This window comes from Pseudomonas sp. GV071 (assembly GCF_003050835.1).
In the GTDB taxonomy this organism is placed as follows: Bacteria; Pseudomonadota; Gammaproteobacteria; order Pseudomonadales; family Pseudomonadaceae; genus Aquipseudomonas.
The window spans coordinates 169,261-226,931 of sequence record NZ_QAOJ01000005.1 but is presented as its reverse complement, the minus strand read 5'-3'; the positions used below and the strand labels follow the sequence as shown (position 1 = coordinate 226,931).

The 57,671-nt window shown below is 62.0% G+C and carries 42 protein-coding genes (2 of these 42 only partly in view); 26 read left to right on the top strand and 16 right to left on the bottom strand.

The window, feature by feature from the left end:
- On the top strand, positions 1–43 hold the 3' portion of the coding sequence (locus tag C8K61_RS27220) for a methyl-accepting chemotaxis protein (protein WP_371919990.1). The gene continues 695 nt to the left of window position 1, outside the view; only the last 43 of its 738 coding nucleotides appear in the window; its start codon lies off the left edge, out of view; it ends in the stop codon at positions 41–43.
- 80 nt (positions 44–123) lie between these two features.
- Here C8K61_RS27220 and C8K61_RS11520 read toward each other — a convergent pair whose 3' ends face one another.
- On the bottom strand, positions 124–1,476 hold the full coding sequence (locus C8K61_RS11520) for a 3-oxoacyl-ACP reductase (RefSeq protein ID WP_108096403.1): 1,353 nt from the start codon (positions 1,474–1,476) through the stop codon (positions 124–126).
- 159 nt (positions 1,477–1,635) lie between these two features.
- Here C8K61_RS11520 and C8K61_RS11515 point away from each other — a divergent pair, with 159 nt between their 5' ends.
- Positions 1,636–2,913, top strand: coding sequence for an acetyl-CoA C-acetyltransferase (locus C8K61_RS11515; RefSeq protein ID WP_108096402.1), 1,278 nt, complete (start codon positions 1,636–1,638; stop codon positions 2,911–2,913).
- Between the two features lie 226 nt (positions 2,914–3,139).
- On the opposite strand, the gene C8K61_RS11510 is transcribed toward C8K61_RS11515, so the two are convergent.
- From C8K61_RS11510 to C8K61_RS11500, 3 genes are all read right to left on the bottom strand, one after another.
- Entirely contained in the window at positions 3,140–3,586 is a 447-nt protein-coding gene (locus C8K61_RS11510; protein WP_108096401.1) for a PaaI family thioesterase, read from the bottom strand.
- A gap of 96 nt (positions 3,587–3,682) precedes the next feature.
- On the bottom strand, positions 3,683–4,117 hold the full coding sequence (gene trxC, locus C8K61_RS11505) for a thioredoxin TrxC (protein ID WP_108096400.1): 435 nt from the start codon (positions 4,115–4,117) through the stop codon (positions 3,683–3,685).
- A gap of 50 nt (positions 4,118–4,167) precedes the next feature.
- Positions 4,168–5,145, bottom strand: a complete 978-nt coding sequence (locus C8K61_RS11500; RefSeq protein ID WP_108096399.1) for a sulfite exporter TauE/SafE family protein — start codon at positions 5,143–5,145, stop codon at positions 4,168–4,170.
- Between the two features lie 287 nt (positions 5,146–5,432).
- Between C8K61_RS11500 and C8K61_RS11495 the strand changes: the two genes are divergently transcribed.
- The gene (locus C8K61_RS11495) at positions 5,433–6,134 is read left to right on the top strand and encodes an aspartate/glutamate racemase family protein (RefSeq protein ID WP_108096398.1); all 702 of its coding nucleotides are present in this window, start codon (positions 5,433–5,435) and stop codon (positions 6,132–6,134) included.
- On the opposite strand, the gene selO is transcribed toward C8K61_RS11495, so the two are convergent.
- The 4 genes from selO to C8K61_RS11475 all read right to left on the bottom strand — a co-directional run bounded on the left by selO (position 6,118) and on the right by C8K61_RS11475 (position 14,818).
- Positions 6,118–7,572, bottom strand: coding sequence for a protein adenylyltransferase SelO (gene selO / locus C8K61_RS11490; protein WP_108096397.1), 1,455 nt, complete (start codon positions 7,570–7,572; stop codon positions 6,118–6,120). The two genes, C8K61_RS11495 and selO, sit on opposite strands and share 17 nt — an antisense overlap.
- A gap of 87 nt (positions 7,573–7,659) precedes the next feature.
- Entirely contained in the window at positions 7,660–10,995 is a 3,336-nt protein-coding gene (gene mscK, locus C8K61_RS11485; protein WP_108096396.1) for a mechanosensitive channel MscK, read from the bottom strand.
- A 34-nt stretch (positions 10,996–11,029) separates the two neighbouring features.
- Entirely contained in the window at positions 11,030–12,775 is a 1,746-nt protein-coding gene (locus C8K61_RS11480; protein WP_108096395.1) for a potassium/proton antiporter, read from the bottom strand.
- Between the two features lie 240 nt (positions 12,776–13,015).
- Positions 13,016–14,818 (bottom strand): acyl-CoA dehydrogenase, encoded by a 1,803-nt coding sequence (locus tag C8K61_RS11475; RefSeq protein WP_108096394.1) that lies wholly within the window; start codon positions 14,816–14,818, stop codon positions 13,016–13,018.
- Positions 14,819–14,994: 176 nt separating this feature from the next.
- Between C8K61_RS11475 and C8K61_RS11470 the strand changes: the two genes are divergently transcribed.
- Complete coding sequence (locus C8K61_RS11470; RefSeq protein WP_108096393.1) at positions 14,995–15,831, top strand: 23S rRNA (adenine(2030)-N(6))-methyltransferase RlmJ; 837 nt, start codon at positions 14,995–14,997, stop codon at positions 15,829–15,831.
- 77 nt (positions 15,832–15,908) lie between these two features.
- Here the strand turns inward: C8K61_RS11470 and C8K61_RS11465 are convergent, their stop codons facing one another.
- The 4 genes from C8K61_RS11465 to C8K61_RS11450 form a co-directional block, all read right to left on the bottom strand.
- Positions 15,909–17,174 (bottom strand): HD-GYP domain-containing protein, encoded by a 1,266-nt coding sequence (locus C8K61_RS11465; RefSeq protein ID WP_108096392.1) that lies wholly within the window; start codon positions 17,172–17,174, stop codon positions 15,909–15,911.
- Between the two features lie 85 nt (positions 17,175–17,259).
- Positions 17,260–18,279, bottom strand: a complete 1,020-nt coding sequence (locus C8K61_RS11460) for a TRAP transporter substrate-binding protein (RefSeq protein WP_108096391.1) — start codon at positions 18,277–18,279, stop codon at positions 17,260–17,262.
- Positions 18,280–18,454: 175 nt separating this feature from the next.
- On the bottom strand, positions 18,455–19,099 hold the full coding sequence (msrA, locus tag C8K61_RS11455; protein WP_108096390.1) for a peptide-methionine (S)-S-oxide reductase MsrA: 645 nt from the start codon (positions 19,097–19,099) through the stop codon (positions 18,455–18,457).
- 83 nt (positions 19,100–19,182) lie between these two features.
- On the bottom strand, positions 19,183–21,879 hold the full coding sequence (locus C8K61_RS11450) for a bifunctional diguanylate cyclase/phosphodiesterase (RefSeq protein ID WP_108096389.1): 2,697 nt from the start codon (positions 21,877–21,879) through the stop codon (positions 19,183–19,185).
- 119 nt (positions 21,880–21,998) lie between these two features.
- Here C8K61_RS11450 and C8K61_RS11445 point away from each other — a divergent pair, with 119 nt between their 5' ends.
- Positions 21,999–22,478: a hypothetical protein gene (locus tag C8K61_RS11445; protein ID WP_108096388.1), complete on the top strand. Its 480-nt coding sequence runs from the start codon at positions 21,999–22,001 to the stop codon at positions 22,476–22,478.
- A 225-nt stretch (positions 22,479–22,703) separates the two neighbouring features.
- On the opposite strand, the gene aceF is transcribed toward C8K61_RS11445, so the two are convergent.
- On the bottom strand, positions 22,704–24,350 hold the full coding sequence (gene aceF, locus C8K61_RS11440) for a dihydrolipoyllysine-residue acetyltransferase (RefSeq protein WP_108096387.1): 1,647 nt from the start codon (positions 24,348–24,350) through the stop codon (positions 22,704–22,706).
- A 12-nt stretch (positions 24,351–24,362) separates the two neighbouring features.
- A complete protein-coding gene (gene aceE, locus C8K61_RS11435) occupies positions 24,363–27,008 on the bottom strand; it encodes a pyruvate dehydrogenase (acetyl-transferring), homodimeric type (RefSeq protein ID WP_108096386.1) in 2,646 nt (881 codons plus the stop codon).
- A gap of 254 nt (positions 27,009–27,262) precedes the next feature.
- Here aceE and glnE point away from each other — a divergent pair, with 254 nt between their 5' ends.
- From glnE to C8K61_RS11390, 9 genes are all read left to right on the top strand, one after another.
- Positions 27,263–30,196, top strand: a complete 2,934-nt coding sequence (gene glnE / locus C8K61_RS11430; protein WP_108096385.1) for a bifunctional [glutamate--ammonia ligase]-adenylyl-L-tyrosine phosphorylase/[glutamate--ammonia-ligase] adenylyltransferase — start codon at positions 27,263–27,265, stop codon at positions 30,194–30,196.
- A gap of 79 nt (positions 30,197–30,275) precedes the next feature.
- Positions 30,276–31,199 (top strand): branched-chain amino acid transaminase, encoded by a 924-nt coding sequence (locus C8K61_RS11425; protein WP_108096384.1) that lies wholly within the window; start codon positions 30,276–30,278, stop codon positions 31,197–31,199.
- An 86-nt stretch (positions 31,200–31,285) separates the two neighbouring features.
- Positions 31,286–32,320 (top strand): lipopolysaccharide heptosyltransferase II, encoded by a 1,035-nt coding sequence (gene waaF, locus C8K61_RS11420; RefSeq protein WP_108096383.1) that lies wholly within the window; start codon positions 31,286–31,288, stop codon positions 32,318–32,320.
- Positions 32,320–33,321, top strand: coding sequence for a lipopolysaccharide heptosyltransferase I (waaC, locus tag C8K61_RS11415; RefSeq protein ID WP_108096382.1), 1,002 nt, complete (start codon positions 32,320–32,322; stop codon positions 33,319–33,321). Before waaF ends, waaC begins: the two co-directional genes overlap by 1 nt.
- Complete coding sequence (locus tag C8K61_RS11410; protein ID WP_108096381.1) at positions 33,321–34,442, top strand: glycosyltransferase family 4 protein; 1,122 nt, start codon at positions 33,321–33,323, stop codon at positions 34,440–34,442. Before waaC ends, C8K61_RS11410 begins: the two co-directional genes overlap by 1 nt.
- A complete protein-coding gene (gene rfaP / locus C8K61_RS11405) occupies positions 34,439–35,260 on the top strand; it encodes a lipopolysaccharide core heptose(I) kinase RfaP (RefSeq protein ID WP_108096380.1) in 822 nt (273 codons plus the stop codon). The genes C8K61_RS11410 and rfaP overlap by 4 nt, the downstream gene beginning before the upstream one ends.
- Positions 35,260–35,994 (top strand): lipopolysaccharide kinase InaA family protein, encoded by a 735-nt coding sequence (locus C8K61_RS11400; protein WP_108096379.1) that lies wholly within the window; start codon positions 35,260–35,262, stop codon positions 35,992–35,994. Before rfaP ends, C8K61_RS11400 begins: the two co-directional genes overlap by 1 nt.
- On the top strand, positions 35,991–36,737 hold the full coding sequence (locus C8K61_RS11395) for a lipopolysaccharide kinase InaA family protein (RefSeq protein WP_108096378.1): 747 nt from the start codon (positions 35,991–35,993) through the stop codon (positions 36,735–36,737). The genes C8K61_RS11400 and C8K61_RS11395 overlap by 4 nt, the downstream gene beginning before the upstream one ends.
- Positions 36,734–38,155, top strand: coding sequence for a lipopolysaccharide kinase InaA family protein (locus C8K61_RS11390; RefSeq protein ID WP_108096377.1), 1,422 nt, complete (start codon positions 36,734–36,736; stop codon positions 38,153–38,155). Before C8K61_RS11395 ends, C8K61_RS11390 begins: the two co-directional genes overlap by 4 nt.
- A 76-nt stretch (positions 38,156–38,231) precedes the next feature.
- Here C8K61_RS11390 and C8K61_RS11385 read toward each other — a convergent pair whose 3' ends face one another.
- Positions 38,232–40,322, bottom strand: a complete 2,091-nt coding sequence (locus tag C8K61_RS11385; RefSeq protein WP_108096376.1) for a TonB-dependent receptor — start codon at positions 40,320–40,322, stop codon at positions 38,232–38,234.
- A 256-nt stretch (positions 40,323–40,578) separates the two neighbouring features.
- Here C8K61_RS11385 and C8K61_RS11380 point away from each other — a divergent pair, with 256 nt between their 5' ends.
- The 6 genes from C8K61_RS11380 to C8K61_RS11355 all read left to right on the top strand — a co-directional run bounded on the left by C8K61_RS11380 (position 40,579) and on the right by C8K61_RS11355 (position 49,862).
- Positions 40,579–42,975 carry a glucose/quinate/shikimate family membrane-bound PQQ-dependent dehydrogenase gene (locus C8K61_RS11380; protein ID WP_108096375.1) on the top strand — a complete coding sequence of 799 codons (2,397 nt, stop codon included), beginning with the start codon at positions 40,579–40,581 and terminating at the stop codon, positions 42,973–42,975.
- Positions 42,976–43,373: 398 nt separating this feature from the next.
- Positions 43,374–45,131 carry a carbamoyltransferase gene (locus C8K61_RS11375; RefSeq protein WP_108096374.1) on the top strand — a complete coding sequence of 586 codons (1,758 nt, stop codon included), beginning with the start codon at positions 43,374–43,376 and terminating at the stop codon, positions 45,129–45,131.
- Positions 45,115–46,248, top strand: coding sequence for a glycosyltransferase (locus tag C8K61_RS11370; RefSeq protein WP_108096373.1), 1,134 nt, complete (start codon positions 45,115–45,117; stop codon positions 46,246–46,248). The genes C8K61_RS11375 and C8K61_RS11370 overlap by 17 nt, the downstream gene beginning before the upstream one ends.
- On the top strand, positions 46,241–47,503 hold the full coding sequence (locus C8K61_RS11365) for a polysialyltransferase family glycosyltransferase (protein ID WP_108096372.1): 1,263 nt from the start codon (positions 46,241–46,243) through the stop codon (positions 47,501–47,503). The genes C8K61_RS11370 and C8K61_RS11365 overlap by 8 nt, the downstream gene beginning before the upstream one ends.
- Positions 47,504–47,575: 72 nt before the next feature.
- Entirely contained in the window at positions 47,576–48,775 is a 1,200-nt protein-coding gene (locus C8K61_RS11360; protein WP_108096371.1) for an O-antigen ligase family protein, read from the top strand.
- Between the two features lie 211 nt (positions 48,776–48,986).
- Positions 48,987–49,862, top strand: a complete 876-nt coding sequence (locus C8K61_RS11355) for a lipopolysaccharide core biosynthesis protein (protein WP_146174277.1) — start codon at positions 48,987–48,989, stop codon at positions 49,860–49,862.
- On the opposite strand, the gene C8K61_RS11350 is transcribed toward C8K61_RS11355, so the two are convergent.
- Entirely contained in the window at positions 49,832–50,446 is a 615-nt protein-coding gene (locus C8K61_RS11350) for a lipopolysaccharide kinase InaA family protein (RefSeq protein WP_108096369.1), read from the bottom strand. The genes C8K61_RS11355 and C8K61_RS11350 overlap by 31 nt on opposite strands.
- A 35-nt stretch (positions 50,447–50,481) precedes the next feature.
- On the opposite strand from C8K61_RS11350, the gene msbA reads away from it, so the two are divergent.
- The 6 genes from msbA to C8K61_RS11320 all read left to right on the top strand — a co-directional run.
- Entirely contained in the window at positions 50,482–52,272 is a 1,791-nt protein-coding gene (gene msbA, locus C8K61_RS11345; RefSeq protein WP_108096368.1) for a lipid A export permease/ATP-binding protein MsbA, read from the top strand.
- Positions 52,269–53,168: a GNAT family N-acetyltransferase gene (locus C8K61_RS11340; RefSeq protein ID WP_108096367.1), complete on the top strand. Its 900-nt coding sequence runs from the start codon at positions 52,269–52,271 to the stop codon at positions 53,166–53,168. Before msbA ends, C8K61_RS11340 begins: the two co-directional genes overlap by 4 nt.
- A gap of 12 nt (positions 53,169–53,180) precedes the next feature.
- Entirely contained in the window at positions 53,181–54,581 is a 1,401-nt protein-coding gene (locus C8K61_RS11335; protein ID WP_108096366.1) for a PIG-L deacetylase family protein, read from the top strand.
- 81 nt (positions 54,582–54,662) lie between these two features.
- Complete coding sequence (gene hldE / locus C8K61_RS11330; RefSeq protein WP_108096365.1) at positions 54,663–56,087, top strand: bifunctional D-glycero-beta-D-manno-heptose-7-phosphate kinase/D-glycero-beta-D-manno-heptose 1-phosphate adenylyltransferase HldE; 1,425 nt, start codon at positions 54,663–54,665, stop codon at positions 56,085–56,087.
- A 181-nt stretch (positions 56,088–56,268) separates the two neighbouring features.
- A complete protein-coding gene (locus tag C8K61_RS11325; protein WP_108096364.1) occupies positions 56,269–57,561 on the top strand; it encodes an acyl-CoA dehydrogenase family protein in 1,293 nt (430 codons plus the stop codon).
- 19 nt (positions 57,562–57,580) lie between these two features.
- A protein-coding gene (locus tag C8K61_RS11320; RefSeq protein WP_108096363.1) for an acyl-CoA dehydrogenase family protein crosses the window boundary here: on the top strand, positions 57,581–57,671 show its start. Its footprint extends 1,118 nt past the window's final position; 91 of the gene's 1,209 nt are visible here — the first part of the coding sequence; the start codon lies at positions 57,581–57,583; its stop codon lies beyond the right edge, outside the window.

The following is a 57,671-nucleotide window of genomic DNA, read 5'->3' as shown; positions in this document are numbered from 1 at the left end:
GGCGGATGATCTGGGCAAGCAGATGGGCAGTTTCCGGCTGTAATTAAAAAGCATCGCGGCTGAAGCCGCTCCTACGGATTGTGCATACCCGTAGGAGCGGCTTCAGCCGCGATGCCCTTGATTTTAAGCGCCGAGCAAACTCTGCCCACACACTCGCAACACCTGCCCCGTCACCGCGCCACTGGTGGGCTGGGCAAACCAGGCCACGGTTTCGGCCACATCCTGTGGCAAGCCCCCTTGCCCCATCGAACTCATGCGTCGGCCGGCCTCACGAATGGTCAGCGGAATGGCCGCGGTCATCTGCGTTTCGATAAAGCCCGGCGCCACCGCGTTGATGCTGATGCCACGTTTGCCCAGGGCCGGTGCCCAGGCATTGGCCAGGCCGATCAGGCCAGCCTTGCTCACCGCGTAGTTGCTCTGGCCCAGGTTGCCGGCGATGCCGCTGATGGAAGCGAGTAGCACCACACGCCCGTCATCGCGCAGCTTGCCGGCGTCGAGCAGGGCTTTGGTGAGAATCTCCGGGGCGCGCAGGTTCACATCGATCACCGAATCCCACAGCGCCTCGCTCATCTTCGCCAGGGTCTTGTCGCGGGTGATGCCGGCGTTGTGCACGACGATATCGACGCCATCAGGCAGGGCGGCCAGCAGTTGTTCTGAGGCATCCGGCGCGCAGATATCCAGGGCCACACTGCGGCCACCCAAGCGTGCGGCCAGGGCATCGAGGGCTTCTTTCATCGGTGGTACATCCAGCAGCACCACGCTGGCACCATCACGGGCCAGGGTTTCGGCAATGGAGGCGCCGATGCCGCGGCTGGCGCCAGTGACCAACGCGACCTTGCCGCCCAGTGGCCGGCTCCAGTCATTCACCTGGGTCGGGCTGGCGGCCAGGCGCACCACTTGCCCGGACACGTAGGCGCTTTTCGGCGAGAGGAAAAAGCGCAGGGCGCCTTCCAGTTGGTCTTCCGCGCCCTTGCCCACATAAAGCAATTGCACGGTGCCGCCGCGGCGGATTTCCTTACCCAGGGAGCGGGTAAAACCTTCCAGGGAGCGTTGCGCGCTGGCAGCGAACGGGTCTTTCAGCGACTCCGGCGCGCGGCCCAGCACCACAACATGCGGGCACAGGTCCAGGCCCTTGAGCGCCGGCTGGAAAAATTCGCGCAACTGTTTGAGTTCTTCGGCGCTGCTGATGCCACTGGCATCGAAAATCAGCGCCTTGAGTTTGGGGCCGTGCTCGGCCGTCCAGCGGCTCAGACCGAACAGCCCGTCTTCGCTGGCAAAGGCCTGGTCGGTGAGGCGGTTGAGGCAGGCACTGGCCGCTTCGGCCAACACCCCGCCACTGATCAACAGCGCGCCCTCGACCGGCCGCATGCGCCCGGCGGTCCAGCGCTCCAGGCGCACCGGCGAGGGCAGGCCGAGGGCGCCGACCAGGCGGCGGCCAGTGGGCGAGTTGGCAAAGTTCAGGTAACGATCGGACATGGCAGAAGGCTCCAGCAGGAGAGTCAAATGTAGGCCCACTCTACGCAGACCGACAGCAAGCGCAATTGACCGTGCCGCTTGCAGCGTTGGCAAGGCGGCCAATGCGAGCAGCATCTGGCAAGCTAGTCTTGTGACCACGTACCCTCTAAGGAGTCTCACATGACCCAGCTGCGCCGGGTCGCCATAGTTGGCGGCAACCGTATTCCCTTCGCCCGCTCCAACACCGTGTATGCCACCACCAGCAACCAGGAGATGCTCACCGCTGCCCTGGAAGGCCTGATCGAGCGCTACAAGCTGCATGGCGAAATCATTGGCGAAGTGGTGGCTGGCGCGGTGCTCAAGCACTCGCGTGACTTCAACCTGACCCGCGAGTGCGTGCTCGGCTCGCGTCTGGCTCCGGAAACCCCGGCCTACGATATTCAACAAGCCTGCGGCACCGGCCTGGAAGCCGCGATTTTGGTGGCCAACAAGATTGCCCTGGGGCAGATCGACAGCGCCATTGCCGGCGGCGTCGACACCACCTCCGACGCGCCTATCGGCGTCAATGAAGGCCTGCGCAAAATTCTTCTGCAAGCCAACCGCAGCAAAAGCACCGGCGACAAGATCAAGGCGCTGCTGCAGATCCGCCCACGCCACCTGGCCCCGCATATTCCGCGCAATGGCGAGCCGCGTACGGGGTTGTCGATGGGCGAGCACTGCGAATTGATGGCGCAGACCTGGTCGATCCCCCGCGATGAGCAGGACCAACTGGCGGTCGCCAGCCACCAGAAACTCGCCGCCGCCTACGCCGAAGGTTGGCTGGACGACTTGCTCACCCCGTATCTGGGCCTGACCCGCGACCAGAACCTGCGCCCGGACATCAGCCTGGAGAAACTTGCCACCCTCAAACCGGTATTCGAAAAAGGCCCGCGCGGCACCATGACCGCCGCCAACTCCACGCCCCTCACCGACGGCGCCTCGGTGGTGCTGTTGGCCAGCGAGGAATGGGCCAAGGCCCGCGGCTTGCCGATTCTGGCCTACTTCCGCGACGGCGAAGCGGCAGCGGTGGACTTCGTCAACGGCAAGGAAGGCCTGTTGATGGCCCCTGTGTACGCCGTACCCCGCCTGCTCAAACGCAACGGCCTGAGCCTGCAGGATTTCGACTACTACGAAATTCACGAAGCCTTCGCCGCTCAGGTTTTGTGCACCCTCAAGGCCTGGGAAGACCCCGAATACTGCAAAACCCGCCTGGGTTTGGACGGGGCACTGGGCTCGATTGACCGCGCCAAGATGAACGTCAAAGGCAGCTCGCTGGCGGCCGGGCACCCATTTGCCGCCACCGGTGGGCGCATTGTCGCCAACCTGGCCAAGCTGCTATCGGTGGCTGAAAGCGGTCGCGGTCTGATCTCGATTTGTGCCGCCGGCGGCCAGGGTGTGACTGCAATCATCGAAAAGTGATCTAACCCCTGCTGACACAATTGATCGTGTTGGCAGGATGTAGCAACTCCGTGATTCTCTTCCCCGTAAGAGCGCGGCATCGCCCCCCGGGCGGTGCCGTTTTTTTTGCGCTTTTTTTGGTCGTACAGCAGTCCGTAGGATGGGTAGAGGCGAAGCCGAAACCCATCGCGGTCTGGGCATAAATCGCCGATGGGGTTCGCTACGCTCGCCTAGGCGGCCCCCCAGCCTACGTGTGCTTGCGCAGTTGGTAGACCCCACGACTCTGCGCCACCACCTCGCCACTGCCATTCACCAACTTCAGCTCCAGCACATATTCCGCCTTGCCGGTTTCGTTGGCCTCACCCTGCAAGCGCTCGATCTCATCCGCAGTCAGCCGCGCCTCCACACGAATATCCCCCGTCGCCGGGCGGCGAAAACGCAGGTTCATTTCTTTGATCACGGGGTAGAAACGCTGCACATCGAAGCTGGTGAGAAACAGCGCGCCGCCGGGGATTTCAGCGAGGGTGAACAGCGCGCCGGCATACATGCTGCCGATGTGGTTCTGGTTGCCGGTCAGCGGCATCAGCAGTTGGACAAAACCGGGCTCGAGCACCTCGGCCTTGAGGCCGCTGCGTTTGACGAAGGCGATCTGTTCTTCGGTGAGTTGACGGGCGATTTCGAGGGGAAATGCCATGGCGGGCTCCTTCTTGTTATTGAAGGGCCAGACTAGTCTTTAGTGAGGTTCCGGCAATGACCTTAATGCTCGCGCCGCCTGACCAAAAGTGACGCCTCAGACCCCTTGGGTCTTAAGCCACGCCAGCAACTGCGGCAACGGCATCGCGCCACTTTGTCGGGCCACTTCCTTGCCGTTCTTGAACAGCAGCAAGCTGGGGATCGAGCGGATATTCAGTTGCGCCGACAGCTGCTGATTGGCCTCGCTGTCGAGCTTGGCCAACCGCGCACGGCCCAGGAGCTGCCCGGCCGCTTGCTGGAAGGTCGGCGCAAAGGCCTGGCAGGGGCCGCACCAACTGGCCCAGACATCCACCAGCAAGGGCAGGTCGCCTTTGATCTGGCTGGCGTAGCTGGCTTGGGTAAGGTCGAAGGGCTTGTTCTGCAACACGCCTTCTTTGCACTTGCCGCAGCGCGGGCTGTCGCCAAGGCGGTCGGTGGGAATACGGTTAAGGCCGTTGCAGTGTGGGCAGGGAATTACGAAGGATTCGGACATGGTCAGCTCCAGAGGCAGTAAGGCCTATTTGGAGCCGCCATGCCCGGCTTTCAAGCGGTGAGGGCCATATAGATGTTGTAGGCGCTGATCAGGGTGATCAGGCTGCCGATCATCATCAGCAGGGTTTTCGCATGCAGCTTTTTGCACAACAGCGCGGCGAACGGCGCGGCGAACAGGCCGCCGAATACCAGGCCCGCGACCAACTGCCAGGTGCTGGGCTGGCCGGCCAGGAGGATGAACGAGGTGGCGCTGGCGATGGTCAGGAAGAACTCGGCGAAGTTCACCGAACCGATGGTGGTACGTGGGTCGCTGCCCGAGCCGATCAGCGTGGTGGTCACCACCGGGCCCCAGCCACCGCCGCCGGCGGCATCCACAAAGCCGCCGAACAGCGCCAGCTTGGCGATATGTTTGGGCTCGCGCTTTTGCACCACATGTAGAAACGCCTTGCGCAGGATGTACAGGCCCATGATCAGCAGGTAAGCCGAGATAAACGGCTTGAGCACCTTGCCGTCGAACTGGGTAATGATCACCGCGCCGAGCACCGCACCGATCATGCCGGGAATCAGCAGGCGCAAAAACAGCGCCTTGTTGACGTTGCCGAGTTTGACATGGGAGATGCCGGAAAGGCCGGTGGTGAAAACCTCGGCGATATGCACGCTGGCGCTCGCAGCGGCAGGCGTGGCCCCGGCGCTGAGCAGAAAGGTGGTGGCGGTGATGCCATAGGCCATGCCCAATGCACCATCAATGGCCTGAGCAAAAAAGCCCACGGCCACGGCGCTCCAGAACAGCCGGCTGTGCAGCGCCTCTTCGATAATTTCCAGGCCGCTGCTTTGGTTATTGCCGAAGAACAGGCGCCAGGCCAGCACACCTAACAGGCTCAACAGAATGGCCACCGCCAGCCACATGGCGATACGCAGCACAGGGTGATTGGCGGGGTGGGAAACGTAGTCTTCGACCGGCGGCAAGCCCAGTGCCTGGTGTTCGGTATTGATCGGGCTGGTGGTGTAATCGAGTTCGCGGATTTTCATCTACAGCGGAGCCTTGAGCGGGGCGAGCGGTTAGCCGTTCGGTGGCGCAACGATAGAGAGCTTTGCTTAGAGAGTCTAAGACTCATTGGGCAGGTTTATATGCTCCTGAGTTATTTGAAAGGATCAAGAGCATCGCAACCAAAGCCGCTCCTACGGGCCTGCACACATTGTAGGAGCGGCTTTAGCCGCGATGCTCTGGACTGTACCTGCGCCATGGACCCTGTCTGTGCCTGTGTCGCCCACAACCAACGGGCTAGGCTTCACTCTCGATTGGAGGAGCAAAAACAATGCGCACCCTGGGCGTTCTGGGCGGTATGAGTTGGGAGTCGACGGTCACCTATTACCGTCTGCTCAACGAAGGCGTGCGCGATCAATTGGGCGGTCTGCATTCCGCGCCCCTGCTGCTGCATTCGGTGGACTTCGCGCAGATCGCCGCGATGCAGAAAAGCGGCGACTGGCAAGGTGCCGGCGAAGTCCTCGCCCAAGCCGCCCATGGCCTGCAACAAGCCGGCGCCACCGCATTGCTGCTGGCCACCAACACCATGCACAAGGTGGCGCCCGCCATCGAAGCAGCAGTGAGCATTCCCCTGCTGCATATCGGCGATGCGGTAGGCCAGGCGTTAAAAACCGAGGGAGTGAACAAGGCCGCGTTGCTCGGCACCCGCTTCACCATGCAGGAAGCCTTCTACCGCGAGCGGTTGATTGCGGGGTACGGCATCGAGGTGCGGGTGCCGCCGCTGGATGAACAAGCCGAAATCGACCGGATCATTTTTCAGCAGCTGTGCCTGGGGCAATTTCCCGAAGACTCCAAGCGCTACTACCTGGACTGTCTGACGCGCCTGAAAGCGCAAGGCGCCGAAGCGGCGATTCTCGGCTGTACCGAAATTGGTTTGTTGCTGGAGGGCTGTGAATCGCCGCTGCCGTTGCTCGATAGCGCCCACCTGCATGTGCAGATGGGGCTTGAGTGGTTGCTCAGGACGAGCAGCTAATCTCTAAATGTTTGCCCCACTCCGGTGGGCGTTCGGCGAACCGTTCCATGCCGGGCTGCTCATCAAACGGCTTGCTCAGCACCGCATGCAACAGCCGCACTTCGCTGTAGTCACCTTTCTCCGCCGCCTCGATAGCCTGCTGCGCCAGGTAATTGCGCAGGATGTATTTCGGGTTGACCGCATGCATACGCGCGCGCCGCTCGGCCGGGTCGAGGTCGCCGCAACGCGCCAGATAATCCTCGGCCCAGGCGTCAAAACCGGCCAGATCGATAAAGTCATCGCGCAAACGCTTGAGTGCATCGGTCGGCGCGCTGTCGCCGAGTTCGCGGAAGAACCGTGTGTAGTCCACCGGGCTGGCCTGCATCAGTTGCAGCAGGCGTTCGATCAGCTTTTCGTCCTGCTCATCGGCTTCAAACAAACCCAGGCGTTTGCGCATCAGGTCGACGTAATGCGCCTGGTACAACGGCAGGAACAGGTTCAGCGTTTCCCGTAGCGCTTCCACGCTGATAAAGGGCGTCAGCGCCTGGGCCAGGGCCGACAGGTTCCAGTGGGCAATCGGCACCTGGTTGCTGAAGGAATAGCGGCCGGCGTCGTCGGAGTGGTTGCAGATAAACCGTGCGTCAAAGTCGTCGAGGAAGGCGAACGGGCCGTAGTCGAAGGTGATGCCCAGAATCGACATGTTGTCGGTGTTCATCACCCCGTGGCAGAAGCCGTAGGCCTGCCAGTAGGCGATCATTTCGGCGTTGCGTTCCAGCACTTCGCGGAACATGGCCAGGTACGGTTCGGGCTGTTCCAGGCACTGCGCAAAGTGGTTGTGCAACACGTGTTCGCCGAGGGTTTTAAGCTGTTCTTCCTGCTTGGTGTAATAGAAGTATTCGAAGTGGCCGAAGCGCACGTGGCTGGGCGCCAGGCGCAGGACCATGGCCGCGCTTTCCTTTTTCTCCCGCCATACCGGCGTGGTTGAACCGGTGACGCACAGCGCGCGGCTGCTGGGAATGCCTAGGGCATGCAGCGCTTCGGAGGCGAGAAACTCACGGATGGAAGAACGCAGCACCGCGCGGCCATCGCCCATGCGCGAGTAGGGTGTTTGCCCGGCGCCTTTGAGGTGCAGGTCCCAATGCTCGCCGGCGTCGTTCACCACTTCGCCCAGCAGCAGGCCACGGCCATCGCCCAGGCGAGGGTTGTAGGAGCCGAACTGGTGGCCGGAATACACCATCGCCCGCGGCTCGGCGCTTTCCCAGAGTTTGTGGCCGGCGAAGATCTCGGCGAACACCTGTTGCTCGGCCTCGTTTGGATCAAGGTCGAGCAAGGCCATGGCCGCCGGGCTGGCAACCACCAGACGCGGCTCGTCGATGGGCTCGGGCAGCACCTCGGTGGAAAACGCATCGCCCAGGCGGGCGAAGCGGTTATCGAAGGTCAAATCGGCGAGGGTTTTCAACGGCGGTGTCCCATGGGCTTTTGATCTCGTAGGGCGTGCTGTGCGCAGCATGGCACCAAGCGGTGTTTATGGTGCGCGGAGCACACCCTACGGGGCCGGTGTTTCGGATTGGAGCTCTGTGGACAACTTCTGCTCCTGCCCATCCCGATTGGCGAGGAAAATTTCCATCTTCGGCGTGCTGCTGGAGTTGATGTCGTTGGCGCGGAACAACTGGTCGATGCGCCGGTTCAGCTCATCGGTGGCCGGGCCACGGTCGCCCAGTTCGCGCACATAGATCTTCAGTTCGTGGTCCAGGGTGCTGGCGCCATAGGAGGTCAGTTGCACCGTCGGTGCCGGGTCGCGCAGCACGCGGGAGTTTTCCTGGGTGGCCTGCATCATCAACTTGCGCACCAGCTCCAGGTCGGTGCCGCGCTGCACATTGAAGGTCAGCACGATGCGGGTGATGGTGTCGGTCAGCGTCCAGTTGATCAACTGGCTGGTGAGGATGGTTTGGTTCGGCACGATTACCGCTTTGCGGTCGCCATCGGTGATGTGCGTGGCGCGAATGCGGATCCGGTTGACGGTGCCGGTCACCGTGCCGATGGTCACCAGGTCGCCGATCCGTACCGGGCGCTCGAACAGCAGAATGATCCCGGAAATGAAGTTGGCGAAGATCGCCTGCATGCCGAAACCGATACCTACCGACAGCGCGGCCACCAGCCATTGCAGCTTGTCCCAACTGACCCCGAGGGTCGACAGGGTGCTGACGATACCGATGCCGGCAATCGCGTAAGACAGCAGCGTGGTGGTGGCATACGCGCTGCCTTGCGCCAGCGACAGGCGCGACAGCACCAACACTTCCAGCAAACCCGGCAGGTTGTTCGCCAGGGCAATGGTGACGCCGATGATCAGCAGCGCCCCAAGCACGTCCATCAGGCTGATCGGCACCTGGGTGGCGGTGGCGCCGGTGCCGGAGGCGTATTGGTAGAGGGTGACGTTGTCGAGGTACGCGAACACGCTGATCAGGTCGGCCCACACCCAGTACAGGCAGCCAATGAAACCGGCCAGCAACGCCAGACGGATCAGGCGCAGGGACTGCTGGTTGACCTGGTCGATATCCAGGGTCGGGCTTTCCACCGGCACTTCATCGCCGTCGACATTTTCCTTGGCCTGCGCCTGGCGTTTGGCCAGGGCGCGGGCATAGGCCAGGCGCCTTGCGGCAACCGCCAGACCACGGACGAAGGTGGCCTCGATAATCAGCCAGACGATCAGCAGGTAGAGGGTGTTGATCAGTCGGTCGGTAAGCTTCAGCGAGGTGTAGTAGTAGCCGAACCCCACCGCGATGATCAGCGCGAATGGCAGCAGGGTGAACGCGGCGCCCACCACCAGGCGGAACGGTGAAGCATGTTCGCGCAGCTGTTCGCCCAGCAGCAGTTTGCCTAGCAACCAGGTCATCAGGCAGAAGCAGGTGAGGACGATGACGATGCCGATCACGTCTTCGGCCAGGGCCGCCGGTTGCTGCTCGGCGACGCTCACCACCGCGACCAGTGCCATCACCACCAGGCCGAGGTTGCGAACTTTTTTGCTAAGGAAATCCACTTGCGCACGGGGCCAGCGGAAGTGCAGTTCGGCCACGCCACCGGGGGCGAGAATCCGGTACAGGGTGTAGAACACCAGCCAGGCCTGGGCCATTTCCAGCAGCGCCAGACCCAGCGCGGCGTTCTGCCCGCGGGCGTCGGCGCGCAACGCCAGGCCGCCAAGGGCCAGCAGCAGCGACACCGGCAGGGCCAGAAGAATATTCAGCAGCAGCGCCAGGGGCGTGTGCAACTGGCTGTCGCGCTTGTAATGACCGATGTCGTCATGCAGCTCGCCGAGCTTGCGGTAGATGGTGCTGCGCTGCCAGATCAGCAGGCCGCTGACCAAGGCCAGCGGCAGGAAGAACCACGGCCGTTCACCGAGGGCTTCGATCAGTTGCTTGAGGCCGGCGCCCCAGGGCAGATCGGACATCTGGCTTTCCAGATAACGCGGGGCAACGCGCACCCAGGACAGGTCCAGCGGCTTGTTGCTGGGAATCCAGAACATCTGTTCTTCCAGCGTGGCGCGCAGGGCCTTGGCAGTGGCTTGCAGTTGCTTCTGGTTGAGCTGCAGGGTGATCGATTCATTGAGCAGGGCGTTGAGTTCGCGGCTCAGGCGTTCGAGCAATTCACTGCGGGTGTTGGCCAGGTCGAGCAGGGTGCGGCGCAGTTCCGGGGTCACCTGCTCGGCCGGTTGCTGGGCCAGCAGGCTGTCGACGTAGGCTTGCGGGCTGCTGTACTGGTCGCGGCTCTGGTCGAGGTTGAACTGGTACAGGCGGATGTCGGCAATCTCGTCGGCCAGGTCCTTGTTCATCGACAGGTGTGGCAGCGATTGCTTCTGCTGGTAGAGGATCTTCGACAGCAGCAGGCTGCCTTTGAGTACGTTGATCTGTTCTTCCAGGGACTGGTCGGCCTGGTTGACGCTGTCCAGCTGCTGTTTGGTCAGCAGGTTCTCTTTGGTCAGGTCATTGAGGCGGTCGGTGGCCCGCAGCAGGTAGTCGGAGAGCTTGAGGTTCTGCGCGCTTTCCAGCGCCACCACACTGTCGGAGCCGGCGTTCTGCGCTTCCTTGGAGAGTTCTACCAGGGTCTTTTCCGACTGCGCCCGGCGTTTTTCGCTGATCAGGGTTTGCAGGTCGTTGCTGTTCTGTTCGGCGCGGGCGATGCGCTCCACCAGCAGGTCGCGCTGGCCATTGCCCAGGTCCTGCAGCAGGTTGTTGCCCGCCAGTTCGGCGCGGCGCAGGGCAATTTTGGCGGTCAGCGCCGCTTGCTCGGCATTCAACTGATCGCGGCGCTCGGGAATCAGCGGCTTGTTGGCTTCCTTGCCAACCTTGAGCAGGTTGCCGATTTCCTGCACGCGGGTCTGGCCGCTGCTGATTTCCGCTTGCGCGCGCTCCGGCCGGGTTTGCGCAGTGAGGATGTCGCTATTGGCCTCGGCCAGGGCTTTTTGCCAGTCGCTGAGCTGGGTGCTGAGGTCGGTGAGTTTCTGTTCCAGCTGCGGAATGGTCAGCGCACCGTAGCGCTGGCGGAACGACTCGGGTTGGCTGGCTTTGAGCTTGGTCAGTTCGCGCTGGTTGTCGGCGGTGAGCTTCGGCGCTTCAGCGAGTTTCTGCTTGAGCTGGGTCAGGCTGGTTTCGGCACTGCTTTTTTCCGCCAGCAGGGCCAGGGTATTTTCCAGCATCTGCTTGATGTTGGCGGCGTCGGTTTCGGCCAGCTTGCGCGCGGCCAGGCCATCCAGGTTGCGCTGCACATCGGCGCTGGCCGGTGGCTCGGCGGCGTGCAGTGACGGAACAATAAGGGCAAGGCCAAGCAGGCTGGCCGTAACCCATTTGCTGATAAATCGGGAACGGAGCGAATACGGGAACAGAGACATGGTCGCCAATCGTGCGGCTCGGGAAGCGAGCAGTTTAGAGGAACAAGCCAGGGCCGGGGCGGCTGCCTTCGGGGAATTTGACGCCGACCTTGCGGATCTTGTTCCCTTCCATGGCGGCAACTGTCCAGGTCAGGCCATTCCACTCCACCTGGTCGCCAATAACCGGCTCGCCGCCGATCTCGTGAGAGATGAAGCGGCCCAGCGGCATCGTGCCGTCGACATCGCCGACCTTGAGCCCGTACAGCGCGGCAATGGCGCTGAGTTCTGCATCGCCTTCGAGCACGAAGTCGCCGAAGAAACGCAGATCCAGGCCGCGTTTTGGCGCCTGGCTGAACAGTTTGCCGAGGGCCGGCAGGTCGTGTTCGTGGCCGACCACGCAGAGCATGTCGCCGGCTTCCAGGGTGGTACTACCGGATGGGTGGAGCAGCTCGGTGCCGCGGAACAGTGCGGCGATGCGCGTGCCCTCGGGCATGTTCAGCTCGCGCAGGGCGGCGCCGATGCACCATTTTTCCGCGCCAAGACGGTAGACGAACAGCTCCCACTGGCTGGTGGGGTGCACTTCCAGGCCTGCGCGGGAAATCGGCGCCGGCTCCGGCGGTACGGTCACCCGCAGCCACTTGGCCACCCACGGCAGGCTGGTGCCCTGCACCACGAGGGAGACCAGCACGATAAAGAACGCCAGGTTGAAGTACAGCTGCGCGTGTTCCAGGCCGGCCATCAGCGGGAACACCGCGAGAATGATCGGCACCGCCCCGCGCAGGCCGACCCAGGCGATAAAGACTTTTTCCCGGTCATGGAAGGCCTTGAACGGAAACAGGCCGACGGCCACCGACAGCGGCCGCGCGATCAGGATCATCCACAGTGCCAGGGCCAGCGCCGGCAGGGCGATGGGCAGCAGGTCATGGGGCGTGACCAATAGGCCGAGGACCAGGAACATGCCGATCTGCGCCAGCCAGGCCAGGCCGTCGAGCATGTGCAGAATGCCGTGGCGCGAGCGAATGGCCTTGTTGCCCAGCACCAGGCCGCACAGGTACACGGCGAGAATGCCGCTGCCATGCAGGGCGTTGGTCAGGGCGAAGGTCAGCAGACCGCCACTGACCACCAGCAACGGGTACAGGCCGTGGGCCAGGTGAATGCGGTTGACCAGCTTGAGAATTACCCAGCCGCCGCCCAGGCCAACCACTGCGCCGATGCCGAATTCACGCAGCAGGTGCAGCAACAGGCCGAAGCCGAATTCGTCCTGACCGCTGGCCAGCATGTCGATCAAGGTAACGGTGAGAAACACTGCCATGGGGTCGTTGCTACCGGACTCGATTTCCAGGGTAGCGTTTACCCGCTCGTTCAGGCCCTTGCCGCCCAGCAGCGAGAACACTGCCGCGGCGTCGGTGGAGCCAACGATGGCGCCGACCAGCAGGCCCTGCATCAGGTTGAGGTTGAACAGCCAGGCGGCGGCCATGCCGGTCAGGCCGGTGGTGATCAGTACGCCCACCGTGGCCATCGACAGCGCCGGCGACAGCGCCACGCGGAAACTGGACACCCGGGTGCGCAAGCCGCCGTCCAGCAGGATCACTGCCAGGGCCAGGTTGCCCACGAGGTAAGAAAGGGGGTAGTTGCTGAAGCCGATACCGCCAGGGCCATCGACGCCGGCGATCATGCCGACCGCGAGGATGATCACCAGAATAGGGATGCCCAGACGCGAAGAAAGCGAGCTCACCAGAATGCTCGCGCCCACCAGCAATGCGCCGATCAGGAACAGGCTATTGATGGCGGTGGCATCCAAAGGCGGAACTCCAGGCAGAAGCGATAGATCGAAAATGACATATAGCATGCAGCAGGCATGCCAGACGATTCTAACCCGCGTTTTCCTGCGCCTGTCAAAAAAATGCCCCGCGTGTGGGCGGGGCATGGTTTTGGTGTCGAACTCGATCCTGTGGGACGGGCTTTAGCCGCGAAGCTTTTGATTTAAAAGATCAAGGACATCGCGGCTGAAGCCCCTCCCACAAGGACTCGCGTTTGTGGTTTAGAACCACGCATCCTGCATGGCCAAACAGGTATCGTCCTTGGCCTCGAGAATCGCCAGGTCGTGGTGCATGCTCGGCACTTCCCAGGTCAGGAAGTAGCGCGCGGCCTGCAGTTTGCCGGTGTAGAAATCGTGGTCCTGGGCGTTGCCCTTGGCCAGCCCTTCTTCGGCGCGAATCGCCTGTTCCAGCCAACGCCAGCCGATCACCATGTGGCCGAACACTTTCAGGTACAGCGCCGAGTTGGCCAGGCTTTCGTTGACCTTGCCCTGCATCAGGTCACCCAGCAGGCCCAGGGTCACGGTGGAGAGGCGGGCGAGCAAATGTTCCAGCGGTTCACGCAGGGCATTCAGCGACTCATGGGCCTCGGCACGCTGGCAGCAGCCTTGCACCAGTTTCACCAGTTGCTTGAGCGCCGCGCCGCCATTCATCGACACCTTGCGCCCCAGCAGGTCGAGGGACTGGATGCCGTAGGTGCCTTCGTGAATCGGGTTCAGGCGGTTGTCGCGGTAGTACTGCTCCACCGGGTATTCGCGGGTGTAGCCGTGGCCGCCGAGAATCTGGATGGCCAGTTCGTTGGCTTTGAGGCAGTAGTCCGATGGCCAGGATTTAACGATCGGGGTCAGCAGGTCGAGCAGTTCCAGAGTCGACTTGCGTTCTTCTTCGGTCGCCAGGGTCTGGGTGTCGTCGAACAGGCGCGCGGCGTACAGGGCCAGGTCGAACGAGCCTTCTACATAGGCTTTCTGGGTTAGCAGCATGCGGCGCACGTCGGCGTGTTCGATGATTGCCACTTGCGCGGTGGTTGGGTCCTTGCCATCCGGCAGGCGACCTTGCGGACGCTGACGGGCGTAGTCCAGCGAGTACAGGTAGCCGGCGTAGCCGAGCATCACCGCGCCCATGCCGACGCCAATGCGCGCCTCGTTCATCATCTGGAACATGTACGACAGGCCAGCGTGCGGTTTGCCCACCAGGTAGCCCACGCACTCACCGTTATCGCCGAAGTTCAGCGCGGTGGAGGTGGTGCCGCGCCAGCCCATCTTGTGGAACAGGCCGGCCAGGATCACGTCGTTGCGCTTGCCGAGCGAGCCGTCATCGTTGACCAGGAACTTGGGCACGATAAACAGCGAAATACCTTTCACCCCAGGCGGGGCGTCCGGCAGCTTGGCCAGCACCATGTGCACGATGTTTTCCGACAGTGGGTGGTCGCCGCCAGAGATAAAGATCTTGTTGCCCTTGATCCGGTAGCTGCCATCGCCCGCCGGTTCGGCACGGGTGCGCAGGTCGGACAGGGAGGAGCCGGCGTGGGGTTCGGTGAGGGCCATGGTGCCGAAGAAACGGCCTTCGATCATCGGCTGCAGGAAGCGCTGTTTCTGCTCCTCGTTACCGAAGCTCTCGATCAGGTTGGCCGCGCCCATGGTCAGGAACGGGTAAGAGGTGGTGGCGGCGTTGGCCGACTGGAAGTGACAGAAGCACGCCTGCGACAGCAGGGTCGGCAATTGCATGCCGCCAGCTTCGAAGTCGCGCGAGGCATTTAGAAAGCCGGCTTCGAGGAAGGCGTCGACTGCCGGTTTCACTTCCGGAATCAGTACTGCTGCGCCGTCGACGAACTGCGGTTCGTTTTCGTCGTTCTTGCGGCAATGCGGGGCAAACAGGTTTTCGGCGATGCTGCGGGCGGTGTCGATGGCGGCGTCGAAGGTTTCGCGGCTGTGCTCGGCGAAACGCTCGCGTTGGATCAGGGCTTCGGCATCCAGCACTTCATAGAGCTCGAAGGCCAGGTTACGGGAGCTGAGCAGAGTCTCGGACATGCGGCTTACCTGTTTATGGTGGGCAGTAAAAAACAACGTTACCGGAGTCTATTGCGGGCAAGCGGCAGCGCCTAGCTTCATACAGGCGAGTGATAAAGCTGCAAAACCCAGTCGCCATGGCAGCCGGGCGGGCTGGTAAACTGCGCCGCCGAAGCAGCGCCCGAGGACCTTGCCCGATGAACTACCGTCACGCCTTCCACGCCGGCAACCATGCCGACGTGCTCAAACACCTGATCATCAGCCGCATCATTGCCCTGCTGGCGCGCAAGGAAGCCCCGTTCGTATGCCTGGACAGCCACGCGGGCCTGGGCCTCTACGACCTCAAGGGCGACGAAGCGAGTCGCACCGGTGAATGGCTGGAAGGCATCGCCCGCCTGTGGGACGCCGACGACCTGCCGGCCAGTACCGACGACTATTTCGGCGTGCTGAAGGCGATGAACCCGGACGGCGATCTGCGTTACTACCCAGGCTCCCCCGAGCTGGCGCGGCAGCTGACCCGTGACCAGGACCGCGTACTGCTCAACGAAAAACACCCGCAAGACGGCCAACTGCTGAAAGAAAACATGCGCGGCGACCGCCGGGTGGCCGTGCACCTGGGCGAAGGTTGGCACGTGCCGCGGGCCCTGTTGCCGGTGGCCGAGAAACGCGCGCTGCTGCTGATCGACCCACCATTCGAGCAAAGCGACGAACTGGACCGCTGCATCACCGCGCTGAACGAAAGCATCAGCCGCATGCGCCAGACCATCGTCGCCATCTGGTACCCGATCAAGGATGAGCGCCAGCTCAAGCGCTTCTACCAGGGCCTGAGCAAATCCAGCGCACCGAAACTGCTGCGCGCCGAACTGTTCGTCCACAACCCGGACGACGCCACGCGCCTGACCGGCTCCGGCCTGGTGATCGCCAATGCGCCGTGGGGTTTGGAAGATGAACTGAAAGAACTGCTGCCCTGGCTGGCCAAAAACCTCGCGCAAAGCGAAGGCAATTGGCGCCTGGATTGGTTGATCGCCGAGTAGGTTCTTGTAGGGTGTGCTCCGCGCACCAAGCGATTCATGGTTGATCGCAACGGTGCGCGGAACACACCCTACAAGGGCTATTTCGGGCGCTTTGGGTCTACGTAATACGTCAACTGCTGCCGCGGGTTCAGGTAGTCGCGCGCTGCTTCATCCAGCTCGGACGCGCGCACGCTGCGGGCAATCGCCAGTTCCGGTTCCTGCTCCAGGTTGACGATCAGCGCCTCGCTCTTGGGAATGCTCGCTTCATACAGAATCAGCGTCGGCTTCAGCGGCAGGGTCGGGTGCATGCCCAATACCAGGCCGAAACGGCCGTCCTGCAACTGCACCAGACTGCCTGGCGGATACACGCCCATGCAGCGGATAAAGGCTTTCAGCGCCACCTGGTCGAAACGTTCCTTGTGCTGGTTGAACATCCGCGCCAGGGCTTCGTGGGGGCTGATGGCCTCGCGCGGGTTGTGCGGGTTGCACAGGTTGTCGAAGTGGTTGGTGATGCACACCACACGGCTCAGGCGGCCGATGGCGGCTTCGTGCAGTTGGTTGGGGTAACCGCTGCCGTCGCAGTATTCGTGGTGCTCGTAGATGATCCGCAGCACCTCGTCATCGAGCATCAGCTTCAGCCCACGGCGCCGGCCAAACTCCGGGTGCATGTGCAGGAACTGGGTTTCCGGGCGGTTCAGCGGTTCGGTTTTCAGCAGCACCTTGCTCGGCACGTCCATCTTGCCCATGTCATGCAGCAACGCGCCGAGCCCCAGGGTGTGGCAGGCCTCGCTGTCGTAGCCGAGCTGACGGCCGAGCATCATCGACAGCACGGTGACGTTCAGGGCATGGGAGTAAGCGTCTTCGGCGGCCTTGCCGTTGATGCTGTGCAGCACCACACCGTCCTCGGCCATCATCGTGCCGACCAGTTCGCGCACCACTTCGCCGGCCTGTTTCAGCACATCTTCCGGGGCGCGGTGAAGGGTCTGGGTGAGCTCTTTGACCATCTGGCTGGTGTGGATGAACTTGCGGTCCACCTCGGCCAGGCGTTTGCGCAGCTTGCTCAGCTTTACCGCGCGGGCTTGCGCCGCCAGCTCTTCTGCAGAGGGCGGGGCGGGTTGCGGTTTGGCTTCTTCGACGATCGCTGGCGGAAGCTCGTCCGGGTGCGGCAAGGGTTGGCAGTCGCTGCGCGCGGGGTCGTAGCGCACCCGCGGTAAACCCAGTTCGAGCAGGGCGTCGAGTTGGGCCTGGTCTTTGATCTTGAAGCTGTTGAAGGCGAAGTCGTGCTCCCACCAACCCAAGTCGAGTTGGACGAACAGCCCCACGCAGAGCTGTTCGGGCGCGATGTAGTGTTTGGAGTCAGGCATGCAGGGACTTAGGCCGATGTCGGTGATGCCTAAGTCTAGCCTGCCTTTTGTGCGGGTAGCAGCCGGTCTAATGGCTAACGGCCAGCTATTGTTTGCCGGCGTTCTTGCGGTTGACCTGTTCGGCGGCGTGGATGATGTCGCTGCCAATCACGCTTTCATACTGTTTCCACACCGGTTGCATGGCTGCGCGCCAGGCGCTGCGCTCTTGCTCGGTGAGGCTGATCAGGTGGGTTTTGCCCTGGCTCAACTGCTGGCGGGCGGCGATGTTCTGCTGCTCGGCGGCGTTGTTCACGGCGAAGGTCACCTCTTCGATGATGCCTTCCAGTTCGGTACGGGTGGCGTGGGGAATGGCGTACCAGAACTTGGTGTTGGTCACCAGCATGTAGTCGAGCACGCCGTGGTTGGTTTCCGTCATGTACGGCTGCACCGGGGCGTATTTCTGACTGTAGAGGTTCGACCAGGTGTTCTCGGTGCCTTGCACCTTGCCGTCCTGCAGGGCTTGCAGGGTGGCGGCGAACGGCAGTTTCACCGGCGTCGCGCCAAGGGCGGTGAACTGGCTTTCGATCACGGGCGAGGGCTGGATGCGGAAGGCCAGGCCTTTGGCATCGGCTGGGTTGTTCAGCGCCTTGGTGGCCGACAGCTGTTTCATGCCGTTGTGCCAATAGGCCAGACCGGTGATGTTGTGTTTCTGCATGCCGGTAAGCAACTGACGGCCTTTGGCACGCTGCTGGAAGCGGTTGACGGCGTCGAGGTCGTCGAACAGGAACGGCAGGTCGAAAATCTGCAGTTGCTGGTTGTACTCACCGAACTTGGCCAGTGACGGTGCCAGGATCTGCACGTTGTCATCGCGCAGGGCCTGCAGCTCATCGGCGTCACCGTACAGGCTGGAGTTGGGGTAGATCTCGACGGTGACCTTGCCGGCCAGGCGTTCCTCGGCGAGCTTTTTGAACAGCAGGGCGCCTTGGCCCTTGGGCGTGTCTTCGGCGACGACGTGGGAAAACTTGATCACGATGGGGGCGTCGTCAGCCAGTACCACACCGGCAAAACTCAACAACGCGGCAAAACCTACAACCAGGCGGCAACGCCCGAGGTGGGAAGTGTTCATGCAGACTCTCTCTTTTTATAGACGCTTCCGGTGCGGCCACTTTGCAAACCGGGTGCGGCATGACTAGCTGGCAGAGAGTCATCCTACAACGTGTTGTATGACAGCCGAACTTAGACGTTAGCAAGGCGTGAACCGGTCGTTGGTTGTAGGCGCCAACGACCGGTTTTCAGGCCATTTACAGCAGGCAAACCCCGGTGCCGCCCAACCCGCAATAGCCGTTCGGGTTCTTGGCCAGGTACTGCTGGTGGTAGGCCTCGGCGTAGTAGAAGGCCGGCGCTTCGATGATTTCCGTGGTGATGGCGCCGAAACCGGCAGCCTCCAGTTGTTTCTGGAACGTGGCCTGACTGGTCAGCGCGGCATCCAGTTGCGCCGGGCTGGTGGCGTAGATGGCCGAGCGGTACTGGCTGCCGACGTCATTGCCCTGGCGCATGCCCTGGGTCGGGTTGTGTGCTTCCCAGAACACTTTCAACAGCGCGTCGTAGCTGGTCACTTTCGGGTCGAACACCACCATCACCACTTCGCTGTGGCCGGTCAGGCCCGAGCAGGTTTCATCGTAGGTGGGGTTGGGCGTGTGGCCGCCGGCATAACCGACTGCGGTGCTGTACACGCCAGGCTGTTGCCAGAAGCGCCGTTCGGCGCCCCAGAAACAACCGAGACCGAAAATCGCGGTTTCCAGGCCGGCCGGGAACGGGCCCTGCAGCGGGTTGCCGTTGACGAAATGCTGCTCCGGCACCGGCATCGGGCTTTCACGGCCGGGCAGGGCTTGCTCGGCGGTAGGCAGGTCGAGCTTGTGGGCGAGAATTTGCGAACGCAGCACCATGGCAGGCTCCTTGGTTAACAGATGGGATTTTGCAGTTCTGGCGTCTGTGTAGAGTGTTTACCCGCGCAGACGTTACAGGCAATTCAACTGGCCGGGCGGCAGGGGTAGCGCCGCAGGCTTTCCAGCAGGTCGCGGCCGGCAATCGGCCGGTCGAACAGGTAGCCCTGGCCGATATCGCATTTGTGCCGCCGCAGGAAACTCAACTGGGCGGCGTTTTCGATGCCCTCGGCTACCACCTTCAGCTTGAGGTTGTGGGCCATGGCGATCACCGCCGAGGTGATTTCCATGTCGTCCTGATTGTCCGGGATGTCCTTGATGAAGCTGCGATCGATCTTGATCACATCAATGGGGAATTTCTTCAGGTAGCTAAGGGACGAGTAACCGGTGCCGAAGTCGTCCATGGCCAGGGTCAGGCCCAGGCTCTTCAGGCGATTGAGCTGTTGGCGGGTGTCGTCGGTGGCTTCCAGCAGCAAGCTTTCAGTCAGCTCAAGCTCGAGCAGGTGCGGCGGCAGCATTTCTTCCTGGAGGATATCGGCGATCGAGCCGACCAGGTCGGGGTCGGAGAACTGCTTGGGCGACAGGTTGATCGCCACCTGAATATCGCCCAGGCCGAGGGCGGTCAGCTGCTTGCTCATGCGGCAGGCCTGGCGCGCCACCCATTTGCCGATGGGGATGATCAGGCCGGTGTCTTCGGCCACGCTGATGAACTGATCCGGGTTGATCATGCCCTTTTCCGGATGGTTCCAACGCAGCAGCGCCTCCATGCCGGTGAGGTGGCCGCTGCGCAGGTCGAGCTTGGGCTGGTAGAACACCTCCAGCTCGTTCTGGGTCAGGGCGCGGCGCAGGTTGTTTTCCACGAACAGCTTGTAGTTGGCCTCGGCGTTCAGTGCCTCGGTGAACACCTGCACCTGGTGTTTGCCGTTGGCCTTGGCTTTGTGCAGCGCCAGGCCCGCGTGTTTCATCAGGGTGTGCGAGTCCTCGCCATGCAGCGGCGCACAGGCCAGGCCCACCGAGCCGGTGACGCTGATCAGCTGGTTGTCGACGAACAGCGGTTTATCCAGGGTTTGCAGAATCTGCCCGGCAATGCGCTGGCCTTCGGCGACGTCGCAGTTGTCCAACAGCACGGCGAATTCGTTACTGGCAAAGCGCGCCAGGCTGTTGTTGGCATTCAGGCTGTTGCGCAGACGGCGGGCCAGGCTCATCAGCAGCTTGTCGCCGGTCTGGTGGCCGAGGCTGTCGTTGATCCGCTTGAAGTTGTCGATGTCCACCAGCAGCAGGCTGGTGGGCTGCTCACTGTTGCCGGAAAAACGTTCTTCCATGCTGCGGATAAACGCTGGCCGGTTACCCAGGCGGGTGAGGTTGTCGGTGTAGGCCAGGCGCTCGATGCGCTGCTGGGCCAGCTTGGTCTGGGTGATGTCTTCGTAAATGCCGATGTAGTGAGTCAGCTCGCCGTCGGCCCCGTACACCTTGGAAATCGACAGGTGCCCCCAGTACGGTTCCAGGCTCTTGCGCCGACTGCGGAACTCACCGTGCCAGCTGTTCTGCTGGGCCAGGTTGGAGTGGGCGTCGAACAGCAGGTCGCTGAGGTTGGCCAGGGCGGGCAGGTCGGACAGGCGCCGGCCTTGCACTTCTTCCGGGCTGAACAGGGTGATGGCGGTGAAGCTCGGGTTGACGTATTCGACGATGCCTTCGCGGTCGATCAGCAGAAAGGCGCTGGCGCTCTGCTCGACGGCGCGGCGGAACAGTTGCAACTCGCTGCTGGCGCTGCGCCGTTGCTGGTTGACCATGGCGTGGGCGAACTGGTCGGCCAACTCGCCGGCAAAGGCGATTTCATCGGCCTGCCAGACCCGCTCGTTGCCGACATGTTCCAGGCACAGCACTGCCACCACTTCGCCGGCCACCCGCACGCTGGCATCCAGCATGGCGGTAACGCCACGGGGCAGCAGGTGGGTTTCGGCCAGCTCACGGGTGCGCGGATCGCGCATGGCGCTGTGGGCGTCAATGGCGCGGCCGCTGTGCAGGGCGGCAAGGTAGTGCGGGTATTTGCTGGCGTTGATCGGTGCTGGCAGTTCGTGCTGGCCGATGTCGGTGCTGTACATGGTGATCGGGTCGAGCTGCTCGGCGCGCAGGTGCCAGAGGCTGGCGCGGGCGACGTTGAACGTCTCGCAGGCGGCCTTGGTGATCAGTTGCGCGGCCTCGAACACTTGGTTGTCGGAGCTGTAGCGATGGCGCGCCAGGCGCACGATCATGCTCTGCTGCGCGCGGCTGCGGACCAGGTGCTGCAGGTGTTCTTCCTGGGAGCGTTGATAGAGTTCGAGGGAGGCTTGCAGGCGGTTGTTCTGGATTTGCAGTTCGGACTGTTGCGGCTGACGGTCGGGGAACACCGGTTCGTCTGCTGGCAATAGATAGCCGCGTAATAGCTGTCGTCCGTGTTGCTTGAAGGCTTCGCCCAGCTCCACCAGGTGCAGGATGCCGTTGGGCGTGTGCAGCTTGTAGTGCACTTTATAGTGCGGGCTGTCTTTGAGTTGCAGTTGAATGGTGTCGTGCAACTGGTAGCGCTGTTCTGGCTCCATCAGGCTGGCATAGGGCGATCCGATCAGCCCGCACAGCTCGCCCGCCGCGAGGCCCAATTGGGCTTCGCAGGAGGCATCGAGAAACAGCAGGGTCCAGCTCGCCTCATTAAGCCGCTCGAAACGCAACATGCCGAGCCGCGAGGGCACTGGCAACTGCGTCACAACCTCGACCGCCGGACGGCTGGCGGCATCGGTATGGCTTTTCATCGGGAGACTCGCTTCCAGTATGCTGAACGAGTGGCTCGGGGCCACTTCAACGGTAAGGGTGCATCATGCGAACAAGACTGACAAGGCGGCTGGGAATTTTGCCTGCAATCGCCTCCTTAATGCTGACAGCGTCTGCCTTGCAGGCGGCAGAACCGGGGGCCGAGTTGAGCGGCGCCGAGCAGGCACGCTACCTCAACGAACTCAAGCACCTGTACCTCACCAGCGACGAGCGCCAGGCCTTGCTGGCGCAGAGCAACGAGCTGCTCGACACCTACGCCGTGCGCGCGGCCTTCCAGGTCGGCCAGGCGGAGCGTCGTGATCAGGTGTATCAGCTTAGCGTCGGGGCGCCGGGCGAGCTGCTGATCCAGCAGAAAACCCGCGAAGCCGAAGGGGTGAATGTCGCCGTGCGCAACCAGCGTCTGGAAGTGTTCGGTGTCGACCCCTACATCAAATACGACTGCCCGCCGACCGAGCAGGTGTGTGTACTGAAGAACCCGCAGGATGGCAGCCCGTGGCTGACTATTCGCCGGGATCACCAGGGCGCGGCGGAGTTGGCCAAGGCGCTGTCGTTCCTGCTGCGCAATCTGCAGAAGGGCTGAACTTCTTCCGGACACACCGTCGTCCCAGCGCAGGCTGGGACCCAGGATCTTCAGTCGATTTGCGTCTCTCGTCCTATCCGAGACTCTGGATCCCAGCCTGCGCTGGGATGACGGATGTTTTGTTCCAGTGATTGTTTTCCCCTCAAAAAACACGCAAAAAAAACCCCGCCAGAGGCGGGGCTGAGGTACGAGCGTGGCATGCCCGAAATATGAAGCGCTAAAGCCTTACAGCAGCATGGTGCGGATATCGCCCAGTACGTCGCTCAGACGTTTGGTGAAACGGGCGGCAGCAGCACCATTGATCACGCGGTGATCGTAGGACAGGGACAACGGCAGCATCAGTTTGGGCTGGAACGCTTTACCGTCCCAGACTGGCTGCATGGTCGCCTTGGAAACCCCGAGGATCGCCACTTCCGGCGCGTTGACGATCGGCGTGAAGCCGGTGCCGCCAATGTGGCCGAGGCTGGAAATGGTGAAGCAGGCGCCTTGCATGGCGTCGGCCGAGAGCTTCTTGGTGCGCGCTTTTTCCGCCAGTTCGGCGGCTTCGGCAGCCAGTTGCAGCAAGCTCTTCTTGTCTACGTCCTTGATCACAGGCACCAGCAGACCGTCCGGGGTGTCCACGGCAAAGCCGATGTTCACGTACTTCTTGCGGATGATTGCTTTGCCCGACGGCGCCAACGAACTGTTGAAGTCCGGCAGTTCCTTGAGCAGGTAGGCGCACGCCTTGAGCAGCAGCGGCAGCACGGTGAGTTTCACGCCGGCTTTCTCGGCCACGGCTTTCTGCGCAATGCGGAAGGCTTCCAGCTCGGTGATATCGGCCGAATCGAACTGAGTCACGTGCGGCACGTTGAGCCAACTGCGGTGCAGGTTGGCGGCGCCCACTTGCATCAGGCGGGTCATCGGCACTTCTTCAATTTCACCAAAGCGGCTGAAATCGACTTCCGGAACCGGCGGAATGCCTGCACCACCGGTAGCGCCGGCGGCCGGTGCTTCCTTGGCCTTCTGCATCATGGCTTTGACGTAAACCTGCACGTCTTCTTTCAGCACCCGACCATGCGGGCCGCTGGCGGTCACCGCGCTCAATTCGACACCAAACTCACGGGCCAGTTGGCGTACTGCCGGGCCAGCATGGGTTTTGGCGCCGTCTTTGGCCGGAGCGGCGGGCGCAGCTGGTGCGGCCTCCGCTTTAGCCGGTGCGGCAGCCGCTGCTGGCGCGGCTTCAGCCTTGGCGGCGGGGGCGGCCGGCGCTGCTGCAGGAGCAGGGGCGGCAGCCGGTGCGCTACCGGCCACTTTCAGTTTCAGGATCAGGTCGCCGGTGCCGACTTCGTCGTCCAGCTTCACGCTCAGGCTTTCCACTACGCCGGCAGCCGGCGAGGGGATTTCCATGCTGGCCTTGTCGGACTCTAGCACCAGCAGCGATTGGTCGGCCTCTACCGTGTCACCGACCTTTACCAGCAGTTCGATGATCTTGGCTTTGCCCGACGAACCAATATCCGGCACGTGGATGTCTTGCACCGAACTGGTGGCTGCCGCAGCCGGAGCCGCCACAGGTGCCGGTTCAGTAGCTTTGGCCGGTTCAGCAGCAGGCGCGGCCTCGGCTTTGGCGGCTGGCTCGGCAGCGGCAGGGGCTGCTTCAGCACCATCCACTTCCAGCTCCAGCAGCTCATCACCTTCTTTCAGGCGATCGCCGAGTTTGACCTTCAGGCTTTTCACCACGCCGGCTTTCGGCGCGGGGATTTCCATGCTGGCTTTGTCCGACTCGAGGGTCAGCAGGCTTTGATCGGCTTCAATCCGATCGCCCACTTTCACCATCAATTCGATGACTTCGCCCTCACCGCTGCCAATGTCGGGTACGCGGATTAATTCACTCATTTAAGCGCTCCCTTAGCAGTCCAGTGGGTTACGTTTTTCTGGGTTGATGCCGAACTTGACGATGGCTTCTGCCACCACTTTCGGTTCGATATCACCACGGTCAGCCAGGGCTTCCAGCGCGGCCAATACCACGAAGTGACGGTCCACTTCGAAGAAGTGACGCAGCTTCTTGCGGCTGTCGCTACGGCCGAAACCGTCGGTGCCCAACACTTTGTATTCCTTGACCGGTACCCACTGACGAATCTGTTCAGCGAACAGCTTCATATAGTCGGTAGAGGCGATGACCGGACCTTTACGGCCGCTCAGGCACTCTTCGACGTAGGTTTGCTTCGGCTTCTGACCCGGGTGCAGGCGGTTGCTGCGTTCCACGGCCAGGCCGTCACGGCGCAGTTCGTTGAAGCTGGTGACGCTCCAGACATCGGCGCTGACGTTGAACTCGTCACGCAGAATCTTCGCTGCTTCACGCACTTCGCGCAGGATGGTGCCCGAACCCAGCAGTTGCACGTGGTGCGCCGAGTCGCGCTTGTCTTCTTCGAGCAGGTACATGCCCTTGACGATGCCTTCCTCGACACCGGCCGGAATGGCTGGCTGGGCGTAGGACTCGTTCATCACGGTGATGTAGTAGAAGACGTCCTGTTGCTCTTCGGTCATCTTCTTCATGCCGTCCTGAATGATCACCGCCAGCTCATAGCCGTAGGTGGGGTCATAGGTACGGCAGTTAGGGATGGTGGCAGCCAGCATGTGGCTGTGACCGTCTTCGTGCTGCAGGCCTTCACCGTTGAGGGTGGTGCGCCCGGCAGTACCGCCGATCAGGAAACCACGGGTGCGGCTGTCGCCAGCGGCCCAGGCCAGGTCGCCAATACGCTGGAAGCCGAACATCGAATAAAAGATGTAGAACGGCAGCATTGGCTGGTTGTGGCTGGAGTACGAGGTACCGGCAGCAATGAACGACGACATGGCGCCGGCTTCGTTGATGCCTTCTTCGAGAATCTGGCCCTTCTTGTCTTCGCGGTAGAACATCACCTGGTCTTTATCCACCGGCTCGTAGAGCTGGCCGACCGAGGAGTAGATACCGAGCTGACGGAACATGCCTTCCATACCGAAGGTACGGGCTTCGTCCGGAATGATCGGGACGATGCGCTGGCCGATTTCCTTGTCCTTGACCAGCTGCGAAAGGATCCGCACGAAGGCCATGGTGGTGGAGATTTCGCGGTCGCCGCTGCCGTCCAGAATCGCCTTGAGGCTTTCCAGTGGCGGGGTCGGAATGCTGAAGCTCTTGGCCCGACGCTGTGGCACGAAACCGCCCAGGGCGCTGCGGCGCTCGCTGAGGTAACGGGCTTCGGCGCTGCCTTCTTCGGGTTTGAAGAACGGCAGGTTTTCCAGCTCTTCGTCTTTCACTGGAATGTCGAAACGGTCGCGGAATTTCTTCAGGCTGTCGACATCGACTTTCTTGGTGTTGTGCGCGGTGTTCTTCGCTTCGCCGGCACCGGTGCCATAACCCTTGATGGTCTTGGCCAGAATGACGGTCGGCTGCTCTTTATGGTTGACCGCCTGGTGGTAGGCCGCATAGACCTTGTACGGGTCGTGGCCGCCGCGGTTGAGCTTCCAGATTTCGTCGTCGGACAGATCGGCAACCATCGCCTTGAGTTCTGGCGAGTTGAAGAAGTGTTCACGCACGAACGCGCCGTCTTTGGCTTTGTAGTTCTGGTACTCGCCGTCGATGACTTCGTCCATCCGGCGTTGCAGGATGCCGTCGGTGTCTTTGGCCAGCAGCGGGTCCCAGAAGCGGCCCCAGACCACCTTGTTGACGTTCCACTGTGCACCGCGGAACACGCCTTCGAGTTCCTGGATAATCTTGCCGTTACCACGCACCGGGCCGTCGAGGCGCTGCAGGTTGCAGTTGATGACGAAGATCAGGTTGTCGAGTTTTTCGCGGCCAGCCAGGGAAATGGCGCCGAGGGATTCCGGCTCGTCGCACTCGCCGTCGCCCATGAAACACCAGACTTTCTGCTTGCCAGCCGGGATGAAACCACGGCTTTCCAGGTACTTCATGAAGCGTGCCTGGTAGATCGCCTGGATCGGGCCGAGGCCCATCGACACAGTAGGGAACTGCCAGAAGTCAGGCATCAGCCACGGGTGCGGATACGAGGAAAGGCCGTTGCCGTCCACTTCCTGGCGGAAATTGTTCATCTGGTCTTCGCTGATGCGCCCTTCCATGAAGGCGCGGGCATAGACGCCTGGCGAGGCGTGGCCCTGGAAGTAGATGAGGTCGCCGCCGTGTTCGTCGGTCGGTGCCTGGAAGAAATAGTTGAAGCCAATGTCGTACAGGGTGGCGCTGGAGGCGAAGCTGGAGATGTGGCCACCCAGGTCCGAGTCGCGCAGGTTGGTGCGCATCACCATCGCCAGGGCGTTCCAACGTACCAACGAGCGAATGCGGCGTTCCATGAACAGGTCGCCAGGCATGCGTGCTTCGTGGGTGACGGGGATGGTGTTGCGGTACGGCGTGGTGATGGCGTAGGGCAGTTGCGCACCGCTGCGGGTGGCGAGTTCGCCCATACGGGTCATCAGGTAATGAGCACGGTCTTCACCTTCACGGTCGAGGACGGATTCAAGCGCGTCCAGCCATTCCTGGGTTTCGACGGGATCGAGGTCTTGCATGGCTTGCTCCATGGCGGAAAGGCTTCCAGAATCGAAAACCTTGTGTTCGTTGCCGGCCTTATGGGCGGGCACGTAAATTCTTGGATTTACCGGAGGTAGGACCGGCCGCGTGTAGTTTTACTACAAATCGACGGAGGTTTCAGCCCTTGAGACACAATCTTTCGTAGTAAAACTACATTGTGTACACATTAGAACGAAAAAATCGCGACAATCCGGGGCTTCCAGCGGTTTGTACGCCGATCACAGGATAGATCATGAATTTGCCTCCGCTCGTCGAGTTGCCAGCTGCCCTCAAGCCTTTCGTCCAGCGTGGCGAGCAATCGTTCCGTGCCTCGCTGGGCGGTATCACAAGCCAATTCGATGCGTGGCCGACCGAGCGCATTGAAGCTTTCAGGCGTGTTATCGGCGCCAGCGATTTCGTCAGCGAACAAGCTGTCCGCGATCCGCAGGCGCTCCTGGCGTTGGCCGCCAGCGGCGAGCTGGAGCGGCAGCTGCAAGAGGGCGAGTTGCGCCAGCAAATGGCCGACGCACTGGCCGAGTGCACCGATGAAGCCCAGTTGGGCCACGTGCTGCGCCGTCTGCGCAACCGCCAGCAAGTGCGGATTATCTGGCGTGATGTCAGTCGTCAGGCGGACCTGGCGCAAACCTGCAAAGATCTTTCCGATCTGGCCGACGCCAGTATCGACCTCACCTATCAGTGGTTGTACCCGCGGCACTGCGAACAGTTCGGTACGCCTATCGGACGGCGCACTGGCGAAGCTCAGCATATGGTGGTGCTGGGCATGGGCAAGCTGGGGGCGGTGGAGCTCAACCTGTCTTCCGATATCGACCTGATTTTCGCCTACCCCGAGGGGGGGGAAACCGAAGGGGTGAAGCGCTCGCTGGATAACCAGGAGTTCTTCATCAAGCTCGGCCAGCGGCTGATCAAGGCGCTGGACGCGATCACCGTCGAGGGCTTCGTGTTCCGCGTCGATATGCGCCTGCGCCCCTATGGCTCGGCCGGTTCTCTGGTGTTCAGCTTCAACGCGCTGGAGCAGTACTACCAGGACCAGGGCCGCGACTGGGAACGTTACGCCATGATCAAGGCGCGGGTGGTCGGCGGCGATCAGGCCGCCGGCGCGCAGCTTCTGGATATGTTGCGCCCGTTCGTTTACCGCCGTTACCTCGATTTCTCCGCCATCGAAGCCCTGCGCGCGATGAAGCTGTTGATTCAGCAGGAAGTGCGGCGCAAGGGCATGGCCGACAACATCAAACTCGGCTCCGGCGGCATCCGTGAGGTGGAGTTCATCGCCCAGGCGTTCCAGCTGATTCACGGTGGCCGTGACCTCAGCCTGCAGCAGCGGCCGCTATTAAAGGTGCTGAAAACCCTGGAGGGGCAGGGCTACCTGCCGCCGGCTGTGGTCGCCGAAATGCGCGACGGCTATGAATTTCTGCGTTACACCGAACACGCCATCCAGGCCATCGCCGACCGCCAGACGCAGATGCTGCCGGACAATGACGACGAGCGCGCTCGCGTCGCCTTCATCATGGGCTTTGATACCTGGGCAGCCTTCCATGAGCGCCTGATGTATTGGCGTGGGCGCATCGAATGGCACTTCCGCCAAGTGATCGCCGACCCAGATGAAGACGAAAACGGTGAAGCCGATCTGTGCGTCGGCAGCGAATGGCTGCCGCTTTGGGAAGATGCGCTGGACGAAGAAAGCGCCTGCCGGCAACTGGCCGACGCCGGCTTTGCCGACGCGCAATCGGCCTGGCAGCGCCTGGCCGGTCTGCGCAGCGGCAACCAGGTGCGCGCTATGCAGCGTCTTGGCCGGGAACGCCTGGACGCCTTTATTCCGCGGCTGCTGGCGCAGGCGGTGGAGCATGAAAACCCCGATCTGGTGCTGGAGCGCGTGCTGCCGCTGATCGAAGCGGTGGCGCGTCGCTCGGCCTACCTGGTGCTGCTCACCGAGAACCCTGGCGCTTTGCAGCAACTGCTGACCCTGTGTGCCGCCAGCCCATGGATTGCCGAGCAGATCAGCCGCTTCCCACTGCTGCTGGACGAACTACTCAACGAAGGTCGTCTGTTCAAGCCGCCGTTGGCGCCGGAGCTGGCTGCCGAGCTGCGCGAGCGCCTGACGCGGATTCCCGAAGACGACCTGGAACAACAGATGGAGGCCTTGCGCCACTTCAAGCTGGCCCACCGGTTGCGAGTGGCAGCGTCGGAAATCTCCGGGGCCTTGCCGTTGATGAAGGTCAGCGACTACCTGACCTGGCTGGCCGAGGCCATTCTCGATCAGGTGCTGGCCCTGGCCTGGCGCCACACCGTGGCCAAGCACGGCACCCCGCAACGCGCCGATGGTGGCTTGTGCGACCCGGACTTCATCATTGTCGGCTACGGCAAGGTCGGCGGCATCGAACTGGGCCATGGCTCCGACCTCGACCTGGTGTTTATCCACGACGGCGACCCGCAGGCCGAAACCGATGGCGCCAAGCCCATCGACGGCGCGCAGTTCTTCAATCGCCTGGGGCAGCGGATCATTCACCTGCTGACCGCGCAGACCAACTCTGGCCAGCTGTATGAAGTCGACATGCGCCTGCGTCCATCCGGCGCGGCGGGCTTGTTGGTCAGCTCGCTGGGCGCCTTCGAGCGCTATCAAGAGAACGAAGCCTGGACCTGGGAACACCAGGCGCTGGTGCGGGCGCGGGTGCTGGTGGGCAGCGAGCGGGTCGGCGCGGCCTTCGAAGGTGTGCGGGCCAAGGTGCTGGGTAAACCCCGGGAGCTGGACAAGCTGCGCGCCGAAGTCAGCGAGATGCGCGCCAAGATGCGCGACAACCTTGGCAGCAAGCAGACCGCCGCCGGCACCGGGCAAAATGCCTTCGAAGCCGCAGCGCCGTTCGATCTCAAGCAGGACGCCGGAGGTATCGTCGATATTGAATTTATGGTGCAATACGCGGCCTTGGCTTGGTCTGGCGCGTATCCGCCGCTGTTGCAGTACACCGACAACATTCGCATTCTGGAAGGCCTGGAACGCCTGGGCTTGATGCCCGCGGCCGATGCCACCCTGCTGCAGGAGGTCTACAAGGCCTACCGTTCCGCCTCGCACCGCCTGGCCTTGCAAAAGCAACCGGGCACGGTCAGCGGCGAGCAGTTCCAGAATGAACGCCAGGAAGTGATGCGCATCTGGCGCGAACTGGGGCTCAGTTGAACGCCCCAAGCGATACGAACGAACTCAAGCAACCCCGAACAAGCAACCCTACTGAAGCAAGTTTCTGAGGAGCTGAACGATGTCGATGGCCGATCGTGATGGTGTGATTTGGTATGACGGCGAGCTGGTGCAATGGCGCGACGCAACCACCCACGTGCTGACCCATACCCTGCATTACGGCATGGGTGTTTTCGAAGGCGTCCGCGCTTACAACACCCCGCAGGGCACCTCGATTTTCCGCCTGCAAGCGCACACCGACCGCCTGTTCGATTCGGCTCACATCATGAACATGAAGATGCCGTTCACTAAAGAACAGATCAACGAAGCCACCCGTGCGGCGGTGCGTGAAAACAACCTCGAAAGCGCTTACATCCGCCCGATGGTGTTCTACGGGTCTGAAGCCATGGGCATCCGCGCTGACAGCCTGAAAGTGCACGTGATCGTTGCTGCCTGGCACTGGGGCGCGTACATGGGCGACGAAGCCCTGCAAAAAGGCATCAAGGTGCGCACCAGCTCCTTCACCCGCCACCACGTCAACATTTCCATGACCCGCGCCAAGGCCAACGGCAACTACATCAACTCGATGCTGGCGTTGCAGGAAGCGGTCTCCGCCGGTGCCGACGAGGCCATGCTGCTCGACCCGGAAGGCTACGTGGCCGAAGGTTCCGGCGAGAACATCTTCCTGATCAAAGACGGCGTGCTCTACACCCCTGAAGTCACCTCGTGCCTGAACGGCATCACCCGCAGCACCGTGCTGACCCTGGCCGGTGAACTGGGTATTCCGGTGGTGGAAAAACGCATCACCCGCGACGAGGTGTACATCGCCGACGAAGCGTTCTTCACCGGTACCGCCGCTGAAGTGACGCCGATCCGCGAAGTGGACGGGCGCAGCATCGGGATCGGCAGCCGTGGCCCGGTCACCGAAAAACTGCAGAAAGCCTATTTCGATCTGGTGACTGGCCAGACCAGCGCGCACGCCGAATGGCGCACCGCGGTCAAGTAAGCAACAGGTCACCGCAACACCGACAACAGAGCAATTGGCAGTGACAGGGAGGCTTAAGGGCCTCCCTGCTCATTTGCGGAGTTTGAATGAACATACTGATCGTAGGGCCGAGCTGGGTCGGCGACATGGTGATGGCGCAGACCCTGTTCCAGTGCCTGAAACAGCGCCATCCCGACTGCCAGATCGACGTGCTGGCGCCCGACTGGAGTCGGCCGATTCTCGAACGCATGCCCGAGGTGCGCAAAGCGTTGAGCTTTCCGCTCGGCCATGGCGCGCTGGAGCTGGGCACGCGGCGGCGCATCGGCAAGTCGCTGGCGGGTCAGTACGATCAGGCCATTCTGCTTCCCAACTCGCTGAAGTCGGCACTGGTGCCGTTCTTCGCTGGTATTCCCAAGCGCACGGGTTGGAAAGGCGAGCTGCGCTATGGCTTGCTCAACGACGTGCGCAAGCTCGACAAAGAGCGCTACCCGCTGATGATCGAGCGTTTTATGGCCCTGGCTTACGAGCCGGACGCAGAACTGCCGCAACCTTATCCACAACCGAGCCTACGCATCGAAGCGCAAAGCCGCGATACCGCATTGGGCAAGTTCGGCCTGGCGCTGGATCGCCCGGTGTTGGCCCTGTGCCCCGGCGCCGAGTTCGGCGAGGCGAAGAAGTGGCCGAGCGAGCATTACGCCAAAGTCGCCGAGTTGAAGATTCGCGAAGGCTGGCAGGTGTGGTTGTTCGGCTCGAAAAATGATCACGCCGTTGGCGAGGCGATTCGCGCGCGGCTGATTCCCGGTCTGCGTGAAGAAGCCCACAACCTGGCGGGCGAAACCTCGCTGGCCGAGGCCATCGACCTGATGTCGTGCGCCACGGCCGTGGCCTCCAACGATTCCGGGCTGATGCATGTGGCTGCCGCTTTGAATCGCCCGCTGGTGGCGATTTACGGTTCCACCTCGCCGGGCTTCACCCCGCCGCTGGCCGAGAAAGTGGAAATCGTCCGCCTGGGCATCGAATGCAGCCCGTGCTTTGACCGCACCTGCCGCTTCGGCCACTACAACTGCCTGCGCGAGCTCAAACCGCGGCCGGTGGTGGAAGCCTTGGGGCGTCTGGCGCCTGATGCGGTCGAGGTCGATTGATGCGGGTTCTGCTGATAAAAACCTCGTCGCTTGGCGATGTGATCCATAGCCTGCCGGCGCTGACCGATGCGGCCCGGGCGATTCCCGGCATCCAGTTCGACTGGGTGGTGGAAGAGGGCTTCGCGGAGATTCCGGCCTGGCACCCGGCCGTGGCTCAGGTCATTCCAGTGGCCATCCGCCGCTGGCGCAAGAACCTCTGGCAGACCTTCAAGAACGGCGACTGGAAACGCTTCAAGCAGCGCCTGGGCGAAACCCGATACGACTTGGTCATCGACGCACAGGGCCTGCTGAAAAGCGCCTGGCTGACCCGCTATGTGCAGGGGCCAATTGCCGGTTACGACCGCGACTCGGCGCGCGAGTCGATTGCCTGCCGCTTCTACGACCGCACCTACGCGGTGCCGCGCGAGCAGCACGCGCTGGAGCGGATTCGTCAGCTGTTCGCCCAGGCCCTGGACTACCCGCTGCCGGCCGGCATTGGTGACTACGGCCTGAACCGCGCGCAACTGGCTGATCCCAACGCACCGCCATACCTGCTGTTTCTGCACGGCACCACCTGGGCCAGCAAACATTGGCCAGAGAACTACTGGCGCAGCCTGGCCGAGCAAATGAGCGAGCTGGGCTACGCCATTCGCCTGCCGTGGGGTAACGCCGCCGAGCAGCAACGCGCCGAACGTATTGCTGCGGGGTTGGAAAACGCCGTGGTACTGCCCAAATTAAACCTGGCGGGCGTGGCCAAAGTGATCGCCGGGGCGCAAGCCTGTGTGGCGGTGGACACCGGCCTCGGCCACCTGGCCGCCGCCCTCGATGTGCCGACTATTTCGTTGTACGGCCCGACCTTGCCGGGCCGCGTCGGTGCCTATGGCCGCTCGCAGATTCACCTGTGCGCCACCGGCCCGAATGCCGGCCTGGGCGACCGTGACAAACCCTGTTTCGATGACCTGCTGCCCGAGCGTGTGGCCACCGAGTTACAAGCCCTGCTCCTTCTGCCTGAGACTGTGTGATGCAACTGGCCTTTGTTCTGTACAAGTACTTTCCCTTCGGTGGCCTGCAGCGTGACTTCATGCGCATCGCCCTGGAGTGCCAGCAGCGTGGCCACAGCATTCGCGTTTACACGCTGATCTGGGAAGGCGACGTGCCGCCCGGTTTCGAAGTGCTGGTGGCACCGGTCAAAGCGTGGTTCAACCACCGCCGCAACGAGAAGTTGCTCGCCTGGGTGCAAGCCGACCTGGCCAAACGCCCGGTGGATCGCGTGGTCGGTTTCAACAAGATGCCGGGCCTGGACGTTTACTACGCCGCCGACGGCTGTTTCGAAGACAAAGCGCAGAACCTGCGCAACGCCCTGTACCGCAAATGGGGCCGCTACAAGCACTTCTCCGACTACGAGCGGGCGGTGTTCGCGCCCACTGCCAAGACCGAAGTGCTGATGATTTCCGAAGTGCAGCAGCCGCTGTTCGTCAAACACTACGCCACCCCGGCCGAGCGTTTTCACCTGCTGCCGCCAGGCATTGCGCCCGACCGCCGCGCGCCGGCCAATGCTGCCGAGATCCGTGCCGAGTTCCGCCGTGAATTCAACCTGGCCGACGATGATCTGCTGCTGGTGCAGATAGGCTCCGGGTTCAAAACCAAGGGCCTGGATCGCAGCCTGAAAGCTGTCGCCGCCTTACCGAAAGAACTGAAAAAACGCACCCGGCTGATCGTTATCGGCCAGGACGATCCCAAGCCATTTCTGCTGCAGGTCGCGGCATTGGGCATCAGCGAGCAGGTGCAGATTCTCAAAGGTCGCAGCGATATTCCGCGCTTTCTGCTCGGCGCCGACCTGCTGATTCATCCGGCCTACAACGAAAACACCGGCACCGTGTTGCTCGAAGCGCTGGTGGCCGGGCTGCCGGTGCTGGTCACTGATGTCTGTGGTTATGCCCACTACATCGAAGAAGCCGACTGCGGCCGCGTGGTGCCCAGCCCGTTCCAGCAGGAACAACTCAACAGCACGCTGCAGAGCATGCTCGAAGACGACGCCCAGCGCGCCGCCTGGGCTGCCAATGGCCTGGCCTTCGCCGACAGCGCCGACCTCTATAGCCTGCCGCAACGTGCGGCCGATGTGATTCTGGAGGCGCGCCCGTGAAGCTGCTGCTCAACGAGCCCTTCAAACGCCTGTGGGCCGGGCAGGATGCGTTCGCCGCCGTCGAGCGCCTGGACGGCCAGGTGTACCGCGAGCTGGAAGGCCGCCGTACCTTGCGCACCGAAGTCGATGGGCGGGGTTATTTCGTCAAGATTCACCGCGGCATTGGTTGGGGCGAAATCTTCAAGAACCTGTTCACTGCCAAGCTGCCGGTGCTCGGTGCCGGGCAGGAACTGACCGCCATCCAGCGCCTCACCGAGGTCGGTGTGCCGACCATGACCGCGGTGGCCTTTGGCGAGCGTGGCAACAACCCGGCGGCGCAGCATTCCTTTATCGTCACCGAAGAGCTGGCGCCCACCATCAGCCTCGAAGACTTCAGCATCGACTGGCTCAAGCAGCCGCCCGAGCCGCGCCTCAAACGCGCGCTGATCGCCGAAGTGGCGCGCATGACCGGGATGATGCACCACGCCGGGGTCAACCACCGCGACTGCTACATCTGCCATTTCCTGCTGCACACCGACAAACCAGTGACAGCCGATGACTTCAAACTGTCGGTGATCGACCTGCACCGCGCCCAGAGCCGGGAGAAAATCAGCCGCCGCTGGCGCGATAAAGACCTCGCTGCCCTGTACTTCTCGGCCCTCGATATCGGTCTGACCCAGCGCGACAAGCTGCGTTTTCTGCGCGCCTATTTCCTTGCCGCCAAAGGCACCTGCAACCTGCGCCAGATTCTGCGCGAAGAAGCGGCGTTGCTGGCCTGGCTGGAGCTCAAGGCCGCCAAGTTGTACGAGCGCAAACAACGCTACGGGGACGCGCTCTGATGGCGTCGTGGCACCTGGAACCGAGTTACCAGCACCTGGCCGCCGACTTCGGCGACCTCGATGCGGTGTTCGCCCTGACCGGCGAGCGCATGACCCGCGACCCGATCTCGGAAGTGATCCGCATCGAGCGCGATGGCGTGAGCTATTACGTCAAACGCTACCGCAGCGCCGGCAAGGGCTTGCGCCCTTATCTCGGACGCCTGCGGGTACGCAGTGAGTGGCAGAACCTCAAGCGCTTCGCCGAGTGGGGCCTGCCCACTGCCGAGGTGGTGGCCCGTGGTTACGAGCGGCGCAATGGCGCCTTTTTTCGCGGCGCGATGATCACCCGCGAACTGCCCAATACCGATGACTTGGGGCGCATGGCGAAGAAGGGTGATGTGCGCCTTCAGGACGCCGCCTGGGTAGATGGCATCAGCCGTCAGCTGGCCCACGGCACGCGGGTAATGCACGACCACTCGTTCACCCACAACGACCTGAAGTGGCGCAACTTGCTGGTCGATGACCAGGCCAAACTGTTCTTTATCGATTGCCCCAACGGCGCATTCTGGCGTGGTTTTGTGTTGCGTTACCGGATCATTAAAGACCTCGCCTGCCTGGACAAAGTGGCCAAGTACAAGCTCTCCAACACCCAGCGCCTGCGCTTTTATCTGCAATACAGCGGGCACGCCAGGCTCAACCAAGCGGACAAAAAACAGATCCGCAAGATCGTGAAATTCTTCGAGGGTCGGGAATGAAGGACTTTATCGCCGCCGAGGACCGTGCGGTGCTCGCCGCGCACCAGCTGGACAGTTTCGACGCCCTTTGGGCCCTGGAGCTGGACGCGGTGGACGAGCCCAATACCGAGCGCGGCGGTTACAGCACTGTGTCGCGTCTGGTGCTCGGCGAGTCGGCCTATTACCTCAAACGCCAGACCAACCACCTGACCCGCAGCCTGCTGCATCCGTTTGGCGAGCCGACCTTCGCCCGCGAACTGCGCAATATCGAGCGTTACCAGAAGCTCGGCATTCCGGCTCTGCATGCGGCATTTTTTGCCCAGCGCGAAGTGGACGGTAAGCAGCAGGCGATTCTGCTGACCCGTGCCCTCGACGGCTGGCAAGACCTCGAGCACTGGTTGCGCGACTGGAGCGAGCGCAGCGAGGCGCAACGCATGGCCATTCTGCGCGCCTGCGGCGAACTGGCGCGGCGTCTGCACGACGCCCATCAGATGCACGGCTGCTTTTATCCCAAGCATATTTTCCTGCGTGAAGCGGCCGCTGGTTTCGACGCGCAGTTGATCGACCTGGAAAAAACCCGCCGCCTGGTGTTCGGCAAGCGCGACCGGATCAAAGACCTCGAGCCCTTGCTGCGCCGCGCCAGCAACTGGAGTCAGGAGGAAGTCTGGCAATTATTGCTGGCCTACGTCGGCGACAAGGGCGATGCGAAGGGCTGGAGCAAGCGTCTGGGCGCCCGTAGTGCACACAAGGCCGCGCGCAAATGAACCTTGGCCAACTGCGCGACGCGGGCCGTACACCGGCTCTGCCGCTGAGTCTGCAGGTGGCTGGCGAGGAGCTGCGTCTGCTGACTCTGCTGCGGGTATTGCCGGGGCAGCGTTACGTCGGTGTTGCCCAGTGGCAGGGTCGCCAGGTGCTGGCCAAGTTGCTGGTGGGCGGCAAGGCCGAACGCCATTTCAACCGCGAATCCAAGGGCGTGCACCTGCTGGCCGAACAAGGTCTGCTGACTCCCGCGCTGCTGGCTGAAGGCTACACAGCAGGTGAGGGCGGTTGGCTGCTGTTCGAGTATCTGGATGGCGCACAAAGTCTGGGCGACGCCTGGTGTGCCGTGGAGCACGAAGCGCCCGCCTCCGATGCGCAGCAGCAGGTCCTCGCTCAAGCCCTGGCGGCGATCGCGCAGTTGCACAGCAAGGGCCTGTGGCAGGCCGACCTGCACCTGGACAATCTGCTGCAGCACAACGGCCAGCTCTACCTGATCGATGGCGGTGGCGTGCAGGCCCAGGTGCCGGGGCAGGCGCTGGGGCGTGACGAGGTGCTGCGCAACCTGGGGGTGTTCTTCGCTCAACTGCCGGCCAACCTTGAGCCGTTTCTTGAAGAGTTGCTGATTCACTATTTGCTGGCCAATGGCGAGCACGCCTTGCCACTGGAAAAACTCCTCGCCGAAGTCGCCCAGGTGCGGCGCTGGCGTGTGCGTGACTACCTGAAAAAGGCCGCCCGCGAGTGCAGCCTGTTCAGCGCGCGGATCGGCGCTTTCGGCCTGCGCGTGGTGCGCCGCGAAGCCGAACCACGCTTGCAGACCTTGCTGGCCAACCCGGACGCCGCCATCGATGCCGGCCACCTGTACAAAACCGGCGGCGCGGCGACCGTGGCGCGCGTTGAGGTGGCGGGCGAGCCGCTGGTGGTCAAACGCTACAACGTGAAGAACTTCGCCCACTGGCTAAAGCGCTTTTGGCGCCCCAGCCGTGCGTGGCACAGCTGGCGCGAAGGCAACCGCCTGCTGGTGCTGGGCATCGCCACCCCGCAACCGCTGGCAGTGATCGAACGGCGCTGGTGCTGGTTGCGTCGCCGCGCCTATCTGGTGACCGCTTACTGCGGCAATGAAGATTTGATCGCGCGTTTCTCGCCGTACCTGAACAGCACGCCGCCAGACAGTGAGCTGCTGGCGCTGGACCATTTGTTCGCCGCGCTGATTCGCGAGCGCATCAGCCATGGCGACTTCAAAGGCCACAACCTGTTCTGGTACCAGAACCAGTGGACCCTGATCGACCTCGACGCCATGCAGCAGCACCGCAGTCAGGCTGGTTTCGCCAAAGCTTATGGACGGGATCGCGCGCGGTTCTTGCGCAACTGGCCGGTGGAGTCTGCGCTGTATCAACTGCTGGATCAGCGTTTGCCGACGCTCTAGCGTTTGCAGGAATCGCGGCTGAAGCCGCTCCTACCGACCGCACAATCCGTAGGAGCGGCTTTAGCCGCGATGGCCTTTACTCGAACTGGTAGGAAACCCCGGCGCCGGCATACCAGCTACGCCCGGGTGCGGCTTCGTAGTAGCGGTCGTTGCTGTCACCGACTATCACCGAACCCACGTACTGGCGGTCCAGCAGGTTATCCAGGCGCACCAACTGGTGCACGGTCCAGGGGCCGTAGTGCTGCTCGAAGCGCGCGCGCCAGTTGAAGACGCTGTAGGCCGGTGCTGGTTTTTCGTTATTGCTGTCTTCAACGTACACCTTGCTGCGGTACAGGCCCTCGATGGCGGTGCTGACGCCATCCAGTGGTTGCCAGTTGAGTTCGGCGAACAAGGTGGTGCGCGGCACGCCGGGGAGGTTGTTGCCGCTGTCGATGGTGCGGGTGCCGCTGACAAAACTGGAGTCGTACTGCGCCGCCAAATAGGTGTAGGCGAGGTTGGCGGTCCATTGTTCGCTGAGCTGGCTTTCTACCCCCAGCTCGAACCCGCGGCGCTGCGTGCGCCCGGCGTTCTGGTAGCTGGTGCGGCCATTGCTGTTGGCGAACACCACGATCTCGTCGTCGGTGTTGATCTGGAAGACCGCCGCATTCACCCGCGTGCTGTTGCCTAGCAGCGCTTTGAGCCCCAGCTCGTATTGCGTGCTGGTGGAGGGGTCGAGGTTGTAGTTCACCCCGGCGACGTTGTTCGGCGCGTAGGCCAGCTCGCCTTGGGTCGGCGTTTCAAAGCCGCGGCCCACACTCACGTAGCCATTGAGCTCCGGCGTAAAGGCATACCCGACGCTCACCACCGGGCTGGCTTGCTCGTAGCGGCGATTGCCGCTGTCGTCGCCATTGCTCAGGTAATGGTCGTCGACATCGATTTCCACAGTGCTGTAGCGCAGCCCGCCTTGCAGGGTCCAGTCGCCGATTTTCCAGGTGGCCTGGGCATACGGATCGAGGCTGGTGGCGGTGTCTTTTTCGTCGCGGCGCAACGCGCCTTTTACGCCGAGCTGGTTACCGACAAAGTTCTGGTAGCCCTGGCGGTCGTCCTCGCTCTGGTCGTAATCCAGGCCGAATACCAGATCAACGTCACCTACCGGTTGCAGCCAGCGCAGGCTACCGCCGTAGAAGCGGCGGTCGAAGGCGACCACGCCGCCACCGAAGTTGTTGTTGGCCGGGGTGCCTTTGGGAATCGACAGGTACTGAATCACGCTGCGCTTGCCGGTATAGGCGGTGGCTTGCAGGGTGGCGTCGCCGAAATAGCGCTCGTAGTTGGCGCCCACTTGCTGGTGGTCGATGCTTTTGCGGGTGTTGTACAGCTCGGCATTGGCGGTCACCGAACGTGGGTCGTTTTTATAGCCCTCCCACGTCTGCCCCAGCGGATCCTGCGTGCCGTTCTGCTCCAGGCTGCTGTAGATCAGCGCCAGTTTGCTGTCTGCATCGGGTTTGAGGTTGAGCTTGGCAAAGGTCTGGTCGCGGCGGGCGGCGCTGTGGTCGCGGTAGCCGTCGGTGTCCATGCGCGAGGCATCAAGGAGAAAGCCGGCCTGCTCAACGGCCCCCTCGGCGCTGAGGTGGTTCTTGTTCATGCCGTCGCTGCCGAAAATCGTCTCGGCGCCCACCTGCGGCGGCCCCTCGGGCTCGCGCGAAAAGACCTGAACCACGCCGCCTGCGTTGCTGCCATACAGGGTAGACGCTGGCCCGCGCAGCACTTCAATACGCTCGGCGGTGTCGAGGTTGAAGGTCGCTGCCTGGCCCTGGCCATCGGCGGTGCTGGCCGGAATGCCGTCGCTGATCAGCTTGATGCCACGCACGCCGAAGGCCGAACGGGCGCCGAAGCCGCGCGAGGAAATCTGCAGGTCCTGGGCATAGTTCTGGCGGTTCTGTACGACCAGGCCGGGCACGCGATTCAGCGCTTCCGACGCGTTGATGCCCAATTGACCGTCGCTGATCTGCTGACGATCTACGCTATCTATCGAGAACGGCAAAGCAAAACTGGCGCTGGCCTGGCGAGAGCCACTGACCACCAGCGGGTCGAGTTCCACTGCGGAAGCCGCTTCGTCGGCATGGGCGCTGGCCACCGCGAGCAGGGTGAGCAGTAAGGAGTAGGGCGGTAGTCGGTTCAATGCAGTCATCGCCGGCGTTATACAGATCAAAAATGCCGCTGCGGTCGCGGGCTGAGCATAGTGGGCGATTATCGACCATAAAGTCACCCCGCGCCGAGCCGCTCTCTGACTGGGTTTGCGCTTTTATCAGGGCATCAGGTGGCTAATCACCTACGCCTGGCAAGGTGTAAGCCCAAGGTAGGCGCGGCAGAATCCGCGCCCTTCACGGCGGCGGGCCTCGGTCCACGGCCGGTACTGGTTGATTGAGTAATGAGGGTAGAGCGTTATGAATGAGGCAATTACCGTTGGCGGAAGACGCCCTGGCGGGTTGGTTCGCGGGCTGCTGGTGCTGGTCGGGGTGGCGATTGCCCTGGTCGGTATGTACCTGGCTGGTGGCGGTGCCTACCTGGCGGTACTGGGCGGCAGTTGGTACTTCGTGCTCTGCGGCCTGGCGCTGCTCGGCGCCGGTGTGCTGATTGCCAAGGCCAACCCCAACGGTGCCTGGTTGTATGGCGCGATATTGCTGCTGTCGGTGATCTGGGCGGTGTGGGAAACCGGCTTCGAGTTCTGGCCACTGGTGTCGCGGCTGTTTGCCTTTACGGTGATCGGGCTGGTGGTGGCGCTGCTTTATCCGAGCCTGCTGCGCCTCTCGCCAGAGCCTCATGACGGTGATGGTCGCGGCGCTTATGTGTTGAGCGCGCTGTTGGCCGTGGCGATTGTCGCCACCTCGGCCTATGCCTTTGTGCTGACGCCCATCGTGACGGCGGAGAGCGAAGCCGCGGTCACCCCGGTCGCCAAAGGCCAGGAGCAAAAAGACTGGAAACATTGGGGCAACACCACCCACGGCGACCGCTTCGCCGCGCTGGACCAGATCAACAAAGGCAACATCGACAAGCTGCAAGTGGCCTGGACCTTCCGCACCGGCGACCTGCCGCAAAGCACCGGTTCCGGCGCCGAAGACCAGAACACCCCGCTGCAGATCGGCGACACCCTCTATCACTGCACCGCTTACGGCAAGGTGTTTGCCATCGACGTCGACAGCGGCAAAGAGCGCTGGCACTTCGACCCCAAAGGCTCGGCGCCCAACTGGCAGCGTTGCCGGGGCCTCGGTTATTTCGAAGACAGTCCGGCTGCGCTCACTGACGCCGTCGCGGCCCCGGCGCCGGCGGCCTGCGCCAAACGGATTTTCCTGCCGACCATCGATGCTCGCCTGATCGCCATCAACGCCGAGACCGGCGAGCCCTGCGCCGACTTCGGCAACCAGGGCACGGTGGACCTGAAAACCGACATGGGCGAAGTCAAAGACGGCTACTACCAGCAAACCTCGACGCCGCTGGTGGCGGGTAATGTTGTGGTGGTCGGCGGCCGGGTGGCGGACAACTTCTCCACCGGCGAGCCGCCGGGCGTGGTGCGCGCCTTTGATGTGCACAGTGGCGAGCTGATCTGGGCCTGGGACCCGGGCAATCCGCAAACCACTAAACGTCCCCCGGAAGGGCAGACCTATACCCGTGGAACGCCGAACGTGTGGTCGGCCATGGCCTATGACGAAAAACTCGGCCTGATCTACCTGCCCACTGGCAATGCCACTCCGGACTTTTGGGCGGGCGAGCGCACCGAGTTGGACGACAAATACAGCTCCTCGGTAGTCGCCGTCGAAGCCGCCACCGGTGCCATTCGCTGGCACTTCCAGATGACCCACCACGACCTGTGGGACTTCGACATCCCGGCACAACCGTTGCTCTACGATGTGCCGGACGAGGCCGGTGGTACCCAGCCGGCGTTGGCGCAGATCACCAAGCAGGGTGAAATCTTCCTGCTCAACCGCGCCACCGGCGTACCGATTGCCAAAGTCGACGAAAAGCCCGTGCCGCAGGGCAATGTGCCAGGCGAGCGCTACTCGCCGACCCAGCCGTTTTCGGTGGACATGCCCTCGATCGGCAACCAGCAACTGCACGAAGCGGACATGTGGGGCGCCACGGTGTTCGACCAGTTGCTGTGCCGCATCCAGTTCAAAGGCATGCGCCATGAAGGTGTTTACACCCCGCCGGGTCTGGACCGCGCCCTGCAATTTCCAGGCTCGCTGGGTGGCATGAACTGGGGCAGCGTGTCGGTGGACCCGACCACTCACTACATGTTCGTCAACGACATGCGCCTGGGCCTGGCCAACTACATGATCCCGCGCGAGAAGATCGCCGCCGGCGCCAGTGGTATCGAAATGGGCGTGGTACCTCAAGCCGGTACACCGTTCGGCGCCATGCGTGAGCGCTTCCTCTCGGTGGCCGGCATTCCGTGCCAGAAACCGCCGTTCGGCACCATGTCCGCCATCGACCTGAAAACCCGCAAGCTGGTCTGGCAGGTACCGGTTGGCACCGTGCAGGACACGGGCCCGCTGGGGATCAAAATGCACCTGCCGATCCCCATCGGCATGCCAACCCTGGGCGCCTCAATGGCCACCCAGTCCGGCCTGCTGTTTTTCGCCGGCACCCAGGACTTCTACCTGCGCGCGTTTGATAGCGGCAGCGGCAAGGAAGTCTGGAAAGCGCGGTTACCGGTGGGTAGCCAGTCGGGGCCGATGACCTATGTGTCGCCAAAAACCGGTAAGCAGTACATCGTGGTGAGTGCCGGCGGCGCGCGGCAGTCGCCTGAAAGAGGGGATTACGTCATCGCTTACGCTTTGCCGTAACTGATCGATCGGCTGCGCGTCGGCCGGGTTGGGTTAAAAAAGGTTTTTGAATGCTCATGGACTGCAGCCCACTGTGCTTCAAAAACCTTTTTTGCTCGGCCTGACTAGGATTGCGCGGCTCTAGCTTGCTCTATCTCGAGTTGTGGGAGGCGGCAATCGCTGGATCAAAGGCATCGAGGCTGAAGCCTGTCCTACAAGAAGCACTCTCCCTGTAGGAGAGGCTTTAGCCTCGATTCCTGCAAACGTCCGTTCTGCGACACGCCGACCCCGCCACGCTCGCACCCAGCGCAACGCAACGGCTATAATCCCCCGCTTTATCAGGCAGCCCTTTGCTTTTCCGGTCTGCCGTCCGACTTTTCGCGCAGGCTTTGGCCATGCGTCGTTGCAAGAGGTTTCCCGTGGCACTGACGATTCTCGGCCTTTCCGGCGCCCTCAGTCATGATCCTTCCGCTGCCTTGTATATCGACGGCAAGTTGATCGCGGCCGCCGAAGAAGAGCGCTTTGTGCGCGACAAGCATGCCAAGAACCGTATGCCCTACGAGTCCGCCAAGTTCTGCTTGGAGCAGGCCGGGATCAAGCCGTCCGATGTCGATGTGGTGGCGATTCCGTTTGCGCCCATCAGCCTGTTCGGCAAGGCCCGCTGGCATTACGCCAAGCGTTACTGGTACGCGCCGGACCGCTCTCTCGATGCGATCCTGATGGGCAACCGTCGCTACAAGCGCTACCGCAACAAGATCGTCTGGTGCCTGGAACAACTGGGTTTCGACCCGAAAAAAATCAAGATCGAGCCGGTCGAGCACCACCTGGCTCACGCCTCCAGCGCTTACCACTGCTCGGGTTTCACCGAGAAGACCGCGATCATGGGCATCGACGGCAAGGGTGAGTACGCCACGACCTTTTTCGGTTATGGCGAGAACGGCAATATCCACAAGATCAAAGAATTCTTCGACCCGGACTCTCTCGGCGGCCTGTACGGCGCAATCACCGAGTTTCTCGGTTTCGAGATGCTCGATGGCGAGTTCAAGGTCATGGGCATGGCGCCGTATGGCGATGCCAGCAAGTACGATTTCTCCCGTTTGGCCAAGTTTGAGAACGGCGAGCTGATCATCAACACCGAATACGCCAACGTCATCGGCCTGCGTCGCTATAAAGAGAACGGCAAGGGCTTCTACTTCTCGCCCAAACTGATCGAGTGGCTGGGGCCGAAGCGTGAAGGCGATATTGCCGACGATCCGTACATTCATTACGCCGCCAGCATGCAAGCGCTGTTCGAGAAGCTGGCGCTGCAGATGATGGATTACTACCTGGGCGACATCCTCAAGGAAACCGGCAAGATCGCCTTCGCCGGCGGTTGCGCGCTGAACGTCAAACTCAACCAGCGCATCATTGCTCGTCCGGAAGTCAAAGAGCTGTTTGTGCAGCCGGCTTCCGGCGACGCCGGCACTGCCGTGGGCGCCGCTGCCTACATCTCGCACAAGCGCGGTGTGCCTGTGGAGAAGATGGAGCACGTCTATCTCGGCCCTTCGTATTCCAACGAAGACGTGATCGCCGCCTGCGCCCGTCACCCGAGCAAGCCCAAGTTCAAACAGATCGAGGAAATGCCGCAGCGCATCGCCGAGATCATGGTTGCCGGGAACCCTGTGGCCTGGTTCCAGGGCCGCATGGAGTTCGGTCCGCGCGCGTTGGGCGGCCGTTCGATCATTGGTTGCCCGAGCATCGCCGGCGTTGCCAACCGTATCAACGAGCAGATCAAGTTTCGTGAGCGCTGGCGCCCCTTCTGCCCGTCGATGCTGGACACCGTCGGCCCGCAGATGATCAAGGTCGACCACCCGGCCCCGTTCATGACCTTCACCTTCGAAGTCGCCGAAGAGTGGAAAACCCGCGTACCGGAAGTGGTGCACGAAGACGGCACCTCGCGTGCCCAGGTGCTCAAGCGCGAATACAACCCGCGCTACTACGACATGATGAAGGCCCTGGAAGGCCTGACCGGCAACGGCGTGTCGCTGAACACCTCGCTGAACCGCCGTGGTGAGCCGATGATCTGCTCGCCTACCGACGCCCTGAACATGTTCTTCGGTTCGGACCTGCAGTACCTGATCATGGAAGACATTTTGGTGATCAAGGAAGGCGCGGACGGGTATGACGCACTCAACTGAACTGCGTGTTCTGCAGTTCTGCCACAGCTATGACGGGCCGTTTCTCGACTGCGCCCGTCAGTACGCCAGCCTGTTCGACGGCACGCCGTACAAGGTCACCACGGTCTACCTGACCGGTGAGCCGAGCGCCGCCGTGGAAGCGGGCTCGGGCTCCGACGAAGTGATTTTTCTCGGATACCACAGCGCCGACGTGCGCGGCCTGAAGCTGGCGGCGATCCGCGATATCCGGCGCCTCACCCGCCAGCGCGCGTTTGCCTTTTGCATCGCGCACCGCTTCAAGCCGGTGTACGTGGCGTTACTCGGTAGCCGACTGCCGGTGATTGGCGTGCACCATGCGTTTGGTGATTACCGCCGTGGTACTCGCCGGCTATTTGCCAACGCCTTCAAATCGCGTCTGATGCTGCTCGGTGTTTCCAACGCCGTGCGCGACGACATGCGCACCAGCTTGCCGAACTGGCCCCAGGAACGCATCGAAACCCTGTACAACCGCATCGATATTGCCGCAATACAAGCTGAGCAGCTGTCGCGCATCGAAGCGCGTGAGTGTCTCGGCCTGCCGGCAGATGCCTGGTTGGTTGGCAATGTCGGTCGCCTGCATCCGGACAAAGATCAGGCGACGTTGATTCGTGGTTTTGCTCAGGCGCTTCCCCATCTGCCGGTCGGCAGCCTGCTGACCATCATGGGCAGCGGCAAGCTGGAGGGCTCGCTTAAATCGCTTGCGGCTGAACTCGGTGTCGGTGATTCGGTGTATTTCCTTGGCCAGGTCCCAGCGGGGCGCCGCTACTTCAAAGCCTTCGATGTGTTTGCGCTGTCCTCCGATCACGAGCCATTCGGCATGGTGCTGCTGGAGGCCATGGCCGCCGGCGTACCGCTGATTGGCACGGCCTGTGGAGGCGGGCAGGAAGTGATTGAAGGTGTCGGGCAGTTATTTGCGCTGGGGGATGCTCAGGCGCTAGCGCAGGCACTCATTGTGCAAGCCAAAGCCAATGCTCAGCAGGCCATTGCGCAATTGATGCTAGAGCGCCTGCAGCAGTCTTTTTCGGACGACGCGGTGCGTCGGTGTTTCTGGGCGCTGCCTGCGCTATCACACCTGTCACGAGAGTCGCGTGATGCTTGATAACACGGTGAACCCCTGGGCAACGAAAGCCCGCGCGCTGGACCAGTACCGCTGGCTGTTGCTGCGCGAACGCCACGGGGTGGTGGGCAGTGCGGTGCGGTTTGCCCGCGAGGCGCTGGCTGATTGGTGGTTTGGTGTGCGTGCCAAGCGTCGCCTGGCTGAGCGCGGGTCCGGCAGGCCTTGCGATGTTCTGCTGCTGCAGTCAGCCCCCAAGGTCATCGCTTTTCAACGCAAGAAAATGCTTATCGAAGCGCTGCGTCAGAGCGGTCATGACCTAGTGGAAACGTCGTTGCAGGAGCCCGGCGCAACGCTGAGCAAGCGCGAGCTGATGGCGCCGCCGTATTCTGTCCCTACCCGTTATTTCGGCATTGCAGCCCATGCCGAGTGGCTGGTGGCGCATTACCAACCTCGCGTTTTGCTCAATGATCGAAATGGCAGTCTTTATTCGCCGTTTCTGCGGCTGTCTCTCAACCAGCGTCAGCGGCCGCTCGTGCATCTAGCCCACGCCACTACGGTAGAAGCCTCCCGTCGTCTGGGCATGATCGACTACGACTACTACTTGTTGTTCGGCAAAAGCTCTGAAGAGGCGCTACAGCGTCGTGCCTTGCGGTTTGGCACTACCACAGCGCTTCTGACTGGGTCGCACATGATCAGTCCTACGTTCGATTTGCCCCCGGCAGCGCCGTCGTTGAAAACACTGCTGGTGCTGGGTGTCGGGCCGGATAAGGAAAAAGAGCCCGGCTATCAACAAAGCTATCAACTGATCCGGGACTGGGCGGCTGGCCATCCTCAGCAGCGAGTTCTGATCAAAGGGCACCCGCGCAGCAAGATGGCGCTCTGGCAAGAGGCGGCGTCGAAGCTTGGCAATATAGAGGTGCTGCCTGCGTCTACTTCGCTGGAATCGGCGCTCGCGAGTGCCTCCATCGTCATTAGCCTGGTTTCCAATGCGGTAATTGAGGCGGCATTGGCCAGGCGGCCGGTGGTTCATATCAATACCGGCGGCTTCAGCGACATCTTCGAGCAGGAGCGTTTTTTCGGGCCTGCACTAAAGACTGCTGCGGAGCTGGATCAGCGTATTGCCGAGATCGAAGCGCATTACCCCGATCATGTTGAGCAATCGAACAACTTTGCTGTATTCCACCTCGCAGGTGGTTTCCTGGGGTTGGAGCGAACAGTCGCCGTCATCAATGCCCTGGTGGAAGGGGCATCGTTACCGGCTGAAATCGAGGGCATAGCCATGGCGGGTACTTGCTGAAGCGGGTAGTCGAACAGAGTTGTTGTAACCGTACCTGTTAGGTGCAATCGAAAATTTGAGATAGGTGTTTTTATGGGATTGATTGAGGCTTTTCGATTGCGCGGTCTGACTTTGCAAGAAGCGGCACATAAATGGATCGCAGTGGGTTTTTTACTTTACCTAGGCTCCATTTTCTTTTTTGAAGGTAGTCAGCAAAAAACGTTTTTCTACTTGTTGGTGGCTTTGCCGGCCCTTTTGTTGCTGGTTCGCTCGACTGTGTTGTTCCGTAAAGACGCTTTGGCGCTAACGACTCTCATGGTCTTTTTCGGGTACTTCTCACTGAGTACCTTGTGGTCAGGAGGGGACGGTTCGCTTAAGGATGCGGCCAAGTACTGTCTTTATATTTATTGCTTGATGTTAGGGATTGAAGGTGTAACGAGCCGCTTCAGTTCACAGTTTATTGCCACGTACATCGTCTTGGTCGGTGGTGTCGCAGCGTGCGCATACTTGCTGGCTATGTTGCTGGGTGATGTACCGGTCTCGGCGTTTGTTACCGGTCGCTACTCGCTGAATCAAATGGCTGGGTGGGGGCCGGGTAACCCAATTAATTCGGCCGTGATATTTGGGATCATGGCCATTGCAGCGTGGTGGTTACTTCCGAATAAAAAGTGGCCGCTGCAGTTGGGTTTAATGGTTCTATTTGCGCTAGCTGTCACCCTTATGTTCGTGACGAAAAGCAGAGGTCCTTTGTTGGCATTGGCCGTCATCGTGCTGCTGATCATATCGTTTAGGCGAAGCAAGATTGATTTGATTGTGCTGTCGCTGGGAGTTGTTTTGATTGCGGTAGTGGCGGCGCTTTCGAATCTGGATGCAGTGGTGGCGGAACGTGTAGCTTCACCCAACTATCGCGGCGTTATCTGGACTGAAGTGCTACAGCAATTTAAAAGTCACTGGCTGATTGGCCGTGGTCTTGGCAATGATGCCGAAATTGCCATTTCTAACGGAATGGTAGTGACTCATTCGCACTCTTCTTTGTTCGAGGCGTTTCGCACGGGTGGCCTGCTAGGTGGTTTGCTGTTTATTAGCATGGCCTTATTGCTGGTTCGTCATTCGTTCCGCCGGCCAGCGGGTTACTTTTTCCTGCTTTGGCTCATTTACGGCGTGATGTGCCTGTCGACCAATGGTCGTGCGCTGATCATCAAACCATCGGTCGAATGGACAGCGTTCTGGCTTCCCTTGTTTTTGTTGTATTTTACGACGCGGCCCAGTCTCGAAGACCAACCGCGAGCTTAGTGCTTAAGCCGGTTCAGGCCGGCTGATAGTGCTTGCCGCTGCGCGTTCTGCACATGGCTATGATGTGAGCTAAAACATACGCTCAAGCGTCGTGCTGCATAGTCCTCACTATCGGCGACCACGAACAGAGGCCGACCAAATTGTTGATCAGCCGCCTCGTCAGCACAGAAAAAACAATCTGAACCCCGCGCTGTAACTTTTCTCGAAAATAATGGGCATGCATCGGTGTTCGGTGCATCAACGAAGAGGGGCGCCTTGGATGGGCGAGTTTCATATTTCTAATAAAACGATGCCATTGGAGTGCTTCGATGCGTGTCGTAATAGCCGCACTGGGCCTGTGTTTATCGTGGCCTCCGGGCCTTCTACCAAAAATTTCCCGCTTGAGCAGTACGGGCAATACCCGATGATGGCGCTCAACGGTTCGATCTGCCGTTTCACTTCCCTAGGGATGGTTCCGGAGTATTACCTGTGCGACGACAGCGGCTTTGTTCGCAGTCGTCTGCCCTTGATGTTGCAAGCGGTGGAGCACGCTCGCCATCTGGTGCTGTCGCCACGGGTGATCGATACCTTGTTGGAGGCGGTGCCGGATGCGTTGAAAGGGCGCTCGGTGTTTTGTTTCGAACGCGCCGGGCGCAGTGATGAGGCGCATCGCCGGCTTAGCCCGCGGCAATTTTCCCGTGCCGTGCGCGATGACAGTGATTTCGAATGCAACTATTCATGGCTGCGTCAGAAACCTAACCGCATTGGTTTCAGCCGCAATTTGAAAAAAGGCTATTTCAACGGTCGCACCATTCCCTATGCAGCCATTCAGCTGGCCTGTCACCTGGGTTTTAATCAGGTTTTTCTGGTCGGGTTGGATTTACGTTCCGGTGTCGGCCGTTTTTATGAAGACGGTGCCGCGGCAGTGTCCAGCCGCCTGGACTGCGATTTCAAAGACTACATTCTGCCGAGCTTCCAGCTATTGGCCGAACGGGTGATCAAGCCGGAGTTTCAGGTCTACAACCTGTCTGCCGACAGTCGCCTGCCCGACCGCCTGGTGCCGAAGCTGGAGCTTGGTCAACTGGACGCTTTGCTCGCCAGGGCATAAGCGGCCAGCAACTCCTCCCACGGAAACCCGTCGACCTTGCGCCGCTGCAGATAGCCGCGCAGGTGTTCGAAGTTGCGCCGCACCAGGCGTTTGCCCAAGGGGCCGCGCTTGAAGCGCATGTCGAGGAAATCGATCAGGCCGAAACCGCCGTCAGCCGTCAGCAGAATGTTGCCCAAATGCAGCGAGCGGAAATAGAGGCCGTGCTGGTGTAACCGGTAGATATAGGCGGCCAACTGCGGCAGCAGCGTCAGAAAACGTGTCTTGTCGTTGCGAAATATGCCGTCCAGCGGCTCGCCTGGCAGTGGCTGATACAGGCAGGCGCTAACTGCATTTTCCCGGTCGATCCACACGCACTCCTCAATCAACGGCGTGGCGATGCCGGCCTGTTGCAAGCGTTGCGCATTGCGGCTGAATCGCTGTGCCGACGGCAGCAGCCGGGCCAGGAACGGGGTGCGGCGACTGCGCATGATCTTCAGCAAGCGGCCATCGGCCAGGCGCACCACCTTGGGACCAAAACTGTCTTTTTCCAGAAGCTCGCCATGGCTGAGCCAATCTTGTAATTCGTTCGCTGCTACAATCCGCATCTTTTCTCTCAAGCCAGTCGTATGAGGCGTGCCGAATGGCCAAAACCAGTGAGCAATCCAGTCTGAAAATCTACGTGCGACTGCTCAAGTATGTGTTGCCGTACTGGGGCGCTTTTGCCATCAGTATTTTCGGCTTCGTGATCTTCGCGTCCAGCCAGCCGATGTTGGCGGACATGCTCAAACACTTTCTCGATGCTCTGGATCCAGCCAAAGACGCCAAGTTTCTTGGCATTTCGCTGGTGCTCGGCGTGCCGATTCTGATTGTACTCATTGCCGTCTACCAGGGCATAGGCTCATTTCTGGGCAACTACTACCTGGCCAAGGTCTCCCGCGGCCTGGTGCACGACCTGCGCGTGGCGCTGTTCAACAGCCTGCTGACCCTGCCCAATCGCTACTTCGACAACAACAACTCCGGTCACCTGATTTCGCGCATCACCTACAACGTGACCATGGTCACCGGCGCCGCCACCGACGCCATCAAGGTGGTGATCCGTGAAGGCCTGACCGTGGTGTTCCTGTTCGGCTACCTGGTGTACAGCAACTGGAAATTGACCATGGTGCTGCTGGCGATTCTGCCCATCATCGCGGTGCTGGTGACCAGTGCGAGCAAGAAATTCCGCAGCCAGAGCAAGAAGATTCAAGTGGCCATGGGCGATGTCACTCACGTCGCCTCGGAAACGATTCAGGGTTATCGCGTAGTGCGCAGCTTCGGTGGCGAAACCTACGAGAAAAATCGTTTTCGCGATGCCAGCGAAGACAACATGAACCGCAGCCTGGGCATGACCCGCACCCAGTCGATCTACACGCCGAGCCTGCAATTGGTGATCTACATCGGCATGGCCGTGCTGATGTACCTGGTGCTCTACCTCCGTGGTGACGCCTCGCCGGGTGAGCTGATTGCCTACATCACCGCGGCCGGTCTGTTGCCCAAGCCGATTCGCCAATTGTCCGAAGTCAGCGCCACCATTCAGAAAGGTCTGGCCGGTGCCGAGAGTATTTTCGAACAGCTCGACGAAGAGCCGGAAGTCGACGCCGGCAGCATCGAGCTCGAGCGGGCCAGCGGGCACCTGGAAGTGCGTAACCTCAACTTCCAATACCCGGGTACCGAGCGCGCTGTGCTCAAGGACATCTCCTTTGTTGCCAAACCCGGGCAGATGGTGGCCCTGGTTGGCCGCTCCGGCAGTGGCAAGTCGACCCTGGCCAACCTGATTCCGCGGTTTTATCACCACGATCAGGGCGAGATTCTTCTCGATGGCCTGGAGATCGAAACTTTCACCCTGACCAACCTGCGCCGCCACATCGCCCTGGTGACCCAGCACGTCACCCTGTTCAACGACACCGTGACCAACAACATCGCTTATGGCGACCTGGCCGGTGCGCCGTTCGAACTGGTGCGTCAGTCGGCGGAAGATGCCTACGCCGCCGAGTTCATCGAAAAGATGCCGCAGGGCTACGACACCCTGGTGGGCGAGAACGGAGTGTTGCTCTCCGGCGGCCAGCGCCAGCGCCTGGCAATTGCCCGTGCGCTGCTGAAAAACGCCCCGGTGCTGATTCTCGACGAAGCCACTTCGGCGCTGGACACCGAGTCCGAGCGGCATATCCAGGGCGCGTTGGACAAGGTCATGCAAGGGCGGACCACCCTGGTGATCGCCCACCGCCTGAGCACCATCGAGAAGGCCGATCTGATTCTGGTGATGGACCAGGGCGAGATCGTCGAGCGCGGCAGCCACGACGAACTGCTGGCTCTCAACGGCTACTACTCGCGCCTGCACGCCAAGCAGTTCAAGGAAGGCGATGAAGCCGAAGCGGAGCCGCTGCAGGCATGATCAGCCGGGTATGGCGCGGCTGGCGTGAACGCGGCTGGACCCCGATCGACGCCGATGCCTACGCGTCGGCGTGGGCGCGCTTGGGCGGCAGCGTCGCCACCCACCCGCAGGTGATTGAGCGCCTGGCCGGGCTGGCGGGCATTGCGGTGCGCTACCTCGGCTGGTTCGCCGGTGACGAGCTGGTCGCTGCCGTGCCGTGCTGGGGGCGCCACCTGGCGCTGTCGAAGGACGTGCTCAAGGCGCAGGGCAAACGTGGTTTGTTCGACTTGGGCAACGCGGAAATCATTCTGCCCGTGGCGCCCAGCGCGCAGGTGCCGGTGCGCCAGCGCATGCGCTACGTGTCTGAACTGAATGCCGGGCGTATCAGCAGCCTCAAGGCCCAGCCCGAAGGCTTGGCCCTGGCTCGTGCGCCAGAGGATTACTCCAAGAAATTTCGCTACAACCAGCGTCGCGAGCAGCGTTTGCTGGAAGAGGCGGGTGGGGTGATCCGGCCGATGCTCGAGCTGACGCCGGCCGAGCAGGCAAGCATTTATGCCGACCTGTTCCAGCGTCGCTGGGGCTTCGAGGCCACTGGCAAGGCGCACCTGGCCGAGGTGTTTACGCTGCTGCGCGAGTTCATGACCGGTTCGCTGATCTACCTCAACGACCTGCCGGTGGCGATTCAAGTGCTCTATCAGGTCCAAGCCCCGGAGTGGGTGAGCCTGGAATACATTAACGGTGGCGTCGACCCGCAGAACCGCGAGTTCAGCCCAGGCAGCGTGCTCAGCTTCATCAATACCCAAGACGCCTGGGCCGCCGCCCGCACCCTGGGCAAGCCGCTGCGCTACTCGTTCGGCCGCGCCGACCGTGAGTACAAAGACCGTTGGTGCCACACCGTGCCCGTGTTTCAGATCTGAGAGCCGAGCCTGATGAGCGCACGCAAACAGCAGCTGCTGAAAACCCATCGACGCAACAAGCGCTTGTTCCTGCTGGCTGCTTTGCTGCTGTTGGCGGTGCTGGGCGTGTTACTGGCCTGGTGGCTGGTGCCGCTGTTGCTGGTGCTGGGCTGGATCGGTCATGAAGCCTGGTTTGCCGACCACCTGTTCTATTCCCCCAGCGACAACTACCAGTACCAGTTCCCAGCCGGCACCGCTCAGCAGAGGGTGAGCCTGGCGGGCGGCAAGGTGCAACTGAGCGGTGAACTCGCCGCTGGTGAAACCTTGATGCTATCGGTGCAACTGCGCGCCAGCTGGTTGGGCCGTTGGCTCGACCCCTATGTGCAGGTGGGTGATGACCGTCAGGATTTCGAGCGCGGTGTAGCGGGGCAGCGTTACCTCAATCTGTCCGGCCAGACCGCCGCGCTGGCGCAGGGCCAGCTAACGATCAAAGGGCGCTTCTGCCGTTTGGCGCCGGAAGGCGAGTTGTTCGGGCTGGTCAATCCGGACTATGCCGAGCAGGCGCTGATGATCCTCGCCCCGCATGCCGACGACGCCGAGCTGGCCGCCTTTGGCCTGTACAGCCGTAGCGCCAACGTCAGCATCGTCACCCTGACCCAGGGCGAAATCGAGGCCGAACCCTATCAACAGCTGGGGCTGTCGAGCCGCGAGGCCGCCAGACTCAAGGGCAGGTTGCGGGCCTGGGACAGCCTGGCCGTGCCGCTGTGGGGCGGTGTGCCGGCCAGTCGTTGCCTGCAGTTGGGCTACTACTGCCTGCAATTGCCGGCCATGGCCGCCGAGCCAGACACAGCCTTCGGTTCGCGGGAATCCGGCGAGAGCGATGTGCGCACCGTTCGCCAACACAACCCGCTGCGCCTACCGGCCGATATCGATGGCGCGCCCAGCTGGCGCAATCTGGTGGCAGATCTGGTCGAGGCGCTGGAGCATTTTCGCCCGCAGGTGGTGGTCACCCCGCACCCCGAGCTGGACCCGCATGCCGACCACGTCGCCACGACCCAGGCACTGCAGCAAGCTATCGCCCGCAGCAGCTGGAAGCCATCGACGCTGCTTCTGTACGCCAACCATTTGCACGATAACGACCGCTGGCCGATGGGCCCGGCGGGTAACGGAATTGCCCTGCCGCCCGCCATCGAAGCGCTGCCGCCCGACCGTCTGTGGAGCCCGTCACTGAGCGCCGCAGTGCAGTTGGACAAGGCCATGGCGCTATGTATGCAACACGATCTGCAAGGCCGGCCGCCGTTGAAAAAGCGCCTGCGCCGGTTGCTTCAGCAACTCCTTGCCGGGCGCCGCTGGCCGGCCACCGGTGAGGATGAGTTCTTTCGTAAAGCGGTCAGACGGCACGAGCTGTTCTGGGCGCGTGATCTATCGGATTGAGGCGCTGTGCCCGGCCATGCGGCTGGGCGCGCACCTTGCTGTGCTATATTTTTGCCGCGTTTTAGCGTCCCCGGAGAGTCCATGAAGTTGTCCATGCCCCGTTTTGATCAGGCTGCCGTATTGGTGGTCGGTGATGTCATGCTCGACCGCTATTGGCATGGCGGCACCTCACGGATCTCTCCTGAGGCGCCCGTGCCGGTGGTGCGCGTCGACCAGATCGAAGACCGTCCCGGCGGTGCTGCCAACGTCGCGTTGAACATCGCCGCCCTCGGCGCACCGGCCCGTCTGGTCGGCGTTACCGGTGAAGACGAAGCGGCCGAGAGCCTTAGCGCCAGCCTGCAGGGCGCCAAGGTACAGGCGCACTTCCAGCGGATTGCCGGGCAACCGACCATCGTCAAGCTGCGGGTCATGAGCCGTCACCAGCAACTGCTGCGCATGGACTTCGAAGAACCGTTCAAGACCGACACCGTGGCTCTGACTGCCGCAGTTGAAAGTCAGCTGGACGGCATCAAGGTGTTGGTGCTCTCGGACTACGGCAAAGGCGCGCTGAAGAACCACCAGGAACTGATCCAGGTGGCCCGCGCACGTAATATCCCGGTGCTCGCCGACCCCAAGGGCAAGGACTTCGCCATCTACCGTGGCGCCAGCCTGATCACCCCGAACCTGAATGAATTCGAAACCATCGTTGGCCGTTGTGCCGACGAAGCCGAGCTGGTGGCCAAAGGCGCCGAGCTGATGCGCGAGCTGGAACTGGGCGCCTTGCTGGTGACCCGTGGCGAGCACGGCATGACCCTGCTGCGCCCTGGCCACCCGGCTCTGCACCTGCCGGCCCGGGCCCGCGAAGTGTTTGATGTGACCGGCGCTGGTGACACCGTTATTTCCACCCTGGCCGCCTCCATCGCCGCCGGTGAAGAACTGCCGCAAGCCGTGGCACTGGCTAACCTGGCTGCCGGTATCGTGGTTGGCAAACTCGGCACCGCCGCCATCAGCGCCCCGGAACTGCGCCGCGCTGTGCAGCGTGAGGAAGGCTCCGAGCGTGGCGTGCTGAGCCTGGAGCAACTGCTCACCAGCATCGATGATGCCCGCGCCCATGGCGAGAAAATCGTCTTCACCAATGGCTGCTTCGACATCCTGCATGCCGGCCACGTGACCTACTTGGAACAAGCGCGCGCCCAAGGCGACCGGCTGGTCTTGGCGGTCAACGACGACGCCTCGGTCAGCCGCCTGAAAGGCCCGGGCCGGCCGATCAACTCGGTGGACCGCCGTATGGCTGTGCTCGCCGGCCTTGGCGCGGTGGACTGGGTGGTGAGCTTCAGCGAAGACACCCCGGAAAACCTGCTGCGCGCGGTCAAGCCCGATGTGCTCGTCAAAGGCGGCGACTATGGCGTGGACCAGGTGGTCGGTGCCGATATCGTCAACGCCTATGGCGGCGAAGTGCGGGTTCTCGGTCTGGTGGAAAACAGCTCCACTACCGCCATCGTCAACAAGATCCTCGAACGCAAATAAAAGCATTGAGGCTGAAGCCTCTCCCACAGAGTTCGTATTTGCCTGTGGGAGGGGCTTTAGCCGCGATGTCTTTGATCTTCAGCGCCATATGGCCGACCTGCCAGCTTCAAGCGGCGCACCGGTCATAGGCGCGGCGAAATGACGCGCGCATTCTGCAGGCATCTTCATCCTGGACGGAAAGATGCCCATGAATGCCGATGTACAAGGCCGCGCTCTGGCCATTCTCAATCGCATGGCCCAGGCCGATTGGCCGGACCGCCTGAACCTGCGCAAACCCTTTGAAAAGCTGATTTACAGCGGCAGCCGCGCGAGCTTTCGTATGGCCGCCGACCGCGCGCAAAAAGGTGGCAATCGCGCCCCGCGCAAGGTCGACCCGGATGCGTTGTTTGACCTGTTCCTGAGTGACGAACAACAGATGCTGGTGGACATGCTCGCCAGTTTTGCCAGCGAAGTGCTGCGCCCGGCCGCCCATGACGCCGACGCCAATGCCGCCATTCCCGCCGAGTTGCTCAATCAGGCCCAAGACCTGGGGCTGACCTTCTATGGTGTCAGCGAAGTGCACGGCGGCATGGCCGGCGAGCGCACCACGGTCAGCAATGCGTTGATCGCCGAGGCCCTGGCCAAAGGTGATATGTCCCTGGCCGCCGCCCTGCTGGTGCCGTTGTCAGCGGCCAACTGCATCCGTCGCTGGGGGGCTGCTGAACAGCAGCAACGCTGGCTGCCGGCGTTTGTTGGCGAAACCAGCGCGCCCGTGATGGCGATTGCGGTGAACGAGCCCGAGGCGCTGTTCGACCCGCAGAGGCTAACGACCAAGGCCAAGCGCCGCGGCAAGCACTACCACCTCAGCGGCGAAAAATGCCTGGTGCTGCGCGGCCTGGATGCCAGCCACCTGATCATCGCCGCCGAGGCACAAAACGGCCCGGCATTGTTTATCGTCGAAGCCGGCAGCAAAGGCCTGCAGCGTTTCCCTGAGCCGGGGATGGGCCTCAAGGCCGGCGCCACGGCACGGGTCAAACTCAAAAGCGTGAAAGTGCCTGCCGAGCAGCGCCTGAACGCCGAGCACTTCAACTACCAAAGCTTCCTCGACCACGCCGCCCTGGCCTGGTGTGCCCTGGCCATTGGCACGGGGCAGGCGGCGCTGGACTACGTCACCACTTACTGCAACGAGCGCGTCGCGTTCGGTGAACCCATCAGCCACCGTCAGGGCGTGGCCTTTATGGTGGCTGATATCGCCATCGAACTGGACGCCATGCGCATGCTCACCTGGCGCGCCTGTGCGCGGGCCGAGCAAGGCCTGCCGTTCCACCGCGAAGCCTATCTGGCCCGTCTGCTGTGCGCCGAAAAGGCCATGAAGATCGGCACCGACGCCGTGCAGTTGCTCGGTGGCCACGGCTTTACCAAAGAACATCCAGCCGAGCGCTGGTACCGCGACCTGCGCGCCGTGGCCGTGATGGCCGGCGGCCTGCAGCTTTGATCGCCCGGGAGCTACGCACATGAATCTGGAAACCCCGAAGAAGTTCTCTGGCCTGGTGCATCAGGCCCATCAAGTGGCGGCCAACTATTTCCGGCCGATCTCACGCAAAT

Excerpts from the sequence above, each read along its gene's own strand:
- C8K61_RS11520 (WP_108096403.1), bottom strand. The coding sequence starts at position 1,476 with ATGTCCGATCGTTACCTGAACTTTGCCAACTCGCCCACTGGCCGCCGC.
- C8K61_RS11515 (WP_108096402.1), top strand. The coding sequence starts at position 1,636 with ATGACCCAGCTGCGCCGGGTCGCCATAGTTGGCGGCAACCGTATTCCC.
- C8K61_RS11510 (WP_108096401.1), bottom strand. The coding sequence starts at position 3,586 with ATGGCATTTCCCCTCGAAATCGCCCGTCAACTCACCGAAGAACAGATC.
- trxC (WP_108096400.1), bottom strand. The coding sequence starts at position 4,117 with ATGTCCGAATCCTTCGTAATTCCCTGCCCACACTGCAACGGCCTTAAC.
- C8K61_RS11500 (WP_108096399.1), bottom strand. The coding sequence starts at position 5,145 with ATGAAAATCCGCGAACTCGATTACACCACCAGCCCGATCAATACCGAA.
- C8K61_RS11495 (WP_108096398.1), top strand. The coding sequence starts at position 5,433 with ATGCGCACCCTGGGCGTTCTGGGCGGTATGAGTTGGGAGTCGACGGTC.
- mscK (WP_108096396.1), bottom strand. The coding sequence starts at position 10,995 with ATGTCTCTGTTCCCGTATTCGCTCCGTTCCCGATTTATCAGCAAATGG.
- C8K61_RS11475 (WP_108096394.1), bottom strand. The coding sequence starts at position 14,818 with ATGTCCGAGACTCTGCTCAGCTCCCGTAACCTGGCCTTCGAGCTCTAT.
- C8K61_RS11470 (WP_108096393.1), top strand. The coding sequence starts at position 14,995 with ATGAACTACCGTCACGCCTTCCACGCCGGCAACCATGCCGACGTGCTC.
- C8K61_RS11465 (WP_108096392.1), bottom strand. The coding sequence starts at position 17,174 with ATGCCTGACTCCAAACACTACATCGCGCCCGAACAGCTCTGCGTGGGG.
- C8K61_RS11460 (WP_108096391.1), bottom strand. The coding sequence starts at position 18,279 with ATGAACACTTCCCACCTCGGGCGTTGCCGCCTGGTTGTAGGTTTTGCC.
- msrA (WP_108096390.1), bottom strand. The coding sequence starts at position 19,099 with ATGGTGCTGCGTTCGCAAATTCTCGCCCACAAGCTCGACCTGCCTACC.
- C8K61_RS11450 (WP_108096389.1), bottom strand. The coding sequence starts at position 21,879 with ATGAAAAGCCATACCGATGCCGCCAGCCGTCCGGCGGTCGAGGTTGTG.
- C8K61_RS11445 (WP_108096388.1), top strand. The coding sequence starts at position 21,999 with ATGCTGACAGCGTCTGCCTTGCAGGCGGCAGAACCGGGGGCCGAGTTG.
- aceF (WP_108096387.1), bottom strand. The coding sequence starts at position 24,350 with ATGAGTGAATTAATCCGCGTACCCGACATTGGCAGCGGTGAGGGCGAA.
- aceE (WP_108096386.1), bottom strand. The coding sequence starts at position 27,008 with ATGCAAGACCTCGATCCCGTCGAAACCCAGGAATGGCTGGACGCGCTT.
- glnE (WP_108096385.1), top strand. The coding sequence starts at position 27,263 with ATGAATTTGCCTCCGCTCGTCGAGTTGCCAGCTGCCCTCAAGCCTTTC.
- C8K61_RS11425 (WP_108096384.1), top strand. The coding sequence starts at position 30,276 with ATGTCGATGGCCGATCGTGATGGTGTGATTTGGTATGACGGCGAGCTG.
- waaF (WP_108096383.1), top strand. The coding sequence starts at position 31,286 with ATGAACATACTGATCGTAGGGCCGAGCTGGGTCGGCGACATGGTGATG.
- waaC (WP_108096382.1), top strand. The coding sequence starts at position 32,320 with ATGCGGGTTCTGCTGATAAAAACCTCGTCGCTTGGCGATGTGATCCAT.
- C8K61_RS11410 (WP_108096381.1), top strand. The coding sequence starts at position 33,321 with ATGCAACTGGCCTTTGTTCTGTACAAGTACTTTCCCTTCGGTGGCCTG.
- C8K61_RS11400 (WP_108096379.1), top strand. The coding sequence starts at position 35,260 with ATGGCGTCGTGGCACCTGGAACCGAGTTACCAGCACCTGGCCGCCGAC.
- C8K61_RS11395 (WP_108096378.1), top strand. The coding sequence starts at position 35,991 with ATGAAGGACTTTATCGCCGCCGAGGACCGTGCGGTGCTCGCCGCGCAC.
- C8K61_RS11390 (WP_108096377.1), top strand. The coding sequence starts at position 36,734 with ATGAACCTTGGCCAACTGCGCGACGCGGGCCGTACACCGGCTCTGCCG.
- C8K61_RS11385 (WP_108096376.1), bottom strand. The coding sequence starts at position 40,322 with ATGACTGCATTGAACCGACTACCGCCCTACTCCTTACTGCTCACCCTG.
- C8K61_RS11380 (WP_108096375.1), top strand. The coding sequence starts at position 40,579 with ATGAATGAGGCAATTACCGTTGGCGGAAGACGCCCTGGCGGGTTGGTT.
- C8K61_RS11370 (WP_108096373.1), top strand. The coding sequence starts at position 45,115 with ATGACGCACTCAACTGAACTGCGTGTTCTGCAGTTCTGCCACAGCTAT.
- C8K61_RS11365 (WP_108096372.1), top strand. The coding sequence starts at position 46,241 with ATGCTTGATAACACGGTGAACCCCTGGGCAACGAAAGCCCGCGCGCTG.
- C8K61_RS11360 (WP_108096371.1), top strand. The coding sequence starts at position 47,576 with ATGGGATTGATTGAGGCTTTTCGATTGCGCGGTCTGACTTTGCAAGAA.
- C8K61_RS11355 (WP_146174277.1), top strand. The coding sequence starts at position 48,987 with ATGGGCATGCATCGGTGTTCGGTGCATCAACGAAGAGGGGCGCCTTGG.
- C8K61_RS11350 (WP_108096369.1), bottom strand. The coding sequence starts at position 50,446 with ATGCGGATTGTAGCAGCGAACGAATTACAAGATTGGCTCAGCCATGGC.
- msbA (WP_108096368.1), top strand. The coding sequence starts at position 50,482 with ATGGCCAAAACCAGTGAGCAATCCAGTCTGAAAATCTACGTGCGACTG.
- C8K61_RS11340 (WP_108096367.1), top strand. The coding sequence starts at position 52,269 with ATGATCAGCCGGGTATGGCGCGGCTGGCGTGAACGCGGCTGGACCCCG.
- C8K61_RS11335 (WP_108096366.1), top strand. The coding sequence starts at position 53,181 with ATGAGCGCACGCAAACAGCAGCTGCTGAAAACCCATCGACGCAACAAG.
- hldE (WP_108096365.1), top strand. The coding sequence starts at position 54,663 with ATGAAGTTGTCCATGCCCCGTTTTGATCAGGCTGCCGTATTGGTGGTC.
- C8K61_RS11325 (WP_108096364.1), top strand. The coding sequence starts at position 56,269 with ATGCCCATGAATGCCGATGTACAAGGCCGCGCTCTGGCCATTCTCAAT.